We start from the raw sequence: 55,141 nt of genomic DNA on the forward strand, positions 1-55,141 counted from the left end.
CGGGCCGCCCCGCCTCCCGCCGGGCGGCCCCCTCCCTGGACACGCCGCCGACCGCCGAGCGGCGGCGCGTCCAGGGCTCTTCGCCGTCGCGGCGCCTGCCGTTGTGCGCGCCGTCGGAACGTGGGATCAGGCCGCCGGAACGTGGGATCAGAAGGCGGCCTTGGCGAGCCAGCGGTCCAGGAAGGAGCGGTCGCCGACGACGGTCAGCGTGGGGGCGAAGCGCCGGCCGTACAACATGAGCAACAGGTCGCGGGCGGGGCCGCGGACGGCCGTGTCCGCCTTGGTGTGGCCGCGCGTCCAGGCGACCGTGCCCGCCGCGCCCTGGACGACGGTCCACTCGCCCGTGCCCTCCGGAAGGTCCTTCGCCGCGGGCGGTGTGTCGGTGGCGTGCAGGTGGATCGTGGCGCCTTCCGCGTCCAGCTCGGCCAGGCGGCGGGCGACCCAGACGGCGTGCGGCAGGTTGCCGAGCAACTCCTCGATGCCGTCCAGCGCCGTCGCCGCGGGGATCGCCGGGTCCCCGCCCAGCGCCAGCTCGGCGTCGGCCCGGTGGACGAGCAGCTCGAACGCCATCCGCCGCGCCCAGTACGCCGCCGACTGGTCGCCGCCCCACGACCACACCCGCGTCGCCGGGTCGGTGGCGCGCAGCGTGGCCACCAGTTCGGCGGCCCCCCGCGCCAGCCAGGCCGGGTCGCCGCTCGCCCCCTCGGGCAGGCCGTTGGGCACCTGGCGCGACCAGATGCGCTCCTGCACGTGGTCGCGCAGGATGTGGATCACCCAGCGATGCGTGGTGCCGACGTGGGTGATCAGCTCGGCCAGCGTCCAGCCGGGGCAGGTGGGCACCGGCGTGCCGGGGTCGGCCCCGGACACCAGCTCGACGAGCCTGGCGGCCTCGGCCTCGACGTGCGCGGGATAGTCGGTCACGTGCCCGAGCCTAGACCGGCCCGGGCACGCGTGACGGACGAGCGGCGGACAGGCGGTCAGGTGGCCGAGCAGACGGCGCCGCGGGCCGGCAGCTTGCCGGTGAGGAGGTAGGAGTCGACCTTGCGCTGGATGCAGCGGTTGCCCGACGTGTACGCGCCGTGGCCCTCGCCCTCGTACGTCACCAGCCGGGCGGTCTTCAGCTCCGCGGTCAGGCGCGGCGCCCACTGGTACGGCGTGGCCGGGTCCCCCTTGCCGCCCACCACGACGATCGGTGCCGACCCCGTGGCGTTCACGTGCCGGGCCTGGTCGTTGCCCGGGACCGGCCAGAAGCGGCACAGCCCGCCCGAGCCCTCACCGCCGAACAGCGGCGAGATCCTGGTCGACTCCGCCCACGTGCCGCGCAGCTGCTGGTCGTCGGGACGCTCCGCCGAGTCCACGCAGGTGATCGCCGGGAAGCTGGACATCTGCGTCGAGAAGTGGCCGCGCTCGTCACGCCCGGTGTAGGAGTCGGCCAGGAACATCAGCGCCTCGCCCCGGCCCTTGATCCCCGCGGCGATCGCCTTCTCCAGGAACGGCCACGACAGCTCGGAGTACAGGGCCGCGGCGACCCCGGTCGAGGCCAGGCCCTGGGTGAGCTGCCGGCCGTTCACGGTGAGCGGCTTGGTCACGAGGCGGTTCATGAGCCGGTCGACATTGGCGCTCGCCGCCTTGACGGTCTTGCCGAATTCGCAGCCGCTCTTCACGCAGTCCTTCAGGAACGTCTCGTACTCCCGCTGGAAGCCGCTGGTCTGCGCGATCGTGCGCTCGCCGAAGGTGATCGCCGGGTCGAGGGGGGCGTCGAGCACCATCCGGCCGACGTTCTTCGGGTACAGGGTGGCGTAGACGGCGCCGAGTTGCGTGCCGTACGACATGCCGAAGTAGTTGAGCTTGGGCTCCCTGAGCGCGGTGCGCAGCCGGTCCATGTCGCGGGCGGCGTTCACCGTGCCCACGTACGGCAGGACCGAGCCCGAGTCGCGCTGGCAGAGCCGGGCGAACTCCCGGTTGGCGGCCTGGCCGGCCAGGCGGGTCCGCTCGTCGATCGGCAGCGTGTTGATCGCCACCCACCGGTCCAGGTCGGCGTCGCTGCCGCAGCGCACGCCCGCGCTGCGCTCGACGCCGCGCGGGTCGAAGCTGATCAGGTCGTAGCGGGCGCGCAGCGTGTCGAACGACTTGGCGGCCTGGTCCAGCGTGTCGACGCCGGAGCCGCCGGGGCCGCCGAAGTTGAAGACCAGCGAGCCGAGGCGGCGCTTCTGGCCGGTGGCCGCGACCTTGATCAGGGCGAGCTGGATCGTGTCGCCCCCCGGATTCTCGTAGTCGAGGGGGACGGCCAGCTTGGCGCACCTGACGGAGGGGTCCTGCTGAGCGGGGGTCTGCCCGCCGGGCCGTTTGATGTCCGTGCACGGGCCCCAGGAGATGGGCGGGACCACTCCCTTGGGGTTGGTGTCGGGCTTCGCCGTGCCCGCGCAGGCACTGGTGGACAGGGCCAGCGCGGCGGCGACGGCCAGGACATGACGCATGAAACTTCCCCCTCGGCTCTCCGGGGGAAGTAGTGCCCACAATACGTGAGACTCCACCAGGAACGGAGTGAGGCGCCGCGCCCTCGGGACGCGTCGCCTCACTCTCACCTGTGGCCGCCGGGCATGGGACGTGCCGGTCAGACGCCCATCGACTGCGTGTCGTTGCTCTCGGCGCCGCCGGCCTCGGTCACGCCGTTCTTGAGGTGGTAGCGGGCGATCGCCTCGCTCAGCACCTCGTCGTCGAGCTCGCCGCGCTTGACCAGGCTCGTGAGCACGGCCAGCGTGATCGACGCCGCGTCGACGTGGAAGTGGCGGCGCAGCGCCGAGCGGGTGTCGGACAGGCCGAACCCGTCGGTGCCGAGCGACGACCAGTCACCCGGGACCCACTGGGCGATCTGGTCCTGGACCGCCTTCATGTAGTCGCTGACGCCCACGAACGGCCCCTGAGCCTGCGACAGCGCCTGCGTCACGTACGGCACGCGCCGCTCGGCCTCCGGGTTGAGCAGGTTGTGCTCCTCGCAGGCGAGCGCGTCGCGGCGCAGCTCGGTCCACGACGTGGCCGACCAGACGGCGGCCGACACACCCCAGTCCTCGGCCAGCAGCCGCTGCGCCTCCACGGCCCACGGGCCCGCCACGCCGGAGACGAGGATGTTGGCCTTCGGGCCCTGCACCTGCGGGCCGTCGGAGAACTTGTACAGGCCCTTGAGCAGGCCGTCCACGTCGAGCCCGGCGGGCTCGGCCGGCTGGAGGTAGGGCTCGTTGTAGACGGTCAGGTAGTAGAAGACGTCCTCGGGCTGGTCGCCGTACATGCGGCGCAGGCCGTCCTTGACGATGTGCGCCACCTCGAACGCCCACGACGGGTCGTAGGAGATCGCGGCCGGGTTGGTCGAGGCGATGAGCGGCGTGTGGCCGTCCTCGTGCTGGAGGCCCTCGCCGTTCAGCGTGGTGCGGCCCGCGGTGGCGCCGAGCAGGAAGCCGCGGCCCATCTGGTCGCCCATCTGCCACATCTGGTCGCCGGTGCGCTGCCACCCGAACATCGAGTAGAAGATGTAGATCGGGATCATGTGCTCGCCGTGCGTGGCGTACGCGGTGCCGGCGGCGATCGCCGAGGCCATCGAGCCCGACTCGCTGATGCCCTCGTGCAGGATCTGGCCCTGCACAGCCTCCTTGTACGACAGCAGCAGCTCCCTGTCGACGGCCTCGTACGTCTGGCCGTGCGGCGAGTAGATCTTCGCCGTGGGGAACATCGCGTCGAGGCCGAACGTGCGCGCCTCGTCCGGGATGATCGGCACGAACCGGTGGCCGATCTCCTTGTCGCGCATGAGGTCCTTCAGCAGGCGCACGAACGCCATGGTGGTGGCCACCTGCTGCTTGCCGGAGCCCTTGCCGAACGTCTTGTAGACGTCGTCGCCGGGCAGCTTGACCGGCTTGGCCCGCAGCACGCGCTTGGGCAGCACGCCGCCCAGCGCCGCGCGGCGCTCCTTCATGTACTCGATCTCGGGGTCGTTCTCGCCCGGGTGGAAGTACGGGGGCAGCTCGCCCTCCAGGGCCGAGTCCGGGATCGGCAGGTAGAGCCGGTCGCGGAACTCCTTCAGCTCGGCCTTGGTGAGCTTCTTCATCTGGTGGGTGGCGTTGCGCGCCTCGAAGTCCTTGCCCAGGGTCCAGCCCTTGATGGTCTGGGCGAGGATGACGGTCGGCTGGCCGACGTGCTCGCGCGCCGCCTTGAACGCCGCGTAGACCTTGCGGTAGTCGTGGCCGCCGCGCGACAGCTTGCGGATGTCGTCGTCGGTCAGGTGCTCGACCATCTTGCGCAGGCGCGGGTCGCCGCCGAAGAAGTTGTCGCGGATGTAGCCGCCCGACTCGACCGAGTAGGTCTGGAACTGACCGTCGGGGGTGGTGTTCATCTGGTTGACCAGCACGCCGTCGACGTCGGCCGCCAGCAGCGGGTCCCAGTCGCGGCCCCAGACGACCTTGATGACGTTCCAGCCGGCGCCGCGGAAGTAGGACTCCAGCTCCTGGATGATCTTGCCGTTGCCGCGTACGGGGCCGTCGAGGCGCTGCAGGTTGCAGTTGATGACGAACGTGAGGTTGTCGAGCTCCTCGCGGGCCGCCAGGCCGATCGCGCCGAGGGACTCGGGCTCGTCCATCTCGCCGTCGCCGAGGAACGCCCAGACGTGGCTGCGGCTGGTGTCCTTGATCTGGCGGTTCAGCAGGTAGCGGTTGAACCGCGCCTGGTAGATCGCGCCGATCGGGCCCAGACCCATCGACACCGTGGGGAACTCCCAGAAGTCCGGCATCAGGCGCGGGTGCGGGTAGGAGGGCAGGCCGTGGAAGCCGTGCGACAGCTCCTGCCGGAACGCGTCGAGCTGCGCCTCGTTGAGGCGGCCCTCCAGGTAGGCGCGGGCGTAGATGCCGGGGGCGGCGTGGCCCTGGAAGAAGACCTGGTCGCCGGACTCGCCGTGGTCCTTGCCGCGGAAGAAGTGGTTGAAGCCCACCTCGTAGAGCGACGCCGCGGAGGCGTAGGTCGCGATGTGGCCGCCGACGTTGGTGCGGGCGTTGGCCCGGGAGACCATGATCGCGGCGTTCCAGCGGATGTAGGCGCGGATGCGGCGCTCGACGTGCTCGTCACCCGGGAACCAGGGCTCGCGCTCCGGCGGGATCGTGTTGATGTAGTCGGTGCTGCGCAGGCCCGGCACGCCGACCTGGTGCTCGCGGGCCCGCTCCAGCATGCGGAGCATCAGATAACGGGCCCTGGTACGGCCCTCGGTCTTGACGACGTTGTCGAGGGACTCGAGCCACTCGTTGGTCTCGCTGGGGTCGACATCAGGCAACTGGCTGGGTAGGCCGTCGCTGATGATCGAGAAACGCTGGCGTCCGGAAGCCACTGGGTCTCGCCTTCCGAGGATGACGGATGTCTGGTCTGGGTCGCCTTCCATCCTGGTCGCTCGCCGTAGAAAGTGCATCTCTACTGGTCGGTAACCGGGACGTCCCTGCTGGCAGGGCGGCTAGTGGTGGCCTAGACCACCGATGGTAGGACGAATCAAGGGCCAAGGTTACATTGGGCGGCCAATTTAACAAGTCGGGAAAAGCTGTGAAATTTCGCCCTCATGTGTGGAGTATCCCCCGAAGGGTGGACACCGTCACCCGCGGGGGCGCGCACGCCGCGCGAGTCTAGCCGGGGGACCTGTGGACGGCGGCCGGTGGGGGCGGCCCGGACGCAGGTCGGGGCGTGCCCTCCGGGCTGTCAGGTGAGCCGTTCGGCGGGCTGGGAGCGGGGGCCGGTGGTGTCTCTCGGCCGGGGTGCGGGCGGAATTCCGGGCGTGTCGCCGTACGTCTCAGGAGCGCGGGGCGGGCGGTAGTACGCGGACCGGTGGCGTCGGACGGCGCCGTCCCGGCGTCGGTGCAGCGTAACGGTTCGGTCATGATTTTTCCTGGCCCGGTGGCAGGAGACGGACATCCCCCTTCCCGTTTGGACCGCACCGTACGAACCTGGAGATATGAACGCGACGACAGGCGACCGGCTCCTTGTGCACGGGAACACCGTCGGTGAAAGGGATCGCGCCGGAATCATCATCGAGGTTCAGGGGCCGAACGGCGGGCCCCCGTACATCGTGCGGTTCGACGACGGACACACCGGCCTGGTTTTTCCGGGCCCGGATGCGGTCGTCGTGCCTCAGTAGAATTCTCGTGTGAGATCCCAGATCATCTCCGTGGCCACGGGTTCGCGAGAGACGGTGCACGACATCACCTCCGTCTGCGCGGGCTTCGTACGGGAGCAGGGCCAGGACGGTCTGCTGCACGTCTTCGTCCCGCACGCGACCGCGGGCGTGGTCCTGATGGAGCTGGGTTCGGGCAGCGACGACGACCTGATCGCCGCGCTGCGCGACCTGCTGCCCGCCGACGACCGGTGGCGCCACGCCCACGGCTCACGCGGGCACGGCAGGTCTCACGTGATGCCGGCGCTCATCCCGCCGTACGCGACCGTTCCGGTGGTCGGCGGACGGCTGGCGCTCGGCACCTGGCAGTCGATCGCACTCGTCGACCTCAATGTCGACAACCCGCAACGCCAGGTTCGGCTGTCATTTTTGTCCGATTAATTCTGGCCGCCTACGGCCGTACCCGTGGCGACCGTTGACGACTGAGGGTCACAGCGTGTGGACTGTCCCGAAGCGATAACCGCACAAGCGGGGCCACTCAAGCAGGAGGGATAAACGTGAGCGCGACCGCGGGTCAGGCGCAGGGCGAACGCGGCCTGGCCGAACGGCTCGGTCTCAAGCCGGGTCAGGTGGTGCAGGAGATCGGTTGGGACGAGGACGTCGACGAGCAGCTTCGCGAGTCCATCGAGAACCTGACCGGCAACGAGCTGCTGGACGAGGACACCGACGACGTCGTCGACGTGGTGCTGCTGTGGTGGCGTGACGGCGACGGAGACCTCTTCGACGTCCTGAGCGACGCCATGCGAGGCCTCGCCGAAGGCGGCCAGATCTGGCTGCTGACTCCCAAGGCCGGACGCGACGGCCACGTGGAGCCGAGCGACATCGGTGAGGATGCCACGACCGCGGGTCTCTCGCAGACCAGCAGCATCTCCGCGGCCTCCGACTGGTCGGGGACCAGGCTCGTCTCACCCAAGGGCCGACGCTAGGGAGCTCCAGCGCCGGCCGGGTACGGCAGGATGAGTCCTGTGATGCAACATCCTGCCGCGGTGGGCGCCGTGGCTCCGGACTTCGAGCTTCAGGACCAGCACGGCACACCCGTGAGGCTGTCCGATTTCCGGGGCAGGAAGGTCGTGCTGGTCTTCTACCCGCTTGCCTTCAGCGGGATCTGCCAGAGCGAGCTGGCCGCGCTGCGTGACCTCACCGCCGACGCACAGATCCTCACCGTCTCGGTCGACTCCCTGTTCACCCACCGTGCCTGGGCGGACCAGGAGGGTTACGGTTTTCCCCTGCTCTCCGACTTCTGGCCACATGGACAGGTCGCCCGGGCGTACGGTGTGTTCGACGACGCGAAGGGCATCGCGCGGCGCGGCACCTTCGTGATCGACGGCGAGGGCGTGATCCGGTGGTCGGTGGTCAACCCGGCCGGCACCGCGCGCGATGTCGCCGCCTACGTCAAGGCACTCGCCGACATCTCGTAACGCTGGTAACGCCCGTAAAGCTGGAACGCTCGTAACACTCGTAACGGAGGACACGATGCCCTGCTATCGCTGCGGGGCCCGGCAGACGGACCCCGTCCGGGGCGCGAGCCCATGGAAGCGCGGGGTACGCCGGGAGTCCCAGGTGCTCATCTGCCCTGACTGTCAACGGCTGCACGACCTCGACCTCGACTCCTGCCGTACGTGCGGGTCCACGGCGCTGATCTGCCGATTGGGAGAGGTGGAGTGCCGGGCCTGCGGGGCGGTACGGATGGCACGGGCCAGGGCCTTCGCGGGATCGGGAGCGCCGCCGGGGCTGTCGGCTGAGGTGGAGGCGGCCCTGAACCGGGTCCTGGGACGGGCCTGAACCGCCTGAGACGGGACCCGGTGCCAGACCTGGGCCTGCTCCGTGACAGACCTGGGCTTGCTCTGTGCCAGACCTGGGCTTGCTCTGTGCCAGACCTGGGCTTGCTCTGGGTCGGGCCTGACGCGGTCGTGTACCGGCGCCGGGGCGGCGCGTCCGAGCGCACCGCATCGCCGCGCACGGGAGGCACGCGCGGACGGTCACACCGCTGAAGCACATGCCGTCCGAGGGTGAAGCACATGCCGCCCGCACGCGAGGTCCGTGCGTCCGGGTGCGTCGCCCGCACGCGACACACCTACGTCCGAGGGCCTCGCCCGCGCACGAGGCGCATGCTCAGGCCACTCCGCCTCATACGAGGCGCGTGCGTGCGGCCGCCCCGGGATGGAATCGGCGACTCAGCGAGACCACATTCCAGACATTTACTGAGCTGCGCTATCGTCTCCTACCGTGTCCGCATCTAGTAGTTCGTTCGTCGTAGCACTGGACGTCGGCGGCACGTCCATGAAGGGCGGCCTGGTCAGCGAGTCCGGTGCGGTGCTGCTGAGCGAGCGACGCCCGACCCCGGTCGCGGACGGCCCGGAGGCGGTCGTGGGCGCCATCCGTGACTTCATCGGCCACCTGGCGGCCTCGGGCGACGGGAACCCCGCGGGCGTCGGCCTGGCCGTTCCGGGACTGGTGTCGGCGGACACCGCCCTCTACGCCGCGAACCTCGGCTGGAGCGACGTCCCGGCCACCGACTTCACGCCGCTGGACGTACCGATCATGCTCGGTCACGACGTCCGCACGGGCGGCCTCGCGGAGAGCGTCCTGGGTGCGGGGCGTGGCGTCTCGGACTTCCTGTTCCTGCCGATCGGCACCGGTATCGCCGGCGCCATGATCCTGCACGGCGAGCCGTACGGGGGAGCGTCGGGCTGGGGCGGCGAGATCGGGCACATCCCGGTGTTCCCGGACGGGGAGCAGTGCGCGTGCGGCCAGTTCGGCTGCCTGGAGACGTACGCCTCGGCGGCCTCGGTGGGCAGGCGTTACAGCCTGCGCTCGGGCCTTGAGGGGATACGCGCGGAGCAGGTGGTCTCCTCCGACGACCCGGTGGCCATCGAGGTGTGGGACGAGGCGGTCGAGGCGCTGTCGCTCGCCCTGGCCACGTACACGCTGCTGCTGGACCCCTCCATGATCGTCCTCGGGGGCGGCCTCGCCGAGGCGGGACCGGCCCTCTTCGACCCGGTCCGCACCCGCCTCGTCAAGCGCCTGGCCTTCCGCGCCGCACCGCCGCTCCACCCGGCCGCCCTGGGAGTGGACGCCGGCATGCTCGGAGCCGCCCTCCTGGGCTGGCGCGCCGCCGACCGCCCCGAACTGGGACCGGGCTGGGTTCTGGATGTGCGATCGCAGCCGTTGGTGTCGTAAGGTGTAGTGCCGATCAGGGGCGGTTAGCTCAGCGGTAGAGCACTCGCCTTACAAGCGAGGGGTCACTGGTTCGAACCCAGTACCGCCCACCTCGTAGAACAGCCCCGTTTCCGATCTTGGAAACGGGGCTTCGTGCCATTAGCGTGCCATTAGCCGGTGCGAGGGGCAATCTGTGGGTGCTCTAAATGATCTTGTCGTTGATCGCGACGGTGATATCCCAGTCGGCTTCGGCTGGGCTGTGCTGATGGATCCGCGGTGAGCGTGCGGCGTCGTATGCCTCAGGTATCGGCGGTTGAACGCTCGTGAGCAGCGAGTTCGTCAGGTGTGCCCACAAAAGCAGGGCCACAGTCAGGCGGAAGACGTTCCACCACCATCGCGATGGCCTGTGCCGGCGTTGCCGCGGCTCCCACCGTGTCACCACGACGAGGGCCAAGCACCATGTAGCCGTCTCCCGCAGCGGGCGCGATGTAGGGGATATCCCACGTCCATCGAGGACTCGTGCAGCGGCTGAAGTGGAGTTCTCCCATGCCCGTCCAGGGAAACAACTGCCTCAAGCGTGGCTCGACGTAGGCTTCGTCCAACAACTCGGGGCGTACACGTCCATCAGCGCGAACATCCCGCCAGCCGGATTCGACAATGTCCTTGCTAGATCGGGGCGCGTTCATGGTCACATCATGCATGTCGTCGTGCCATTAGCCGGCGTCGGAGGGTCCACCCGAAGACCCATCGATGTCCTGTGCGATCTTGGAGTTCATGGCGTCGGCGATCTTCCGGTCGGCCTCCGCCGTGCTGTGCTGGTAGATCAGGGCGGCGCGGACGGAGTCGTGTCCCATCCGCTGCATGAGGTCTTTGAGGCTCGCGCCGGAGCCGGCGGCGATGGTGTTGCCGGTGTGCCGGAGATCGTGGAAGTGCAGGCCGGGGAATCCGATCTTCCTCGTGTTCTCGTCCCACTTGGCCGCGCGCCGGAAGTTGCTGCGGCGGAGGGTGCCGCCTCGTGAGCCGGTGAAGATCAATGCGTCGGGTTCTGGGGATGTGTACTGGTCGAGGTGGTCGCGGAGTGCGGGGGTGATCGCTTCCGGGATGGCGACCGTGCGGACTCCGGCGCGGGACTTGGGTGGGCCGACGAGGAGTTCGCCGGTGTCGAGTTCGACGTGCTGTTGCCGAACGCTGACGGTCCTTGCTGTGAGGTCCAGGTCCATGCGGCGCAGGGCCGCGACTTCGCCCCAGCGCAGGCTGGCGAAGGTGGCGAGGAGGACCAGGGCGTGGAGGCGTACCGGCATGAGGTCGGCCAGCTCGAACACCTTCGCCACGGTGAGGACCGGCCGTTCTTCCGGCTTCTCCTCGCCGGCGCCCCTGATGCGGCATGGGTTGCGCGGGATGATCTGGTCGTCGGCCGCCGTCATGAGCACCGCCCGAAGGAAACGGTATGCCTTCGCGACCTCGGACGGGCCGACGCCGTTGCCGAGCAGGAGCACGCGCCACTCGCGGACCGTGGCTGTGTCGAGCTTGCCGATAGGCACACCGCCCAGGTGCGGGCGGATGTAGCGCTTGAGCAGGCCCTTGTAGATCTCGACCGTGCGCGGTCGGAGGTTCGTCCGTTCGGCGATCCACTTGTCGGCGTAGTCGCCGAGCTTGACCTTGGAGCGCTGGGGATCGGTCCAGTCGCCCGTGATCAGCTTGGCCTCGATCAGGGAGAGCGCCTTTTCGGCGTCGCGCTCGCGTGCGTATGTGTTCTCGCCGAGGCGGATCTTGCCGTCAGGGCCGGGGTAGCGGACCTGGAATCTGCCGGATGGGAGTTGTCGGATGCTGCCGAAGCGCCGCTTGCCTGGCTTGTTGGGCATCAGGCAGCCCTCCCGAGGTCCGTTGCCGAAAGATCTTGTCCGTCTGCTTGGGCTTGGAGCTGGGCCATATGCGTTCGCCAGCGTTGCCGTTCGGCCACTGAGCGGAGGAGGCGGATGGCGAGCGGTGGCACGTTGGCGTCGCCGGCGGGGACGGGCTTCCAGATGTAGCGGTGCGGGTCTGGTGCCTCGTCGGGTTGGCCGAGGGCTTCCAGGACCCAGGTACGGCGGTCCTGCTTGTGCTCGGCGAGGGTCTTGTTGGACCACTTGCGCGAGACCAGGACGCGGCGGCCCGCGTAGCCGAGGTGGTCGGGCTTGTGAGCCTTGCTGCGGCAGCGGCCTGGGGCCATGCCCGGCTTGGCGTGCTTGGGTTGGATGCCGTAGCGGAGCCAGTTGGGGCAGGCGGGGGAGCAGGGCTCGAAGCGCAGGGCCTCGACCATGCGGGCAGCGTGTTGGCGCTGGGCGGGGTTGTCGGTGTCGAGGCTGTCGCCGAGGCTCTTGGTCAGGTACTTCGACAGGTAGCGGATGCACTGGTCGGCGTCCGGGGTGCCGGCGAGTACGCCCTTGACGTCGATCTGGTCGCCGAAGCGGATCACATGCAGGGGCGTGGCGTTCTCGTCGGTGTCGAGCTGGTCGAGTGCTTCGTCCCAGGTGGGCAGGACCTCGCCGGTTGCCGGGTCGAGGTAGCCGGTCCCGTCCTCCCAGACGGGCAGGTGGGAGCCCTCGAAGACGACGGTGTCGGCCGGTGGCCACCACACCTGGTGGTAGGTCGCAGCGGCGATCTGCTTGACCTCCGCCCTGGGGAGCGTTCCGCGGATGGCCATGTGCAGGTGCGGCGCCAGTCGCTTCTGAGACTCGACGGTGGCGAAGTACTGCACGTCGTAGCCGGCCACCCGGCGGAGGTTCTGCACGAAGCGATCGACCAGCTTGGAGAAGTGGAGCGCGTCGCGGGCTGCTCGCGCGTAGTCGTAGGTCTCATGATCGAGCGGGACGCCGTCGCGTACCTTGCCGTAGGACGGGAGCGTGAGAGTGACGAACAGCGACGGCCGGTAGGCCTTGCCATCCGAGGACTCGAACGTCCGCCCGAGCGTCGTCGCCGTCATCCTGTGCTTGGGCAGGTTCGGTGCGTCCTGCCGCCGCCGGGTCGAACGGGTGCGCTTGGGCACCGTACGGCCGAGAACACCGCCACGCATACCCGCCTGGTTGATCTCGGCGTCCACGCCCTCGATGGCGGCGTCCCAGTCGGTGGTGCCCTCACCGAGGGCGTCGGCCTGGTCGCGGCGGGCTTGGAGGTCGGCGCGGAACTCGACCAGCCACCGCTGTTCCTCGTTCGGCTCGTCAGGCGTGATGGCCGGCTCCTGGTCGAGGTGCCAGCCCTCGCGGCACTGTGCCATGCGGAGTTGCCGGTTGCGCTTGGCGCAGGAGGGGCACTTGGCGTCCAAGGTGGCTCCGCACGGGACGTCCACGATCTCCCAGCGGCCGGTGTGGACGTCGAGCCGCCTGAGCGGGATGGGGCGAATGCAGACTCCGTACTGCTTGGCGACCTCCACGGCCACCTCACGGGCCACCGGCATGGCTTGGCGGATGGCGCGGGGAAGGGAGCGTTCGGTCATGCAGTCCTCCCGTCGTCGGTGGTCACGTGTGCGAACTGGCCGCATTCGCGGCACTCGACCAGGGCGCGGGCCGAGTCGAGCCAGAGAGCGTTGAGGGTGTGGCAGACGGAACAGCGGAGCCCGTCGAGGAAGTGGGCCAGTGTCATGCGGCCTCACCCCGGGTGGTGAAGGTGGCGACCATAGAGCGGATGTCGTCGTCGGAGACGTAGGCGGCGCGGACGCGGACGGGTTCGGGCGAGGTCTCCAGCCGCATGTATGCGACGCCGGCACCGAGTTCGGGGACGGGTGAGATGTGGTCGGCTAGGGCTCCTCGGTCGCGTGCGCCGTCACCGAGGACCATGTCCACCTGCTCGGACTCGTCCAGGCGGAGGGCGATCTTGTCAGGGAACAGGTTGCGGATGTTCATGACCTCTTTGCGCGGGTCCTGAAGGGCAGCCATGACGCCGACACCTACGGACCGGCCTTGCGTCGCCAGGGTGGCCAGAGCAGCCGAGATGCGCTGGCGGAGCTGCTTGTCGGGCTGGTAGGCGGTCAGGAACGCCACCTCGTCGACGAGCACCAGGACGAACGGGTCCTCCACGGTCGGGGTGTGGGAGCGCTGGAGCCCGGCGAAGCGAGCCGCCCGCTTCTGCATCACCGAGACGACGTCGTCCAGCAGGTCGGCGCAGTCGGCCGGGTCTGAGGCGTAGCGGCCCCGGAACAGCTCACGGCCGAACGACAGCTCCATCAGCTTCGGATCGAGTGCCCACACCTCAACCAGGCCCGCCCGCATGGCGGGAAGCAAGCCGCGGACGGTGTCCCACAGAAACGAGCCCTTGCCCGCCCCCGTCGCGCCCGCGATGAGGATGTGTGTGCCGTGGACCTTGAGCCGCAGAGGCCGGCCGTCCTCCTGCTTACCGATCTCGACCGGCCCCACTGAGGGCTCATCCGGGATCGGCAGAGCCGGTATCGGAGCGGCGAGCGGATCGCTGCGCGGGAAGGTCAGCATCAGCCGGCCGCCCTTGATGAGCGCGATGCGGCAGGAGACAGCGCCGAAGCCCTGAGCGAGGTTGTCGGTGCGGTCGGTCCAGTCCTTGACGGCCTGCCCGTCGAGCATGCGAACGGTGATGCGGTCGGCCCAGCCGTCGCACTGAACCTTCATCAGACGGGGGCATATAGGCCCGGCCGTTGATACGCCTGGCAAGGCCGGAGACGTCCATGACGGCCTGCCAGTGACGGCGGTAGACAGACATGAGCCTCCACCACGCCAGCAGACGCCACCCGACGAGCCGGGCGAAGGAGCCGTAAGCGAGGAAGGCCCAGGCAAGCAGAACCAGGACGACGATCCCGAGCACTGAGGCGGCGAGGGGCCAGCCATGCCAGGCACACAGGGCGCCGAGCGCGACGGGGACAGCTGAGGCGATCGGGTGGCGCCACAGCGTACGGACCAGCGCGGCCAGGAAGCGCCAGCCGTAGATGAGCAGGGTGATCAGAGCAGGGGTTTTGAGGACGGCCGGACGGAAGACGACGGCCGTGTCGGGCGTGGTGGTGACGAGGTTGCGTGCCTCGTCGCCAGGCAGCCGCTTGAACATAGGCTTGGGAACCTCTCGTGATGTGGAAGTCAGGGGAGAACTGAGGGGCCGCCGGAAGTTGGCGCTTCTGGCGGCCCCGCCTTACGTGTCAGGCCGCCGTCTGGTCGGTGGCCTTGCGGGTGGCCGGCTGGTCGGCGTGCAGGCGCTCGCAGTCGGCCAGGTAGCGAGCGGCAGCGTTGAAGATCTCGCGGGCCAAGGTCATGTCCGCGTCGGTGACCGGCCCGCCGCCCGTGGTGGAGATTGAGACGTTCGCCTCAGGCGTGCTGAACGCCAGATACGGACAGCGACCGTCGATCACCCGGGCGCGGACGTCCACCTCACTGGTGTGGAAGGAGACACCCAGACGCGGCGTCCTGGCCGAGCCCAGCGACAGCGTCACGTAGGTGTAGGGAACAAGGAGCGTCATGCCGCCACCTGCTCCCTGTCCGGCCGGGTGGAGACGGTGCGCTCCAGCAGGCGGGCGAAGCGGGTGGCCTCGTGGGCGAGCTGGCGGGCGAACTCCACGTCCTCGTCGGTCACCGGACCGGTGGTGGTGACGAGGACCGAGGTGGCGCCGAAGTCGAGCGCAAGCACGGGCTCAGGGCCGTAGGGGTGGCGTAGGGTGCGGGCGGTGTGTCCGGTGGTCAGCCGGATCACGCTGCAGCGCGGGGTGCGGCGTCGGGTCATCAGTTGGCGTCCTTTCCGGCGGGAGCCTTGCTCGGAGCGGTCTGGGTCGTCGGGGCGGTCTGGCGGGGTGCGTGCATCTCGCGCACCTTGATCGAGTAGGCGAGACGTCCGGCGGCGTTGACGTACGGGGTGACGGTGAGGCCGTCGAACTCGACCGGCGTGAACGGCAGCCCCGGCATGGGCGACGGTGGGACTGGCTGGACCGGGGCGAGGATCTTGACCGCGACGGTCTTCTGGGCGGGCTTGAGGGTCGGGTCACCGTCCATGACCGCGACCTGCCAGACCAGCTCTTGGGTCTGCTTGTCGCGGGCCTGCACGAACCGACCGCCGGCGGAGGCGTCGAAGTCCTTGACGGGCTCGACCTCTCCGACGATGTAGCAGCCGTGCGGGAAGACCATGGCGAAGGTGACGGGGATGGGACCTTGCAGAGCCATAACGGCTCCCTTCTTGGATGTCAGACACTTGACCTATCAAGTGATGCTCTGAGAGTAGGCTGTACAAACTTGCTAGGTCAAGTGGCTTGGCCGAAGTGACGAACCTCTTACCCGTCCGATAGACACAAGCCCACCCGATCAAGGAGGCACAGCCCGGTGTACGTGAGGTACCAAAGCCCTACACCCAATGCCCGAGGCGTCCACCCCGGCATCTTCGGCCTCATCAACGGCCTGGCCAAGGACGGACGTCTCTCGCCCGAGCAAGAACGCTTCAAGACCGAGAGCCACGCCTGGTTCCACGCGAATCTGATCGACCCCAGCACCGTGGACCCACACGTCTACGACCGCGACCGCAACCCCGGGGCCACCGCCTGGTTCAAAGCGTCAGCCAGCCATCTCCTCGAACGCCTCACCAGCTACCTGGAGATCTTGGCCGCCCATCAGGTGGCATGCGTGCGCGTCGAGACATCGGAGCCGGGCGAAGTGATCTACGAGGACCTGCACCAGGTCATCGCCGTGCCCTACCGCACCGGGTAGGCGTCCTCCAGCTCGTGACGATCCGCCGGAAGCAGTACCTCCACCACGACCAGCGGCCGACCCGAGGCATCCCGGACCGCACCGAAGATCGCGAGAAGCGGCACGTTCTTCGGCATGCCAAGCTGCTTGACCTCCGCAGCGGTGGGCATGCGCGCGGTGATCTGCTCCACGATGTGATCGAAGCGGATGCCCCTGCGCGACTGGAGATGCTGCCGGATGCCCTGCGGCAACGCCTCGCCGCTGGTCAGATCGGTGCCCTCGGACAGTTCCAGGGGCAGCCATAGCGACACCAGCTCACTCGGCTCGCCCTCACGGGTGATCAGCCGCCGGCGCAGGAACGCCTTGCTCTTGGGCTGCGCATCCAGCAGCGCGGCCACACGGTTGGGGAGCGCCACCGCGCCGGCCTCGACCAGCTCACCGGGGGAGTCCGTCTCCGGGTTGGTCAGGTACGCCTGACCTGTGCGGTTGGACTCCACCGACGTCATCGCGGGACGGCCTCGCACGAAGCGGCCCTTGCCCTGCTGGGACTCGATCCAGCCCTGCTCACGCAGCACCCGCAGTGCCGCCACGACGGTGGGCCGGGAGACGCCGAACTCCTGGATGAGCTGGTGTTCGCTGGGGAGCATGGAGCCGGGCGGGTAGGTTCCCGCCTCGATACGCCGTTGAAGGGCCTGCACAAGCTGCGCATACTTCGGCGGCACGGACTCTAGCGACATTTTGACCGTCCAACACCCGACAGGTTGTTTTACCAAGTTTGAGAGTAACCTGGCCGAGCGCCGCCTGTCCACGTCACTACGGTAAATGCGAGCCCTCCAGGAGAAGGCCCGGCAGGCAGCCAGGGGAGGGATCGGGGGCGACCCTCCCAGGGCGTGGAGTGACTACCTGCCGGGCGGGGAGACGCGACGAGGCGATGAGACGGCCCACCCTGGTCCCCTCCTGGCCAAGGCCGTCACCACCTCGCCGCGTCCGTCCTCACTTGGCGATGTACTCCGCCAAGACGTTCGCGGCGCCCTCCACGTCATCGACCGGGTGACGCTGCTCGGCGCTCTGCCAGGAGTAGTAGGCGCCGCTGTAGCCGACGAACACCCACACCGGCAGCCCCGGCTCAGGCCGATGCACCATGAGAGCACTGTTGTTCTCCCGCAACTCGGCGTTGACGCCGAGACGGGCCAGCCTGTCGCGCAGCCGGATCAGCGCATCGCTCTCGCTCTGCTGCGCGAGTCCGGCCATGGCCGCAGCCATGATCGAGTTCATTTCCCGCTCCCTTCGGCCCGGCCGCTTCCGAGGCAGTCGAGACACTGCCGTTCCTCCCTTGGAACCTCGTCTCCATCGCCGCTGCCGATGAGGAGCGCGCGGCGCGAGTCGCGCAGCTTGATTCCGCGTCCCCGGCATGCCGGGCAGGGCGTTGTCTCGCTGTTCTCGTCTGGCCGGGTCACCGTCGCCATCTCCTCGATTCATCCGGCGTTCCCTGTGTCGGGAGGCCGCTTCACGTACCTTGTTGGTTGATGGCAAGTCCACCGGCAAAAGGAGAAACGCAGGACCCCCGAACGGCCCCCCTCTAATCCCCCTCTTGAGCCCCCAGCCGGGAGGAAGGCCCATAGATGCCCGAGAACATTCCCAATGTCCAACTTCGTGCATGGCGCAACGAACACCAGCTCACGCGTGCCGAAATGGCCGACCGTATTAACAGCACCCAAATCGGTATTTCGGAACGCCTGACCTGTGACGAGGAGCGCATCCGACGCTGGGAGGCCGGCGAAGTCCGCTGGCCACGTTCGCCGTACCGGCTGGCGCTCACCCAACTGACGGGGTTGCAGCCGGAGGCGCTGGGGTTCTCACAGACCAGACAGACGGGCAGCCGCCTCATCGAGGCATCGGCCATCCTGCCGATGGACGCGCTACGGGCCGAGGCGGAGCTGTACGGCACCATGGAACTCGCCCAGCAGCTCCAGGCATCCGACGTCGGTACCGGCACTCTAGAAGCCCTCGCCGAGGCCGTCGATCTGCTCTGCCGCGCCTATCCTGTGGTGTCGGCCGCCACGCTACGCGACCGGACGCAGAAGCGTCTCGCCCAGGTCAACAAGCTCCTCGCTGGCCGCCTCACCCTCGATCAGCACCGCGAACTCCTCGTCATCACCGGCTGGCTCACCGCCCTACTCGGATGTGTCCACTACGACCTCGGAGAACGCGAGGAAGCTGAGACCGCCCGCCGAGCCGCCTACGAGATGGGCCGCCAGGTCGGACACGGCGAACTCATGGGATGGGCACACGAGATGTCCGCGTGGTTCGCCCTGGTCGAAGGCCGCTACGAGGACGTGGTCAGCGCTGCCCGCATGGGCCAAGCCGTCGCCGGTCATAGCAGCGCAATGGTCCAACTCACGCTTCAAGAGGCCCGCGGACTCGCCCGCATCGGCGATCGCAGAGAAGCAGACCGCGCTCTGACCCGCGGAGCTGAAGTCCTCAGCCGCCTGTCAATGCCCAACAACCCCGATCATCACTTCGTGTTCGACCACGCCAAATGGGTCTTCTACGCTGCCACTTGCTACACCTGGCTGGCTGATGATGATCGCGCAGAAGAACACGCCAACGAGACCATCCAGATGCACACCCGCCCAGACGGCACCTCCAACGCTCCTATGCGTATAGCAGACGCTCACATAGACCTTGGCGTAGTCCACGCCCGACGTGGAGACCTTGACGCTGCAGTAGGCCACGGCATGGCAGCGTTGGACATCGACCGGCGATCCCTAACCGACCTCGTTAACCGTGCCGCAGACCTGGACCGTGTGCTGCGCCAGCGCTACCGCCGCGAAATCCTCGTCAACGAGTTCCATGAACGATTTCGAACAGCACGTAGAGCCCTGGCCGATCGTCGTCCAGAGCTGTTGGAGTAAAGGCGAATGGAACATATCGGGCAGCTATCCCTCCTGCTTGTGTACAGCAGCCCGGCCTAGATGATTGTGCCACCTAAGGATTGCTGAACCGCTGACGGATCGTTCCGATTAGTTTATAGTGAGGGACTGTGATCAACGACGACAGGGCCAATTCGTCTTGGGTGGCTCGACACCTTCTCGATCTTAACGAAACTTGCAGGAAGATCATTCTGTCCTCCGAGGCCAACAATTTGAGTCACTTGGGAGGGGTGCTCCGCCTTGATCTTGACATTGGTGTATGGGAAGAGCGACTAAAAGGCAGGCCTGAGACCAAACAGCTTGGTGATGCGCGGCGCGAGCTTGCCTTTGCCATCTTTGCTGCGTCAACAGGACTATATCGGTTGGCGTATGCCGGCCTGCGTGTATTCCTAGAACTCAGTTTTGCTGCGGTCTACTTCTCCGCGAATGAACTACATCGGCGCCAATGGATTGGGGATCGTAAAGATTTTTCTTGGACAAGCGCCCTGGACATGGAGAGCGGAGTTCTCTCGAAAAGTTTCGTGCGCGAATTCACACCTGAAGCGGTTGATGACGCCGCACAATATGCGCGCGTTGCCGCTCAATGCTACCGTCATTGTTCTCAGTTCGTTCACGGCAAGGACGTGACGACTGGCTTATTGCCCCAAAGCTTGGCGTACTCTTCTGAGATTGTTACTGACTGGGCGGTATCCGGTAGGCATGCCGCGGAAAGTGTTCTTTATCTCCTGTATTGCAGGTATTCTGCAGAGATATTTGATCTAGAGGATACAGAAGTTTGTAATACTTTGGAGCACTCCTTCTCGCATCTGCGCTCCATCCGATCGTTGCTAGGTCTCCCGGTGGAAGGGGTATAGAGCATGGCTAAGGAACTCTTCTTCAGAACCGAAGACATCAGGCAGGATGAAGTCCTGGGGTACCTGGTGGAAACTCCAACTGACAGGTCGTTGATCAACCAGCTTAAGGGCAGATCGCCCGTAATCCTTAAAGGAAGCCGAGGTGTCGGCAAGTCTTTTCTCATGCGTGCAGCTGAGGCCGAGATCAGAAGCACTTTTGACTCTGATCGAATTCTCCCGGTATATGTAACATTCGCACGTGCGAGCTTGATAAGGGTAAGTACGCCGGATAGATTTCTGCTCTGGATGATGGCCAAGATATGCAACAGCATTATTCGAGCTGCCTCTTCATCGGGGCTTACTCTTCCGGGGGGCTCTACCATTGCGGCAATTCGCGGTGGGAGCCCACTAAGCATCCCATCAAAAATGGAGCAAGTAGAAAAAATATTCGAAGATTCGTGGCGGGTAAGCGAAGACACTCCGCTTCCTGTAGCCGTACCGGATCCGGAGATGCTACGAGAAGCGGTAGAGGACCTATGCGTCCATGCGCATCTCAACCGTATCGTGCTATTCATAGATGAAGCAGCGCACGTTTTCATTCCGGAACAGCAGCGACAATTCTTTACGCTCATGCGGGATTTGCGCAGTCCGTACTTGTCTATCAAAGCTGCCGTGTATCCCGGAGCGACAGCGTACGGAGACTCATTTCAGCCGACACATGACGCTACGGTTCTCATCGTAGATCGGAGCGTAACGGACCAAGAGTATTCTATCGGTATGCGCGAGATCGTGTATAAACAGGATCCTGAGCTGCGTAAAACTATCGAGCAAAACGGAGAAGTGTTCGACACGCTCTCATATGCGGCTACAGGAAATCCGCGCATCCTCCTAAAAACTCTAGCGCGAAGTGCCGCTTTCAACAGAAGGAATGTGCAAGAGGTTATTAGGGGGTACTATAGAGAAGACATCTGGGCGGAGCACTCCGGTCTCACTGAAAGATATCCGGGCCATAGGGAATTGATCGACTGGGGCCGGCATTTCATTGAAGGTCAAGTGCTGCCTAAGCTCTACGAAGCCAATAAGGGTCGAAGGGTTGAGACCCAAGCCCATTTCTGGGTTCACCGTGACGCGCCCCAAAGCGTTAAAGAGGCACTACGCTTGCTGTCATATAGCGGCATTGTCCAAGAAGGTATATCGGGCATCCGTGCAACGCGTAGCGAAGTTGGGACCAGGTACATGGTTAACCTGGGCTGTCTGTTTTCGCTTGATGCAGAGCCGGTCGCCTATGGAACAAATGTGCGACAGCACCTCTCAATTAGGCGCTTCCCTGAGTTCGGTGCCAATCATCCAGCTTATAGACCCATTACGAAACTGTCTCTTAGTGAGATAGATAGCAGCGGAAATCAGGCACTAGAGGTGCAACTCCAGAAGTCTAGCGAGTTGCTTGATATCACTCAGTTCCAGAAAGAGCGAATTCGCGAGCTAGGCTTGAACACCATCGGTGAGGTTCTAGCTGCCAGCGAAGAGGACTTTATGAAGGCCTATTATGTGGGCCCGAAGCGTGCTCGAAAAGTAAGCAATGCAGCGATCGCGGCAGTTCTGGAATACTTGTCAGGATGAATTCTCTGCTGCGGCCTTCATCGATCGGTCATGCTCTTACTGCTGCTGAATTGTTCTCATAGGTATCAAGGGCGGCGCTCCGCGCCGCCAGCGCGGCCCTGCGCTCTGCCGCACGCTGCGCGTGCGGCCTGGGGGCCGTTCTCGCGCGCGGCCGTGCTCGGGCCGCGCTGGGCACGAGGTATACCGCCGATCCTGGCAGCGGATAGCTTGGCAGGGTGGACGATGATCTTTCAGGCAGGCCAGTGACCGACGCCGAGATCGCTCTTGGGGTCGGTCTCATGGTGTTGATCCTTCTGCTGCCCACCCTAATTTGGCTTGCCACGGTGTTGCTGCGCCGCCGTAGATAGAGCCTCCGGCGGGGGCCTCGGCTCCGGGATGATCGCGACAGGCGCTCAGGTCGTCAGTGGCTGGCGCGGGGCCGATCTTCCCGTCCGCCTCGTCCCAGGCGGAGCCCAGCAGACCAAGGGCCACGGGTCAAGGGTCGTTCTTCCAGTGGGGAGCTCCACCCATGACCCGTGGCCCTTGGCCCGCTGCCTTCCAGGTGGGACGAGGCAGACGGGAAGATCGGGTGGGGGAGGCGTGTACGTCCGTACGGGTGTGCCATTCGTGTGCCATTCGCCGGCCCCGACGCGATGAGGAAGCCCTGATCAGATGGCCTGGTGACGTGGGGAACAAGCATGATCGCCGTGCCATTAGCGTGCCATTAGGTCCGGCGGGAGCCTGACGGGTGGGCGATGATCGCGTCGTGTCGGTCCAGGTCGGACGGGGCGAAGGGCCGATCTTGGCTCCTTACAAGCGAGGGGTCACTGGTTCGAACCCAGTACCGCCCACCTGCGAGAAGAGCCCCGTTTCGATCATGGAAACGGGGCTGCGCGCCATTAGCCGGTGCGGAGGGCTTGTTCGGGCCCTGTGAGATCTTCTGGTTCATCGCGTCGGCGATGTACCGGTCGGCTTCGGCCGGGCTGTGCTGATGGATCAGCGGTGAGCGTGCGGCGTCGTATGCCTCACGAATCGGCGGTTGATCGCTCGTGAGCAGCGAGCTCGTCAGGTGTGCCCACGAAAGCAGGGCCACAGTCAGACGGCAGACGTTCCACCACCATCGCGACGGCCTGTGCCGGCGTTGCCGCAGCTCCCACCGTGTCACCACGACGAGGGCCAAGCACCATGTAGCCGTCTCCCGCAGTGGGCGCGATGTAGGGGATGTCCCATGTCCATCGAGGACTCGTGCAGCGGCTGAAGTGGAGTTCTCCCATGCCCGTCCAGGGAAACAACTGCCTCAAGCGCGGCTCGGCGTAAGCTTCGTCCAACAACTCGGGGCGTACACGTCCATCAGCGCGAACATTCCGCCAGCCGGATTCGACGACGTCCGTGCTAGATCGGGGCGCGTTCATGGTCACATCATGCATGCCGTCGTTCATCACCGTGCCATTAGCTGGTGTCGGAGAGTCCACCCGAAGGCCCATCGCGATATCCTGCGCGATCTTGGAGTTCATGGCGTCAACGATCTTCCGGTCGGCCTCCGCCGTGCTGTGCTGGTAGATCAGGGCGGCACGGACCGAGTCATGTCCCATACGTTGCATGAGGTCTTTGAGGCTCGCCCCGGAGCTGGCGGCGATCGTGTTGCCAGTGTGTCTGAGGTCGTGGAAGCCGATCTTCCTGGTGTTTTCGTCCCACTTGGCCGCGCGCCGGAAGTTGCTGCGGCGGAGGGTGCCACCTCGTGAGCCGGTGAAGAGCAGAGAGTCGGGTTCCGGGGCTGTGAACTGGTCGAGGTGGTCGCGGAGTGCGAGGATCCCCGCTGCGGGGATGGCGACCGTACGGACCCCGGCGCGGGACTTGGGCGGGCCGGCGACGAGTTCGCCGGTGTCGGGTTCGACGTGCTGTTGCCGAACGCTGACGGTACGGGCCGTGAGGTCCAGGTTCATGCGGCGTAGGGCTGTGACTTCGCCCCAGCGCAGGTGGCGTCCAAGGTGGCTCCGCAGGGGACGTCCACGATCTCCCAGCGTCCGGTGTGGACGTCGAACCGCTTGAGCGGGATGGGCCGGATGCAAGACGGAGCAGCGGAGCCCGTCGAGGAAGTGGGCCAGGGTCATGCGGCCTCAAGTAACGTCTCTCGGACGTGCTAGGTCAAGTGACATGCCGGATGGGTTCGACAAAGAGGCGCGCCTGGAGATAGCGCTCAGGTCTATTCACGATCTTTTATGCGTTTAATTCGGTTCGATGCTCTGTGTGCGATGCAGCGGCACCCGTGGAGCAATTGTGGCCCTCGCGTTACATTGAGTGAAGGTCGGTCATATTCCTGATCTTCATTGGAGAGGATTCCATGTCCGTGAACCCCGAGGACCCCTGGACCACAGGAGAGTCATTCCACGTTGGCGATGACGATTACGAACGCCCCAGCATCAAGGACGAGCTGATCGTCCATGGCGTTCTCCTCTCCGAAGCCGTGCAGGCGAAAGCAGACCCGATCGGCTACGTGGTCGACAAGGCCGAGAAGGTCGCAAAATTCTTGCGGGAGGCCGACAAGTAGTGCGGACAGCACCTTCGACAGGGCCTTCTATGGTCTGTGCCGCGTCTGCGAGAAGGTCAGCATCCTGGACACTCCAGGATGCTGACCGTGCTGCCGGCACATCGCACCTTCTCAAGTGACCAGGTAGGCATCTCCAAAACTCGTGCCGGTCAGCCAGGTCGCGCACGGCAGGCTCGCGCCGATCGCCTCCACCAAGTCCCGTTGAGCATCGGAGATCACCAGCTGAACACCGGACAGACTACGGCCCACCAGACCGCGCAGGAACGCCGGCCAGCAGGCACCGTCCTCGGCAGAAGTGACCTCCAGGCCGAGGACCTCGCGTTGACCGCCGTGGCGACCAGAGCGTGCACGTTGATCGTGCGCCCGCTCTCGCGCACCTTCCGCGTGGAGACGCCGAGCAGGTAGCTGGTGGCCACCACGCTGATCAGCGCGTGCTCGGCCCGCCGCCGCTCCAGCAGCCGGTCCGGGTAGTACGAGCCCGACCGAAGCTTCGGAATCGCGAGCTCGACCGTGCCTGCGCGGGTGTCCCGCTCACGCATCCGATAGCCGTTACGCGAGTTGGTCCGCTCGTCGCTGCGCCGGCCGTACTCGGCACCGCACAGGACTCCGCCTCGGCCGACATCAACGCCTGGCCATGGTCTTCACCATGGATCGCAACAAGTCGGAGTCGTCGGTCTCGATCTGCCGCGCCAGCCACTGCGCGGGCGTCACACTGTTGTCCACGGCCATCACCTGGTTCTCCTTCGAACCTGATCTTCGCTACTCGAAGGATCACGCGATGGCCGTCTTCATTTGACGACACCACGCCTGTCACGAGGCCAAACTCCTTAACCACTCCCGCGGACGCAACCCGGGCGTGCAGATGGGCGATCTGTCATCAGGATGTGACCTCGAGTCCGCTGCAGTCGATGCCGTGTCGAGTCACTCATCCTTGAGGGCATCCGGCGCTTCGGGGCCTCTTCAGATCTGCGACACACATAGCGCAGTTCCCACTGTGCCGGATCGTTGGGGCGGGGTGTCATGACGCCGGGTTACCTGCCGCACGGGGTGCCGCAGGTAACGACCGCAGGGCGGTGTGATCACGAGTCCACCTGATGGATCCCCACAAAATCCATCACGGCGTACGGTCGGTGCATGCGCAACTGGATCTGCGTAGTACTTATGGGCATACTTCTGACCTGTCTCACCGGCTGCACAGTCGCCGCCAATGGCTATGTCGGTATCAGTGTGGACGAGTCAGGTCGTCTCGTCGCCGTACTGGCCTGGTGTGGGCCTGCGCCGGACGGAGTGAGGCTCTACCATGAGCGTGCCGTCCCCCGGAGGAGCCCGACCGGCAACCCGGACGATGCGTACATCGATGATGCGATGTACGCATCCGCCTTGAGTGGGCAGAGCGCCTCGTTTCGGCTCGACACCCCCGTTGGCGACTGGATGGCCACGCCCAAATCTCCCACTCTGGATCCAGCGATCACCTACAACGCCTACGGCTTCACCAACGACAACACCAGTTCGCTACGACACGTGACGTTCGAAATTGACGATGCCACCAAGGTTGACCCGGGCCAGGTGCTGATACAGAGATGGGACGAAAAGAGACAACAAGACGTCGACGTCGTGATCTCTCTAGCTGCTTTCGAGCAGATGGGCCAGGATCCCGAGAACTGCCCTTGAGCGCACCTGTGCATTATGCGTGAAATGAAGGTGATCTTGGCGTTCATCACGTCGGCGATCCTGCGGTCGGCCTCTGCGGTGCTGTGCTGGTGCATCAGCGCGGCGCGGACGGAGTCGTGGCCCATCGGTTGCATGAGGCCTCTGAGGCTCGGGCCCGAGTTGGCGGCGATCGTGTTGCCGGTGTGCCGGAGGTCATGGAAAGTGCAGGCCCGGGAAGCCGATCTTCCTTGTGTTCGGGGCCCACTTGGCTGCGCGCCGGGAGTTGCTGCGGCGGCGGAGGCCGCTCGTGAGCCGGTGGAGATCAGCCGCCTCCCGATGCCGGACAACCCTGATCACCACTTCGTGTTCGACCACGGAAAGCGGGTCTTCTACGCCGCCACCTGGTACACCTGGCTGGTCGACGACGATCGCGCTGAAGAACACGCCCGCGAAACTCTGCAGATGCACACCCGCCCGGACGGTACGTCCAACGCCACGATGCGTTTCGCTGACGCTCACATGGACATCGGCATCGTTCATGCCCGGCGCGGCGGCCGACGCCGCGGTGGACCACGGTATGGCTGCCTCCGACATCGACCGCCGATTCATAACGGCCCGTCGGGCGCTCAGCAGCAGGCCAGACCTCCTTGACTGACAGGCTGCTCTCTAGTGTGGCATGTGCTTTGATGTACCCCCGATAATGCTTGTCGCAGATCATGCTGGAGCAGTGCTGGATGGATGAGGTGGTAAGCGCACTACGGTCTGGTCTTCATTGGCTTGAGCGTCGTCAGAAGAGGGACGGCCGATGGGGTGCTTCTGGCGGGTTGGCTGAGGTCACGGCAACTACACAAGCGCTCCGAGCCTTCACTGCATGCGGATTCGAAGCCGATTACTCGGTTGTACGCCGTGCGATTGCTTGGCTCTCGTCGCCCGACTTGAGCGCGTCGATCAACCACTATTTCTGGCGGCTTGGCGCACTCTCGGAAGTGCATCCGCGCAAAATCTCTGACGATCTGATCCGTTATGACCTGGAAGTTGTGCGTCAGAAGATCGAAGCAGGTGTAAGCATTGACTCGCGCCTGAATTATCGCGCTTTCTGGCTGGACTGCGCGCTCAATGCCCATGTGGATCACCCCTGGACAGGAGAGTGCGCGGGAGGCCTGCGAGATCTGCTCGAGGCAGACATGGACGTGACTGCGGCAGTATGGGCTCAGGCGGCCTTGGAACGCTATGACCCCACTACGTCGGGCCTTCTGGGTGCGAAAACCATAGTGAACGCACTCCAGGAAGCGAGCGGCGCTTTCCACCTGAATGGGTCAGTGGCTGGCACGGCATATCTGGTCTACAATTGCTCCCGCTCCGGTTCGTTGAGTGGCGATCCTGCTGTCCAGCACGTTCTCCGAGGAGCGGTAAGGTGGATGATATCCCGTCAGGAGAGCGCGGGGAACTGGCCGACTGAACAGCCTTTGTATGGGGGAGATCCGCAGTCAGAGGCGTACTATACAGGCATTGCATTACGTGCTTTGGCGGAATACATGCTGCGATTTCAGTCCAGGAGTATGTCGCAAATCGGCATGCCTGAATGGCGTATGAGGAGAGCGATTTTTCGGAGTAGTCGCTGGGTGGCTCTCGGAGGTCTTCTTCTTGCAGTTGTCGGGGCCGTGGTCGTAACGGGGTCTATCGGTGTTGCCTCGACGGTTCTCGGAGTTCTGTCAGCGATAGCGGGGTTCACAACCTTTTATTGGGACGCTCGACGGGAGCTGCGGAAGTAGGATTGCACTCTTGTTGTCTGCGCGGGGCATTGCTGCAAACTGCTTACGGCATTCCGCCGACCAGGCCGCTCCCGCCCGTCGAGGTTCTAGAACGACCCGTGACCCTTGGCCTGCTGGGCTCCGCCTGAGTCGCCCCCGGCTGTTGCATGCCCCCGGGCTCATCTCCACGGTGAAGAACCGGGGCTCGTTCGTGAAGGGCGGCGCCGACTTCGTTGCCCAGGTCGTGGTCGACGGAGCTACCCGCTTCATCAACCGGCGCGCCAGTGACACCGAGCGGCGCGAGCTGAACCGGCCGACGACGGCTCGGTGACCGTGGTTGAGCTCGGCGGCGAGGGCGAGGTGCTGCCGGCCGACAAGGTTGACATCCGCGGAACATGCCGTGACCTGCGGCAATAGACCAGCTTCGCGAGGAGTGACCGGAAATTCCGCTGAGTTCGGCCGACTGGTGGGTTACGCTGCCGGTGGCTCAGGTGCGAAAGCTCCGGTTCCTTCATCTGCTGGATGAAACCGACCCGGCGCTGTCGCTGGTCTCTGAGCCCTCACAACTGGATATGCACCTTCCCGGTGCGAAGGCAACGGTTACTTCCTCTCCCAAAGGAGCTACGCGGGTTCGAATCCCGCCGCCCATCTCGATGGGTGTCGTCCAGCGGCCCAGGACGCTTATGTCTCCGTCGCCGACCTTGATCTCGGGAGGGACACAACTTCAGAGCGTGCCCGGTGCGCAGATGAGGGTTACTCCTTTGGGAGGGTGATGTTGCAGGTTCGAGTCCTGCCGCCCCGAGCTCTCGGGGTGTAGCTCAACGGGTAGAGCGCACAAACAGTCACCTTCGTCGACTCTGATCTCGGGCACGAACTCTCGAACGAGGCCCCTCCCGCAAGACTACGAGAGGGGCCTCGTCGCGTCATGGCGAAGTTCAACAGCACGACGACCAGGGCCGCCGTGTCCAGCCCGGTCAAGTCCGAGGCAACGCCGTCCGGTCGCACCTTCGAGGGCGCTCCCGGGTACGCGCGAGACGCCAAGAGCGAGCTGTTCCTGCTCGCCGTCGCCAACATGGTGGGAGAGAAGACCTTCTACGAGAAGGCCGGCGACCGCGACAGCCGGTTCAGGGCGTTGGTCCACCAGGTCGCGGTCGAGGACGGCGAGTGGCTGGCCCGATTCCTGCCGTGGCTGCGTTCCGAGGCGAACATGCGTACCGCGCCGGTCGTCGCCGCGTTGGAGGCTGTCAAGGCCCGGCTCGCCGCCGGCGAGCACGGACTGAACCGGCAGCTCGTCGACAGCGTCCTCCAGCGGGCCGACGAGCCCGGAGAGGCGCTCGCCTACTGGACGTCCACCTACGGCCGGGCCGTCCCGAAGCCGATCAAGCGGGGCGTCGCCGACGCCGTGCAGCGGCTGTACACCGAGCGGAGCCTGCTCAAGTACGACACGAACTCCAAGGGCTACCGGTTCGGCGATGTGATCGACGTTGTCCACCCGAGCCCCGATCCGGCTCGGCGTTGGCAGGGTGACCTGTTCCGGCACGCCCTCGACCGCCGCCACCAGCGGGACAACGACATCCCCGCGTCGTTGAGCACGTTGATCGAGCGAGAGAAGCTGATGGGGCTCCCGGTCGAGCAGCGGAAGGAGGTCCTGTCGCGTCCGGACGTGCGGGAGCGGCTCACCTTGGCGGGGATGACGTGGGAGGCGCTCGCCGGCTGGCTCCAGGGCCCGATGGACGCCGCGGCGTGGGAGGCGGTCATCCCCTCGATGGGATTGATGGCGCTCACACGCAACCTGCGGAACTTCGACCAGGTCGGCGTCTCCGACAAGGTCGCGGCAACCGTGGCTGCCCGGCTGGCTGATGCCGATGAGGTGCGCCGGTCCAAGCAGTTCCCGTTTCGGTTCCTCGCCGCGTACAAGCACGCCCCGTCGTTGCGGTGGGCTTACCCGCTGGAGCAGGCTCTCGGCCACTCGCTGGCCAACGTGCCCGCTCTGGAAGGACGCACACTGATCCTGGTGGACCGGTCGGGGTCGATGTTCGGCGCGATCGCGGAGAGATCCGGGCTCGACCGCGCAGACTCGGCGGCCGTGTTCGGCTCCGCGCTGGCGATGCGTGCCGAGTCGGCGGACCTGGTCGAGTTCGGCACCACCTCCAAGCCTGTGCCCTACAGCCCGGGCGAGTCGGTGCTGCGGGTGGTGGAGCGGTTCGGAAGCCTGGGCGGCACCAACACCGCCGAGGCGGTACGCGCCCACTACCGCGGCCACGACCGGATCGTCATCGTCACCGACGAGCAGGCGTGGGGCGGCAACAACGGCGAGAATCCGACCGGTCAGGTGCCGGCCAACGTCCCGGTCTACACGTGGAACCTCGCCGGCTACCAGTACGGCCACGGCCCGTCGGGTGAGCGGACCCGTCACACCTTCGGTGGACTCTCCGATGCCGCGTTCCGGATGATCCCTCTGCTTGAGGCCGGCAAGAACGCCGACTGGCCGTTCTGACGCCCGGCACGAGGCGACCCCGTCCCCCTGTGGGGGGCGGGGCCGCTGCCGAGCCGGAGGCTCAGGGCCGCGGGTCACCTAGGCCGGTGGCCCTTCTTTCTACGGTTGGCCGGTACGGCGCGGCGGCCGGAGGCGGCCTGTGCGGGTTTCTGCGCCTGCCGCTGTGCCGGTTTCTTGGCAGGGGGAGCTGGGGTACGGCCCCGCGAGCTGTTCACGGTCCGGCCGCGGACGATGCCGATGAAATCGTCCACCAGGTCAGTGGTCGCGTCCGTGGGCCAGGCCAGCGCGACCTGGGACTGCGGCGCGTCCGTCACCGGCCGGTAGGTGAGATCCCTGCGGTGGTGGAGGCGTGCCAGCGACTGCGGAACCAGGAGAAGCCCCGTGCCGGCCGCGACCATCTCGACTGCGTCCGCCGTTGTGGCCGGGCGGGTGAACGCGGGCAGCCCGGGCCGGTCCGTCCACTCGATGCTGTCGTCCAGAGGATGGAACACCTCGTCGTCGGCGAGGTCGGCGACGGCCACCTCGTCGGCGGCGGCCACCGCGTGATCCTTGGGCACCACGACCACCGTGGTCTCCACGTAGAGAGGAATCACGCTGAGCCCGTCCCGATCGACCGGCAGCCTGACGAATCCGGCGTCAGCCCCGCCATCCCGCAGAAGTCCCACCACCTCGGCGGCGGGAACCGCGGCCAGGGCAACCGGCACGCCGGGCATCCTCTCGGTCCAGACGTTGACCCATTTCGCGGGTGTCACCCCAGGCGCGTACGCCAGCCGGAACACCTTGCCGGTCTCCCCATCAGTCACTTCCTCAGGGTACCGATGTCCGGGGAACCCGTTCCGACTGACTACGCTTGGCGCCATGACCTCGTCCAAACCGAAGACCATCCAGACGATGAAGCCCGAGACCGCGGCCAAGAAGCTGGGTGTCCTCCTCTCGGCCACCCCCGCCGAGTTCCAGGCGGGTGTCGTCTCCAGGGACGAGTTGAACGAGTTGCAGTCGAAGCCCCCCGCGTGGCTCGCTGACCTGCGTCGCAACGGCCCGCACCCCAAGCAGGTCGTCGCCGCGAAGCTCGGGGTCTCCATTTCCGGCCTGGCCAGAGGCGGGATCACCGGACCGCTCACCACGGCCGAGATCGACGAGCTGAAGGCGGAGAACCCGGCGTGGCTGGAGCGCGAGCGGTCCGTCCAGGCCGAGGCCCGCAAAGAAGCGCTCCGCCTCAAGCAACGCTAGGCAGCACGTCTCCGACCCGGGACGAGCCCGCCGAACGAACGGCCTCAGGTCGCTCCGACCGTCCGCAGCGGCTAGCTTCACAGAGTGGACGATGATCTCTCATCCAGGCCGGTGACCGACGTGGAGGTCGCTCTCGGAGTCGGCCTCATGGTGCTGCTGCTTCTCCTGCCCACCATCATCTGGCTTGCCATGGTGTTGTCGCGCCACCGAAGATAGAGGACGAGCGTTGCCGAGCAGAGGGGTGCGTTGAGCAGGTACGTCATCGGGCCGGATGTGGCCCTTCGGCTGGCTCACGACGAGGCCGTGGTCCCCGCCGAGCACCGGCTCCTGGCTCCCACGCTCATTCGCTCCCAGCTGCTGGCGCACCTCTACCAGGCCGTCCGCTCGGGTGAGATGGCCCAGAAGGACGCCGATCGCCTGCTCGCTCACGTGCGAGGGCTGCGGATCCGGCTGCTCGGTGACCGCGTCCTCCAGAACCTCGCGTGGAAGATCGCCGACCGGCTCGGGTGGCCCGACACGTACACCGCCGAGTACATCGCCCTGACCCGGCTCCAGGCCGACGCGTTCATCACGCTTGACGCGGAGCTCGCCGAGGCCGTCGAGGGCCTGGTCGCGACGGCGCCCGTCGAGGCCCTGTCCTGATCGGACGGTGCTCGTCACGGGGGCGTGGCGCAGACGCACGAGGCGCGCAGGGCACCCGGGTCGACTGTTTGTCGCCGGTGCCGTGCCGGTCGGACCATTCGCCGCCGGCTCCCGGGCAGGTGCCGCAGATCGGGCTCTCCGGCTGCTGGTCGTCGCGCACGTCTCTCACCGTAGTCGTATCGCTGCTCCTTGTATGTGACCCGGGCGGGCCATGGAGATGGCCGTGCCCTCGGTCGCGTCCGCGGACGTCCACCGAGGGCACGGCTCACGAGGGTGTCAGTGCGCTCGGAGGGTGAACGCGCGGGTGCTGGTCAGCTTGACCCGGTTGCCTGCCTCGTCCCAGGCCTCGGCCTTGAGGGTCACCGCGCCCCTGGTGTCCTTCAGCGCCGGGTACCTTGTGCCGGCGGTGTAGGTCCCGTCGGCGCGGCGCTTCAGCGTGGCGGGTTTCCAGGTGGCGCCGTCGTCGGTGCTGGCCCACAGCTTCAGCCCGGCGATCTTGGGCATCTTGGCGGCGGACGGCGAGTGGTAGGCCTCCACCTGGAAGGTGTGGGCGCGACCGGCGGCGACGGTGTTGTCCATCGCCTGACTGGTGCCGAGGTCATAGCTGACGAAGACGGCGGGGACCGGCCTGCAGTGCTCGCCGTACCCCTCCAGGAACCACGAGTTGCAGTTGACGCCAGGCTGGCGTGCCTGGTCGGCGGGCGGCGCGGTGAAGGTCCACTCGACGTCGTGCCTGGCGTTCTTCGCGGTCAGCCGGTAGCTGCCGGTGGAGGCGGGCAGCTGGTAGCGCGGCGCCTTGGGGAACGGCTCCGCTCCCACGGCCTGGACCTCGGCTCCGTCGCGATACAGGTGGAGCTCATAGTCCGGGGTGAACGGCTCGTCCAGCGACCAGAACGCCGTGCTGTCGTCCCGGTCGTCACCGACCCCGGCCACCTCGGAGACATCGGTCCAGAGCTTGTCGCCCTGTACGCAGATGGCGCAGTAGATGCCGAGGCCCCACTTCTCCAGGACCCCGCTGTCCGGGTCGGCGAGGGCCGTCACGTTGTCCGGCACGGTCGCCGCACCCGGGGTGCTGGGCGCGGTCCACCACCGCTGGGTGCTGCGGCCGGGTCGGTCATAGACGTCCATGCGGTAGCGGATGTGGTCCGGTCGGCCGATGACCTCGATGCCGCGGTGGTGCAGGACGGCCGGGTCGGTGGGCCACACCCAGTCGGTGCGCGACTTCGGTCCGACGAAGGTGGTGTCCGCGTCGGCGGGGCTGGTGACCCATCGCATCCCGTCGTCCTGCTTGTAGACCCAGCGGAAGTCGTGGTACTTCGCCGGCTGGGCGGCGTGGACCTCCATGTCGACCTGGGCCAGGTCCCGCTTGCTCAACGACTGGTGCATCGAGCGGGGGATCCGCCCCTCGAAGTAGGGGGTGAACACGTAGGTGTAGGGCGTCTCCGGCGTTCCCACCGTGCGCACCGTGACCTTGTCGCGGGTGAGCTGCTGCCGCAGCGCCAGCCCTTCCTTCGTGGACAGGTAAGCGATGGCGATCCCCACCGGCTTCTCGGGGCCGGTGTACGGCTTCTGCGCGATGCCCAGCGGGATGGGGCAGCCGGACCCCTCCGTGGGGTAGATCGCCAGGCCGGCGGCTCCGGCGTCCCTGGCCGGGCCGATGCGCTCGATCTGGGCGCCGCAGACGGGGTTGCCGAGCATGTCCACCGCGTGGTCGGCCGCCATCAGCACGAGCTTGCCGCGCAGATCACGGCCGGCGATCTCCTCGGGAGTCCCCAGGCCGACGTCGACGACCTCGAGATCCTTCGTACCGGTGAACGGAGTCCAGTCGGGGTGGGAGTTCACCTGGCCGAGCCAGTGCACGTTGGCCGCCGGATGCAGCGTCAGCTGCTTCGGCTTGCGGACGCTCATGGCGATCTCCGGCTGCCCGAGCGTCCAGAAGGTGGCGAAGCGGAAGGCGCCCTTGGCGACCTTCTCGGTGGGCAGCACCCACAGCTTGCCCCACGAGCCGACCGGGACCTCCTGCTCCATGCCTGCCGCGTAGACGTCGCCGCCCGCGACGGTCCGCTGGTAGAAGGCGGTGTAGGAGTTGTTCAGCGGCTCGGCGGGCTGCGGGGTGTCGAAGCGCACCTGCGTGGTCCGCCGGGCGTCGAGCGTGATCTCGGTGTCGCCGGTGACGGCGAGCTCCGGCCGGAACAGCCAGGCGCGGTTGCTCCGGCTGTCCTCGTCCACCCAGTCCATGACCTGCAGCAGGCTGATGGTCCCGGACGGGACCCGGGTGACGACCGTGCCCTCCTCGGCGATCCAGTGCGGGCCGGGCAGCAGCCCCTTGTCGCCCTCGACGTCGATGACGTCCATGGCGAACGGGCTGCGGGGCTTGCCGTCCCGGTCCAGGGTGTGGATGGTGAGCTCGAAGGTCGGGGCCTCGCGCACGACGCCCACCGGGGTGGTCAGGCGCACGTCGCCCGCCTCCGCCGTCACCGCTCCGCCGTACGTGCCGAGCTTCAGGCCATCGGTGACCAGGGTGACGGTCGTGGTCGCGGTGCCCCTCGCCGGGACGGTCAGCGTGGCGTCGGCCGTGCTCAGCCTGTCGTCGGCGGCGCCCCCGCCGGAGGCGGCCAGGGCGGGCTTCAGGGTGAGGGTGACCGGCTGGTCGCCGGAGTTGACGTAGCCGAGTTCGCGCGTCTGCGGCTTGCCCGAGTCGTCCAGCCGGCCGAAGTCGACGTGGGACGTCACGGCGAAGACCTGCTGGGCGTCCGCGCGGGCCACGTCGAGCCGTCCCGCGCCGCGCTGGTAGACGTGCTGGCCGACGTCCTTGGCAGTCGACATCAGCGCGGCCTTCAGCTGCCCGGGCTTCCAGTCCGGATGCTGCTGCGCGATGATCGCCGCGGCTCCCGCCACGTGCGGGGTGGCCATCGAGGTGCCGGACGCCTTGGTGTAGCGCTCGTCCACCGGAGTGCCCATCGAGGTGCCCGAGGCGCGGGCCGCCGCGATGTCCACGCCGGGCGCGGTGATGTCCGGCTTGAGGGCGCCGTCGAGGCGCGGTCCCTGGCTGGAGAAGGAGGCCCGCGCGTCACTCTTGTCGACCGCGGCGACGGTCAGCGCCGCCTCGGCCGTGCCGGGCGTGGACACCGTCTCCGGGCCGCCCGCGTTGCCCGCCGCGATCACGAACAGCGCGCCGGTGGAGGCGGTGAGGCCGTTGACCGCCTGGCTCATCGGGTCGGTTCCGTCGGTCGCGTTCGCGCCCAGGCTCATGCTGACGACCTTGGCGCCGCCGGCGGTCGCCCACTCCATCGCCTCGATGATCCCGGACTCCTCGCCCGAGCCGGCGTTGCTGAGCACCTTGCCGACCAGCAGCCGAGCGCCCGGGGCGACGCCCTTGTTGCGGCCGCCGGACGCGGCGCCGCTGCCCGCGATCGTGGAGGCCACGTGGGTGCCGTGCCCGTGACCGTCCTGAACGGTCTCTCCCGGGATGAACGAGCGGGACTCGGCGATCTTCCCGGCGAGGTCGGGATGCGAGGCGTCGACGCCGGTGTCCAGCACCGCCACCTTCACGCCCGTCCCGTCGTGGCCGGCGGCCCACGCCTGCGGGGCGCCGATCATCGGCACGCTCTCCGCCAGGTCGGCCTTGACCTTGCCGTCGAGCCAGATCTTGGAGATCCCGCCGCGCAGTGCGCCCCCGGACCTGGTTGAGGCCGTCTCCGCGCGCACCGCGCCCCAGAAGGAGCCCGCCTCGGCCTTGGAGACGTCGAGGGCGGCGGCGTCGATGCTCTCCAGCGTCGTGGTGGGGGCGCTGGCGGGGAGGGCGTCGGCGGAGCTCCTGAGCCCGGCCGCGGAGCCGCCCTCCGGATACTGCACGATGACGGGCAGCCGCTTGGTCAGCTCGTCGGTGTAGCCGTTCTCGGCCAGGTACTTGACGTTGAACAGCTCCCGGTCCAGCCGTCCGGCCTGGATGGCGGGGAAGGCGTCGTCGGGCAGGGCGTACACGCCCTTCGGGCCGGACTGGACGAACAGCGAGGACTGGCGGCCGTCCGGCCGGGTGGTTCCCACGCCGTGGACCGTGTACCGGCCGCCGCCGGTGTCGGTCAGCTCGACCTTGTCACCGGTGATCAGCGTGATGGTGTGCGGTCCCTTGCCGAGCCCGTGGAGCTCGAACGGCTGAGCCGGCTGCTCCTTCCGGGGCGGCTCCTGGGCCTGCACCGCCGTGGGGTGCGCCAGCGCGACGGCGACCAACGCGAGCGTCGAGGTGAGCGCGGCCGTACCGCGCCGCAGCCGGCTCACGCGCCCGTCCCGGGCGGCGATCCTTGCGTGATCATGAGAGGTGCTTCGCCTTTCGATGGGGGGTCAGATCGGCTCGAAGCCTTCGGGAAGCCGGGGCGGCCGGGGCGGGGCCGCCGGTTCCTCGTCCGGCTGCGGAGCCGGCTCTGAGGCCGGCTCCGCGCCCGGCTCTGGGCCCGGCTGCGGGTCGGGCGCGCGGTCGTCGCGTACGAGCTCGTCTTCGGGCATGGATCAAGGGTGGCCGTGACGGCACCAGCCTGGGTATGGGGCGAAGCTGGGGTGAACACCCCATTTCCGGATCAGAGGTCGGGGTCAGGTGCCCGTCCGGCCCGCCAGCCGGCCGGCCAGCTCGGTGCGCGAGCGCGCCCCCAGCTTGCGCATGGCGACGCCGAGGTGCTTGTCGACCGTCTTCGGCGACAGGAACATCTGCCTGGCGATCTCCTGGTTGGTCAGCCCGGACGCGGCCAGCCGGGCCACCTGCATCTGCCTGGCCGACAGGCCCGGCGCGCCGTCGCCGTCGGCTCGACGTACCCGGGAGACGGGCCGCAGGCCCCAGCGGCGGCCCAGCCGCGTCGCCCGGTCCATGTCCCAGCGGGCGTCGAGCCGCGTGTAGGCGGTGATCGCGCGCTCCAGCGTGCTCTCGGCCGCGGGGTGGCCCAGCTCGAACAGGCACGCTGCGGCCTGCTCCGCGACCTGGGCCGCGTCGTAGGCGGCCGGCAGCCGATCGTAGGCCTCGCCGGCGGCGGTGAACCGTTCGGCCGCCTGAGCCCACCGCCCCGCGGCCATGTCGAGCAGCCCCCGCGCGTGCTCAAGAGCGGGTACGGCCAGCGGCGCGTCCAGTCCCCGCAGCCGGACTCCGTACCGGTCGGCCGTCTCGGCCGCCTCGTCCGGCCGGCCCGCCGACAGCAGCGCCTCGACCAGCGCGGGAACGGCCCGTACGCCGATCGGCCAGAGATCGCTGGCCTCCCAGGCCGCGACGGCCCCGGACGTCTCCGCGAGCGCCGGCTCGGCCGCGCCGCGGGCCGCCGCGAGCCTCAGCAGCATGGCCACGGGCAGGGGGAGCAGGTCGCTGTCGCCTCTGGCGTCCGCTTCGCGGATCACCTCCAGCAGCCGGACGTGCGCGGTGTCGAGGGCGCCCGGCGCGGCGGCGAGGCAGGCCGTGAGGCAGCCCAGCTGGATGCGCTCGGCCGGACGCTGGGCGTACTGGTCGCGCAGTGCCTCGATCTCCTCGCGCAGGCCGTCCCAGGAGCCGGCCAGGTAGCGCGCCATGGCGAGGTCCAGCCTGAGCCGGAACTCGTCCGCCGGCGAGGCGTGCGAGCTGCGGCCGCTGTCGAGAGCCGCATCCAGCAGCCGCACCGCGCGCCGGTGGTGGCCGGCCAGCGTGGCCGTTCCGCCGACGGACTTGTAGGCGACGGTCTCCTGCTTGTTGACGGCACGGCCGCCCGTCTCCTCCAGGATGCGGTCGGTCAGCTCCGCCCAGCGGGGATCGCCGACCACGACGAACACCATCGCGATCTTGCCCAGCACGAGCAGCCGCGTGCCCCTGTCGCCGTCGGCCGGCAGGGTGTCCAGGGCGCGTTCCAGCCACGACATGCGCTCGTCGAGCGGCAGGTCGGTGATCGTCGGAACGCCCAGGCCCACCATGGCCCAGGCCGCGTACTCGGGCAGCTCCTCCAGGTCGTCGATCGCGTCCACGAACACCTGGCGGATCCGTCGCTGGTCGACCCGGGTCACGTCGAGGTTCAGGCCCAGCAGGAAGCGCAGCTCGCCGCGTACGCGTCCGGGCAGGTCGTGGCGCAGGGCCTCGGTGAGCAGCTCGGCGATGTTGGGGACGCGCAGCACGTTGATGGCCACCCAGCCGAGGCGGATGGTCAGCTCCGCCCGCCGTACCGGCTCCAGCTCGGCGTGCCGGAGCACGTCCTCCAGCAGGCGGGCCGCTTCGGCGTCGTTGCCGAGCGCGGTCGCGTGCTCGGCGGCTGTGACGGCGGCCTCCATCCACTCCGCCGACCGTCCCGCGTACCGCAGGTGGTGCGCCATCTGGCCGAGCGGCACCGGGCGCAACGCGCGCACCGCCCCCGCGGCCCCGGCGTGCAGCGCCTGACGGCGTCCCGGCGGGATGCCCTCGTAGACCGCCTGCGCGGCCAGTACGTGGCGGAAGCCCACCAGCCCGTCGCGCTCGGCGAGCAGCCCGGAGCCGAGGGCTTCGTCCAGCCCGCCGAGGCCGGGCAGGCCGGCGACCTCGGCCAGCGTCGCGGCCGGAACCGCGAGCTGGAGCACGGCGGCCGCCTGCGTCACCGCCCGCGCCGGCTCCGGCAGGCCCGCCACCCGTTCCTGGACCGAGGCCAGCACCCCGGCCGGCACGTCCAGCTCGTCCAGCGCGCGGCGCGCCCAGCCGCCCTCCCACCTGATCAGCGCCCCCCGCGAGCGCAGCAGGGCCAGCAGCTCCTGGATCGCCAGCGGCAGCCCCGAGGAGCGGGCGGACAAGTGCTCGGCGAACTCGGCCGACACCTCGTCGGTGTCCAGGATGGCGGCGGCCAGCGCCCGGGTGGCCGCCACGTCCAGCGGCCGGAGGGCGAGGTGTTCGTGGGCGATCCTGTCCGGCGGTCGCGCGGTCAGCGCCCTGAGCGCGGCGCCGGCCTCCTCCCCCCGGTAGGTGAGCACTACGCTCAGTGTGTCCGGCAGCAGGCCCACCAGGTAGCCGAGGAACTCGGCCGTCTGCTGGTCGCCCCAGTGCAGGTCCTCCACGACCAGGACCGCCGGGCCGAGCGCGGACAGCACGTCGGTCAGCCCCCGGAACAGCCGGTGCCGCTCGGCCGCCCGGTCCTCCAGCGGCGGCAGCGGCTCGGGCAGGACGGCGGCGAGCTCGGGCAGCAACGCCCGTAACGCGCCGGCGACGGGCGACAACGGCGCGTCTTCGAGGTCGGCGGCGCTCCCGCGCAGCGCCTCCACGATCGGTCCCAGGGGGAACGGCTCCCTGATCCGCCCGCAGCCGCCCTTCAGCAGGCGCCGGCCGGCCAGCTCCGGGCGGGCGGCGAGCTCTCCGACCAGGCGGGACTTGCCGATGCCCGCCTCGCCCTCCACGACGGCGACGGACGGCGCGGCCGCGGCCGCCGCGACCAGCCGCTCCAGCTCGGCCTCACGCCCCACCAGGACGGGGGAGACCACCCGGCCAGCCGCGTGCTTCATCCACCGCTCCCGCTCCTCGCCTGATCATCGGACATTTAACTGGAAGGAGGGGTAAATGTCACTGGATGCGCCGTGCGTCCTGAGGAGCGCCCCGGACGCCTACACCCGGGCCGCCGGCCACACCTCGCGGATGCGGCCGGCGGCTTCGGCGCCCTGCCGTACCCCTGCCTGGTAGGCGGGGAGCCAGGAGGTGACCTCGCCGAGGTCGGAGCCGAAGACCTGGATGGTCTCGGCGTCGGGCGCGATCCGGACGACCGTGTCACCGGGCGGGGCGTCGGCGGGGAACAGGTGGGCGAGCGGCTCGACGAGGACCAGCACTCCGGCGCCGGCCGCCAGGGAAGCGTGGCTTCCGCCGCCGAAGGCGCCGTCCAGGTAGTGATGTCCGTTGACGGCGACCGGCGGGGTGGTGCCCGGCGCGGCCGAGCTGGCCGCGATGGCCGCGATCAGCGGCACCCCGCTGGTGCGATCCCATACTTGCGGCTCGCCGGTTTCGATGTTCACCGTGGTGATGAGCAGCGGCCGCTCGGGCCAGGCGCGGGCGGTGACCAGCCGGCCCATCCGCGTGAGGTGCTCCTCCTCGGTGATGGTCGCCGCCTCGAACGCCAGCCGCCCCACCCGCCGCAACGCCTCGGCGGGGGTCAGCGCGGGGTCGCCCAGCACGGCGAACACCTCCTCCTGCCGTACGGCGGGCGCCGGACGCGGCACGGCGGCGGAAGCGGGGACGGCGGCGGAAGCGGGGACGGAGGCGCCGGGGCGGGGAGCGGCGAAGCGGGTCAGGTCCTCGCCCGTTGCCAGCATGGCGCCCACGATCGCGCCCGCCGACGTACCGACGATCAGATCGGCCAGTGCCAGGTCCACGTCCCGGCGACCGAGTTCGGCCGCCAGGCCGGCCATCCACGCCGTGCCGACGAGGCCACCCGGACCGAGCACGACAGCCGTTCCAGCAGCAGGATCACGGTGTGATGTCATGGCCGACAGCTTGCTACCTCAAGACCACTTGAGGTCAAGTCGGCCTGCTGCTGACCCCGGCCAGGCTCGCGTCGACGGCCCCGCCGGCTCCGGGTGAGTCGTCGTTGGTCATTTCCTGACCAGAGGCTCAGCGGGATGAGGTCGCCCTGACGTACAGCTCATCTGCTACTCTATGCTGTCAATTGATTACTTTCGGTAGCGATGGGAGCTCGGTGTGAAGGTCGCCTGTGTCGGTGGGGGACCCGCCAGCCTGTACTTCTCGATCCTGATGAAGCGGATGGATTCGTCCCACGACATCACCGTCTACGAGCGCAACGCGGCCGGGTCGACCTACGGCTGGGGCGTGACCTACTGGGACGAACTCCTCAAGAATCTCCACGGCGCCGACCACGAGTCCGCGCTCGCCATCCGGGAGAGCTCCGTCCGGTGGGACAGCTTCGTCGCGCACGTCCGCGACCGGTGGACGGTCACGGTGGAGAACGGGGACGAGGGCTTCGGCGTCGGCCGGCACCGGCTGCTCGAGATCCTCACCGAGCGGGCCCGCTCTCTCGGCGTGCACGTCGAGTTCAATCACGAGGTCACCGGTGAGGAGGAGCTGGCCGACGCGGACCTCGTCGTCGCCGGCGACGGCGTCAACAGCTCACTGCGCGAGCGCCACGCCGACCACTTCGGCCCCGAGATCACGGTCGGGCGGAACATCTACACCTGGCTCGGCACCACCAAGGTCTTCGACGCCTTCACCTTCGCCTTCACGCAGACCGAGCACGGCTGGATCTGGTGCTACGGCTACGGGTTCAGCGAGACCCACAGCACCTGCGTCGTCGAGTGCTCGCCCGAGACCTGGAAGGGACTCGGGTTGCACCAGGCGAACGAGGCCGACAGCCTGGCCCTGCTGGAGAAGCTGTTCGCCGACATCCTGGACGGGCATCCGCTGATCGGCCGGGCGCACACCGACGGCAGCGCGCGCTGGCTGAACTTCCGCACCCTGACCAACCGGACGTGGTACCGCGGCAACCTGGTCCTGCTCGGCGACGCCGCGCACACCACGCACTACTCCATCGGCGCGGGCACCGCCCTGGCGCTGGCCGACGCCGCGTTCCTGGCCAGGGCGATCTACGAGGAGCCGGAGCTCCAGCCCGCCCTCGCGCGTTACGAGCGGGAGCGCAAGGCCGCGCTCGTGTCCGCCCAGCGGGCGGCCGGCAACAGCGCCCGGTGGTACGAGAACCTCCCGCGCTACGTCGGCCTCCCGCCGGAGCGGATGATCGCGCTGCTCGGCCAGCGGCACTCACGGGTCCTCCCGCACGTCCCGCCTGGGCTGTACTACCGGATGGACCAGCTGGTCGTGTGGCTGAAGTCGGTGCGCGGGTCCGGGCGCTGACGCGCGCCCTGACGCCCGTTCAGGACCGTCTCAGCCCTCCACCGGGAAGTTGGAGCGGAAGACGTTGTGCGGGTCGTGATGGCGCTTGACGCCGCGCAGCCGGGCGAGGGCGGCGGGGGTGAAGGCGTCGGCCGCCGTCTCGCCGGGGTTGAGGAAGGTGTACGGCTTGCGACCGCTGACGGGGAGGGACCCGGCGAGGCCGCGTTGCCTGGCGGTGACGGCCGCGGCCGTGGCGGGGTCGGCGGGGATGCCGAACAGGTAGAGCGCGTAGGGCTCGGCGAGCGGGCCGTGCGGGCTGTCGGAGGGGCCGGCCAGCGCGCCGCCCAGGTGCCGGATCTGCACGCTGAGCAGCGGTGCGATGGGTTCCGCCAGGAGTGTCTTGACCGCGGTGTCGTCCAGGTCGGTCAGCAGCTCGCCGCGCGAGGAGCCCGCGCCCGGGTCGGTGGGCTCGGCGGTGATGGACCCCAGCTCCGCGACCGACATGACGCGCCTCGAATCCGACAGTGGCTGGGGGAGGCCGTCCAGCGGGGCCAGCAGGTCGCGGGCCTCGCTCTCGTCACCGATGTAGGTGGCGTCCACGGCGACCATGGGCGCGGAGCCGGGGAAATGGAGCAGGTCCAGCCAGGCGGTGAGCGTGTCGGGGGCGGCGGCGGTGATCCGCCGGTAGGCGTCGATGACGGCGGGGGCGTGCTCGCCGTCCCACAGCGTCCGCCCGCCGTACAGGTGCGGCGCGGGGTGCAGAGACAGCTCCAGGGCGGTGACGACGGCGAAGTCGCCGCCCCCGCCGCGCAGCGCCCAGAACAGGTCCGGGTCGGACTCGGCGGTGAGATGCCGCTGCCGGCCTTCGGCGTCGACGACGTCGAAGGCGGTGACGCTGTCGGCGACCCAGCCGTGGGCGCGGCCGAACCAGCTCAGTCCGCCGCCGAGGGCCACGCCGGTGACGCTGACGACGGGGGAGCTGCCGGGCAGGCCGGTCAGGCCGTACGGCGCGGCGGCCGCCTGCAGGCGGCCCGAGGGCACGCCCGCGCCGATGCGGGCCCGGCGGGTCACCGGGTCGACGCGCAGGGCGTCCAGCCGGCGGGTGCGCAGCAGGATGGCGCCGTCGGTACGGCCGGTGGCGCCGTGCCCGTTCGGCTGGGTGGCGATGCCCAGCCCGGCGACGCGGGCGTGCCGGACGAGCGCGGCGATGTCGTCGGCGTCCGCGGCCTCGACCACGGCCGCCGCCGATTGCTCGACGGCCAGGTTCCAGGGACTGCGGGCGGCGTCGAAGCCGGGCTCGCCGGGCAGCCAGACCTGGCCGCGGACGACGGAGCGCAGAGTGCTCAGGGTGTTCATCGTTCTCTTTCTCGTGGTGGGGCGGGAGTCAGCCGGCGAAGATGGCCGCGGGGCCGCCGACGTACCAGGCGTTGTCGATGCGCATGCGGCGGATGCCCCAGCGCTCGCCGTCCCCGATCAGCCCCACATCGTAGGGGTTCTTCAGCAGGGCGAACGTGTCGCGGTCGGCGGCCGGCGGGTGCTGGGCCTCCACCAGCGCGGTCAGGCGCGATAATTCCACCGTCGCCGAGGAGCTGCACTTCGGCCGCTCCGCCGAACGACTGCGCGTGTCCACCTCCCGCATCAGCCAGACCATCGCCAAGCTGGAGCGCCGCATCGGCGTCCCGCTGTTCAACCGGACCAGCCGCCGCGTGCGGCTGACCGAAGTGGGACAGCAGCTGTACGAGGAGACGCGCCCCGCCTGGGACCAGATCGGCGCCGCGCTATCGGCGCCGCGCTCCTGCGCGCCGTCGACACCGGCCGCGGCCTCACCGGCACGCTCCGGGTCGCCTTCGTCGGCGCGGCCGGCGGCCAGCTGCTCGCCGGGGCCACCGAGCTGTTCCGGCAACGCCGGCCTGACTGCGAGGTCCGGCTCCGCGAGGCGCAGATGGTCGACCTCATGCCGTGGCTGCGGAGCGGCGCGGTGGACCTCGCCCTGGGCACGTTCCCGATCCACGAGTCCGACATCGTCACCGGGCCCGTGCTGGTGTCCGAAGCGCGGATGCTCGCCGTGCCCGCCCAGCACCCCTTCGCCCGCCGCGCATCGGTGTCCCCGGACGACCTGGCCAGGGTGAAGCTGCTGCAACTGCCGGACACGCTGCCCGACTCCCTGCGCGACGACCGGACCCCGAGGAACACCCCCGCCGGGCGGCCGATCGAGCCAGGTCCCTCCGCCTCCACCTTCAACGAGATGCTCACCCTCATCGGCGCCGGGCACGGCGTCTTTCCCGTCGGCGCGCAGGCCAGGCGCTACTACGCCCGCCCCGACGTCGCCTACGTCCCCTTCAGCGACGCCCAGCCACTGCGATGGGGACTGCTCTGGCGCGCCGAAGGCGCGACCGCCCGCGTCCACGCCTTCGCCGAGGCCGCCCACGATCTGGTCCGCGCCCGTACCTGACGACGCACCCGCCCGCCGTCCCCTCCCCGCTCCCCGTCCTAGTCCCCGCCGGCATCCGGGACCGGGAGGGGGCGGAGCGGGACCGGGGTGGAGACGACGATCGACGTCGTCGTCTGACCGTGGATGACGAAGCGGTCGATGATCTCCTCCAGCCCGGGCATCGACGGCGCGTGGACTTTCAGGATGAAGCAGTCGTCTCCGGTGATCCGGTGGCACTCGACCACGTTCGGCGTTCGGCGGGCGGCCTCGGCGACCTTGTGGAGCTGGCCGGGGCCGGGCCGGATGCGGACGAGCGCGGTCACGGTCATGCCGAGGGCCTCGGGCGCGACGTCCATGTGGAAGCCGGTGATGACGCCGGAGCGTTGGAGGCGCTGCACGCGTTCGGTGACCGCGGGAGCGGACATGCCGACCCGACGCGCGAGCTCGGACATCGACAGGCGAGGGTCGGCGTGCAGCTCGGCGAGCAACCGTGCGTTGACGGTGTCGATCGCCCTGGGGTCATAGGAGGTATGGCCTGAAGGCCTTGAATTCAACGGCAATTACGGCCCCTCACCTTAAGTAAGGCATTCAGCTGGGATGTCGCAGTTTGCAACGCTACTCCGGTGAAGTTGCCCGCCAATCCGGCGCACGCCACGTCGCGCCTGCGTGACCGGGTGCCGCCGCAGGCGTTCTTCGGCGTGAGCGCCGTCTTCCACTACCTCGGGCCGGCGTTCGCCGTCATGCTGTTCGAGCACGTCGGCGTGCTCGGGGTCGCCTGGCTCCGGATCTTCGGTGCCGCGGTGGTGTTCGCCGTCTGGCGCCGGCCGTGGCGGCTGGCCGGGCGGCTGCGGCCCGCGCAGCTCGGCCTGCTCCTCGCGCTCGGCGTGGTGCTGGCGGCCATGAACACCGTGTTCTACCTGGCCTGCGCCCGTATCCCACTGTCAACCGTCGGAGCGATCGAGTTCCTCGGCACGCTCGTGCTGGCCGCGATCGGCATGCGCAACGGCCGCAACCTGCTCGCGCTCGTGCTCGCCGTCGGCGGGGTCGTCGCTCTCGCCGACATCAGGCTCGTGGAGGAGCCTCTGGGGTTCGTCTTCGCGTTCGCCAACTGCGCGCTGTTCCTCGTGTACGTCATCCTCAGCCACCGCATCGCCAACACCGGCTCGGGCCTGAGCGGGATCGACCAGCTGGGCGCCGCCATGCTGATCGCCGCCGTCGCTGTGACGCCGTACGGTCTGGGCGACGCCACGGCAGCCTTCGCGCACCCGTCCTGGCTGCTCGCCGGGCTCGGCGTCGCCGTGTGCTCCTCGGTCATCCCCTACGTCACCGACCAGCTGGCGATGGCTCGCCTGCGCCGGGCGACCTTCGCGCTCATGCTCAGCATCCTTCCGGCGACCGCCACCGTCATCGGCCTGGCCGTGCTGGCGCAGGCCCCGACGGTGCAGGATCTCGCGGGCATCGCGCTGATCACGGCAGGCGTCGCGATCCACCAGGAACCCTCTGAGGAGAAGACAGCATGAAGTACGTGAGGCTCGGCACGTCCGGGCTGAAGGTGTCACGCATCTGCCTGGGCATGATGACCTTCGGCGACACCGTCACCAGGCGGTGGCACTTGGGGGAGGAGGCCGCGGAGCCCATCGTCAAGCAGGCGGCCGAGTCGGGCGTGACGTTCTTCGACACCGCTGACATGTATTCCGGCGGGGTCAGCGAGGAGATCACCGGGCGACTGCTCGCCCGCCTGTTCCCCCATCGCGATGACTACGTGCTCGCCACGAAGGTCTACTATCCGACCGGGTCCGGCCCCAACGACCGCGGACTGTCCCGCAAGCACATCATGGCCGCGATCGACGCCTCGCTACGCCGGTTGGGCACCGACTACGTCGACCTGTACCAGATTCACCGGCTGGATCGAGAAACGCCGATCGAGGAGACCATGGAGGCCCTGCACGATGTCGTCAAAGCCGGGAAGGCGCGTTATCTCGGGGCGTCCAGCATGAGCGCGTGGGAGTTCGCCAAAGCCCAGTACACCGCCCGGGCCGCAGGGTGGACGCGGTTCGTGTCGATGCAGAACCACTACAACCTGGTGTACCGAGAAGAGGAGCGGGAGATGATCCCGCTCTGCCGGGACCAGGGCGTCGCCGTGATCCCCTACAGCCCACTCGCACGCGGCATGCTCGCCGGCAACCGCACCCGCGACGGACGGCCCACCACCGTGCGGGCCGGCACCGACCCCCTCGCCGAGTCGCGGCACGACGAGGCCGACTTCGACGTCGTCGACGCGGTGAGGGCGCTCGCCGCCGAGCGTGACCGGTCACCGGCCCAAATCTCACTCGCCTGGCTGCTCGGCAGGCCCGGCGTGACGGCACCCGTCATCGGCGCCACCAAGGTCCACCACATCGACGAGGCGGTCGCGGCCCTGGACGTGGCACTGACCGGGGGAGAGACCGCCCGGCTCGAGGCACCGTACCGGCCGCATCCCGTCAGCGGCCACGAGTGATCACCGGTCGTGCGGTCCGTCGCACGCGAAGGCGTGGCGGGAGCGCGCACCCATCCGGTCAGGTCGGCCGGCCTGCCGGGCTGATCACCGGGTGAGCCGGATCTGGCGGGTGATGGTGGGGTCGGTGATGGCGGTGTCGGCGGCCAGCAGGAACGCCTTGGACAGGATGACCGACAGCATGCCGCCGTCCTCCTCGAAGGGCAGGAAGACCCGGTCGCCGGTGCCGCGGGGGACGATGCAGAGGTAGGCGCCGTCGGGCTCCATGAGGATGTTGCCGGAGCCGAGGTGGATCTTGTAGGTGCGCAGGTCGCCCCGGACCACCAGGAACCGGTCGGTCAGCGTGCACCGGTCGGCGATGCTCGTACGGGAGATCAGCCGGGACAGCGCGTCCCGGCGGACCTCGGCGGAGGGGGGCAGCTGCCCGAACGAGCTCGTCCGCCAGTAGTCCCGCAGCCCGTCCACGCCCCGGTCGGTCCACTCCGGGTCGGCCGCGATCGAGGTGACCGCGACGAACAGGTCCACGTCGCGCATCGCCTCGCTGAACACCAGTGGCGGCACCTCCGCCAGCGGCGCCAGGCGCCAGCCGCCGTCGGCGAGCCGGTGGAAGCGGACCTGGTCGGTGGCGGCGTAACCGTGGTCGTGCCAGGCGTACTCGTGGGAGAACGACGCCCGCCACCGGCCCCCGGCCAGCATCCGCCGGGCCTCGCCGGAGCCGCCGCCGTCCCACGGGCCGAGGCGGTCCGCGGCCCAGCCGCGCTGTCTGAACAGCGCGTACAGCTTGTGGTAGCTCACGACGTGGCCGGCGAACCGGTTGGAGTAGACCTCCGTCGCCTCCTCAGCGGGCGTCAGCAGGTAGACCTCGCGGAACGCCTGCTTGAACGGCTGCCGCAGCTCCTTGCCCTGCACCACCTCCCGCCAGGCGGTCACCTCCTCCACCGAGGCGCGCGCCGGATGCCACAGCCGCACCGGCACGTCGGGCACGCTCAGCCCCAGCTCGGCGCGCCACTCGCCGGGGGAGACCTCGAACTCCCAGATCAGCCGGTCCGCGACCGGCTGCCCCTCCAGCCGCCGGTACGGCGGCGTGACCTCGCTCGGGTATCCGGCCTCCAGCGCCCTGACCAGGGTCGCCTGCTGCTGCTTCACCCGCTTGGCCAGCTCGCGCAGCCGTCTGACCTCGTCACCGTGCTCGCGTCTGACCGCCGCCGGGACCGACCTGAGCTTCTTGTCCCCGTGCCACCACGACAGCTCGACCGCTCCCTCGGTCGAGATCACCGCCGTGTGCTCGCCGACCGCCTGCCGCACCCGCCCGTCGGGCAGCCGGAACGCCACCTCCACCCGCTCGGCCAGCGCCGGCTCGATCCGCTTGAGCATGCGGTCGAGCTGCTTGGGAACCCCGGCGTGCCGGGTCGCCCCCCGGGCGGCGCGCAGTGCCGAGATCGCCTCGGGGGTCGGGTGGTCCTCCACGGCGCGGGCGATCTCGAACAGCACTCCCTGTGAGGGCAGCGTCCTGGCCTGCGTGGGCGCCACCGCCACGCCCGGCAGCAGCCGCTCCAGCACCCCGGGCAGCCACGGCTCGTCGCGGAACAGCGCCATCCGCGCGGCCCGCCCGATGGCGTCCCTCTCCCCGGCCTCGAACGCCTTGTCCGCCTTGTACGGGATGTCCCCGGCGTGGATGGCGGCGACCCGGGCCTCGGCGGTCTCCAGGGCCGCCCGGACCAGATCAAGGTAGCCGGGCACGCCGGCCAGCCGTTCCCGGACGTCGGGCAGCGGCGGCCAGGAGTTGTACGAGCGCTCCTGGACGGACTCGGCGAACAGCGCCCGCCGCTCCGCGTCCCAGCCGAGCACCAGCTCCACCTCCGCGACGGCGATCGGCCCGCGCCCCGCGGTGAGCCGCTCCGCCACCTCGGCGTCCATCCCGGCGAGCCCGGCGACCGCCAGCAGCGCGAACGGGTTGTCCAGGCGGTTCTCGGCCAGCAGGAAGCCGACCAGCGCGCGGGCGGGCCCGGCCAGCCGCTCCAGCGGCGGCCCGTCCGGGCAGCGCACCAGCGCGCCGGCGGCGAAGCACATGTCGGCCCACTTGCGGCCGGGCAGTCCCTCCACCAGGGCGTCGAACAGATCCGCGCACGCCTCGGTCGTGAACAGCGGCTGCCGCTCCTTGGCCGCCTCCTCCACCGCGAAGCGGGCCGGCATGGCGCTCGCCGACCGGAGCACGACCCGGTAGGCCGCGGGCAGCAGCGCACCGAGCTCGAACGCGCCGAGCCGGGTGGCGTCGGGCCATCGCGAGGTGTCCTCCGTGGCTCCGGTCATCAGGTCCAGCAGGTGGCGCGCCGGGGGAGATAGCCGCATGCGGAAGATCCTGCCGGACGCGGCCGACAGATTCCCCGAGGGGTCGGGTCAGCCCCCGACCAGGGGCACCAGTTTCACGAAGGAGATGACCGGGTCGACGGTCAGGTCGATCACCTCGGCCAGGTCCTCGATCTGCCGGTCGCCGACGAGCAGCAGGAAGCCGTTGCGCGCGAACGCGGCCTCGGCGGCGTCGGCCTGCCGCTCCCAGTCGAGCCGCCGGGGGGCGCGCATCCGATGGCCGTTCAGCTCGGTCTCGGCGTCCGTCGGCTTCACCAGGCCGCGGAAACGGGAGGAGGGGGCGGCGTTGTGGCGGGCCACCTCCTCACGGACGCGGAGCCGTACCAGCTCCCGGGCCGAGATCCGCTCGGGCAGGTCCGGGAGGGAGAACTCCTCCAGGGCCCGGCCCGTCGCCGTCTCATCGCGAAATGTCACCGATGCCATCGAGCATTCCGTTCCTATGAGATGTCGTGCAGGGACGGCTGAGCGGGGGCGGTGGCCGGTGCCTGGCCGAGGCGTGCCCGTACCAGCAGGTCGTGCAGGGCGTCGTGTGCCGTCGGCGCGTCGGGCAGCGACGAGGACTGCCGCGCCTCGGCCAGCTCGGCGGTCAGGCGGTCCACGTCCGCGGCCGCGCCCGGCACGGGGGGCGCCGCGCCGTGCTCGGCCTCGCGCTTGGCGGCGACCAGGTCGGGGAGGTACGGCGGGCCGTACCCGTACAGGCGCGTCAGGTCGGCCTCGACCTGGCCCGCGCGCATGAGGTGCAGGCCGGTCAGGAGCACCCGGAACGTGTACAGCAGCGGCTTGAGCCGGTCCGTCTTCTCGAACAGCCGCCACTGCGTCCGGGCGAACCCGAGGTAGTGGTGGGCGTGGTGCCGGGTCAGGCAGGCCGGCGCGAGCGCGACGAGCTCCTCGTGCAGCGGCGACGCGGCCACGACCAGCGGCGACAGGAGCTGCTCCAGCACGTAGCCGTTGCGGTTCAGCAGCAGCCGGCAGAACTTGGCCAGGTCGTGCGTGACGAGGTCGACCTCCACGCCCTCCCGGGTCCACGTCCGGTCCAGCGTGTCCGGGCCGGTGCGCAGGCCCACGACCTGCTCGGCGGGCAGCACGTGCACGCCGCGCAGGTCCACGTCCGAGTCGGCCGACGGGAAGCCGTACAGATGCGCGCCGCTGATCGTGGCGAACGCCAGGGGGTACGGCTGCTCGCCGGGGATCTCCGGCAGCCAGGCGGGCAGTCTCACAGATGCCCCCTGCGCACGTCCATCAGGAACTCCTCCACCCGTTCCCGGTCCGGTACGGCCGGCAGGACGCTGCGCCCGGCGTCCAGTTCGGCGGTGAGCTCGGCGTTCAGCGCGGCCCGCCAGGCGTCGACCTCCGCCCACGGCACCTCGCCCCGCCGGACGCTCAGCAGCCGGTCCCGGAAGGCGTCCATCCGCACCAGCGGCTCGCCGTGCCGGATCAGGTGCAGCCCGCTCAGCAGCAGCCTGATCATGTGCATGGCCTGCTTCCAGCTCGGCGCCGCCGGGTGGAGCCGGCGGAACTGGGCGTCGGCGTACCCGGCGAACGTCTCGTGCGCCCGCTGCGACAGGAACGCCCCGCGCAGCTCCAGCAGCCGCTCCCCGTACGGGGTGACGACCTCCACGAGTGGCGACCACAGGCACTCCAGCACCGTCGGGTTGGCGGCGAGGCAGAGCGCGCAGAACCGCTCCACCTCCCAGGAGAACTGCTCCGGCAGCGGCCCGTCGCGGTGCGTGGGCGGCTTGTCCAGCCGCCAGAAGTCCTCGGTGGGCGCCGCGAACACCCCGCGCCGGTCGGTGTCGGAGCCGCTGGAGTCGAGGCCGTACGCGCGCGAGCCCGTCACCACGGACAGGAGGAGGTCGTCGCCCAGACGGGCGCCGGACAGGGGAGGCGGCGTCGTCGGGTCGCCCAGCAGCTCACCGGGACCGTTCACGGGTCACCCTTCCGTGGGTGAGGTATGAGGGGGCCGCAGAGCGGCCATGATCGACCACCGTATCGGGATATATCGGCGGATGTCCTCTGGGATTTCCGGGCGTCACGGCGGCGAGGCTGCACGGGATCTCGACGCTCTCCCCGCGGGAACGCCACACCGGTGTGCTTGGCTCGGCCCGTGATCCAGAACAAAGGGACGATGCCGCCCGACCCGATCTCCTACCTCGACCAGGTGGCCGCGAGCGTCCCGGGCCGCGCCTACAAGCGGCGGGTGCTCCGCCTGCTCGACCTCCGGCCGGGCCAGACGGTGGTGGACATGGGCTGCGGGCCCGGGACCGATCTGGGGACGATGGCGGCGGCGGTCGCGCCGGGCGGCCGGGTCGTCGGCGTCGACCGCGATCCCGCCATGGTGGCCGAGGCGGCCGCCCGGGTGGGGGGACGGCCCGGCGTCGAGATCCGCTCCGGCGACGTGCACGCCCTTCCGCTGAACGACGGCAGCGTCGATCGGGCCCGCACCGACCGGGTGCTCCAGCATGTCGAGGACCCCGCCAGGGCGCTGGCCGAGCTCCGGCGGGTGGCCCGCGCCGGGGGACGGATCGTCATGGCCGAACCCGACTGGGAGGGCCTGCTGATCGACTCGCGGGATCCGGACATGGGCCGCGGCCTGACCCGGTTCATCACCACGAAGATCGTCCGCAACGCGACCGTCGGCCGCGGCCTCGCGCGGCTGTGCGCCGAGGCGGGGCTGACCGTCCGCTCCGTGGTCGCCGTGGCGCCGGTGCTCCGCGACTTCGACACCGCCGACCGGCTGCTGGGACTGCGCCGCAACGTGCTCAGGGCCGTGGAGGCGGGCCGTCTGGGCACGGCCGCGGAGGAATGGGTGGAGGAGCTGCGGGGACGACCGTTCCTGGCGTCGTTCCTGATGTTCCTGGTGACGGCCGAGGCCGGCGTCTGAGGGAGGGGCCGCGAGCGAGGAGGCGGGTGGTGACCGGCTGGCCGAGGAGGATCCCGGCGAAGACCAGGGCGAGGCCGAGGAGCTGCTGCGCCGTGAGGGTCTCGCCGGCCACCACCGTGCCGAGCAGGACGCCGGTCAGCGGGTTGAGCAGCCCGATGAGCCCGACCGTCCCGGCGCTCAGGTGCCGCAGCCCCGTGAACCAGGCCGCGAAGGCCAGCGCGGTCGCCACGATCGTCACGTACCCGAACCCGAGCACCGCGGGCCCGTCCAGCGACGGCGGCGCGCCCTCCACCGCGACGGCGACGGGGACCAGCACGACGCCCCCGGCGATGAGCTGCCACGACGTCAGCGAGAACACGTCGACCGCCGAGCTCCACTTCTTGGCCAGCACGTAACCGTACGACGACATCGTCATCGCCACGACGGAGGCCAGCACCCCGGTCGCGTTCACGGTGGCCGTGCCCCTCAGCAGCAGGAGGCAGACGCCGGCGATCCCGATGGCCGCGCCGGCCATGTGCGCCGCCCGTGGGCGCTCTGACAGCGCGGCCCAGGCGAACAGCATCATCACCACGGGCGAGGTCGCCATGATCGTCGAGGCGATGCTCGACGGCAGCGTCTGGGCCGCGAGGTAGACCAGGGCGAAGAACGCGCCCATGTTGAGGGCGCCGAGCACCAGCGACCTCCACCACCACGACCCTCGCGGAAGCCGTCTGCGGACGAGGAGGAGGAGCAGCCCGGCGGGCAGCGCCCGGATGGCGCCGCCGTACAGGGGGCTGTCGGCCGGCAGGAACCGGTGGGTGACGAGGTACGCGGCGCCCCATGCCAGCGGGGCGATCGCGGTGACCGGAGCCCACCGCAGACTGGCTTCCATGGAGGACAATGTAGCTTCCTTGGAAGCTATTGTGGAGCCATGAGCGACTCTCCCGACGGCCCGGAGCATCTGGATCACGTGGCGCGCATCCTGCGGGCGTGGGCCCGCGAGCGGCCCGACCTGGACGTGCGGCCGCTGGGCGTGATCGGGCGGCTGCACCGCCTGGCGGGCCACCTCACCGACCGGCTCCTGGTCGTCTACCGCCGGTACGGGCTGGGCGAGGGGGACTTCGACGTGCTCGCCGCCCTCCGGCGGGCCGGGGAGCCGTTCGAGCGGGCTCCCGGCGAGCTGGCCGCGTACACGATGGTGACCACGGGCGCCATGACCAAGCGGATCGACCGGCTCGAACGCGGCGGCCTGGTCACCCGCCGTCCCAGCGCGGACGACGGCCGCGCCCGCGTCGTCGCGCTCACCGACGCCGGCCGGGAGCTGTTCGACGAGGCGTTCACCGAGCACATGCGCAACGAGCGCAGCCTCCTCGACTTCCTGACGCCCGAGGAGGCCGACCAGCTGGAGAGGCTGCTGATCAGGTGGCTGGCCGGTTTCGAGGGCCCCCGCCCGCCACGAGGGGAGCCGTGACCGCCGGCGAGCCGCCTCAGGCGCCGCCGAGCCGCAGCTCGAACACCATCCGGTCGTTGGACGGCCCGTCGTGGTCCGGGACGGGACCCTTCACCGCGAACCCCATCGCCGTGTGGAACGCGATGGAGCCGTGGTTGCGCGGCGAGGTGATCGCCCGCACCCGCGTGCGCCCGTCCGCCGCCGCCAGGTCGAAGAAGCCCCGGTACAGCCGCCGCGCCAGCCCGTCTCCCCGCCGGCTCGGGTGGACGCCCACGAAATGGATGTACGCGGCGTCGGGCACCGAGGGCGACAGGAAGCCGACGAGGAACCCCGCCAGGGCGTCGCCGTCCTCCGCCACGAGGCTGGTGCGGTGGAAATGGTCGAGGAACAGCCGCGGCAGGCTGCCCTGGACGGGACGTCCCCACCAGTCGTCCACCACCGGGGCGATGCGGTCGTAGTCGCCCGGCTCGGCCGTCCGCAGCCGCACGCCGTCATCCGTCATGGTCGTCACATCCCGTCCTGAACATCGGAGGACATCATCCCCGAAGCGCTCACGCGTCCCGCGACGGCGGGGCCTATCCTCGGTACATGATCGACTCCTGGGACCCCGCGGCCGCCGGCGTCCTGCGGCTGCCGTCGGGGCGGCTCGTGCGCGGCCGGGGGCTGAGGCACCCCCTGCCCGAGGGGCCGGTGCCGGCCTTCGGGGTGTACCTGCTCGGCAAGCGGCCCCCGGCCGTCGGGTGGGAGGCCCGGTGGGTGCGCTGGCCGGACTTCTGGCTGCCGTCGGACCGGCCGGACGCGAGCGCGGCGCTGCGCGAGGCGTGGGAGCGCGCCGCGACGGAGCGGGTGGAGGTCGCCTGCGGCGGCGGCGTCGGCCGCACCGGCACCGCCCTGGCCTGCCTGGCCGTCCTGGACGGGGTGCCGGGCGGTGAGGCGGTCGCGTACGTGCGGGCGCACTACCGGCCGGGAGCCGTGGAGACACCCTGGCAGCGCCGCTTCGTCACCCGTTTCCCGCGGGAGACGCCGGCGGACACCTAGGGCCTTGTTCCGGGCGGCGCGTTGCGGCGTGTCGGCGCGGACGCCGCCCGCAGGGGAGAGTGTCGTCTACGCTCGGCCCATAGGTACCGAGGTGAGAGGGGACCCTCGTGGCTGACGACATGACGGGACTGACGGGCCTGCTCTACGAGATGGGGCTGCTCAAGCGTTACAAGCGCACCGGCTGGCTGGTGGCCGGCGTGCGGGATCCGGAGAGCATCGCCGACCACTCGTTCCGTACGGCGGTCATCGCGGGGGTGGTCGCGGTGCTGGAGGGGGGAGACCCGCAGCGGGCGTCGTTCATGAGCCTGTTCCACGACAGCCAGGAGACCCGCATCACCGACATCCCGTATGTCGCCAAGCGCTACCTCAGGGCGCCCGCCAACGAGGACGTCACCGCCGACCAGACGAGCGACGTGCCCGAGGCCGTGGCCTCCATGCTGCGGGGTGCGATCGCCGAGTACGAGGAGAAGGTCAGCCTGGAGGCGGTGTGCGCCCGCGACGCCGACAAGCTCGAATGCCTGCTCCAGGCCGTCGAGTACCGCGAGCAGGGCCACCAGAACGTGCAGCCGTGGATCGACAGCTCGCTGGCCGCGCTCAAGACGGCCACGGCGAAGCGGCTCGCGGACGAGGCGCTGCGCACGGGCACCCTGGACTGGCTGACCCGCGTCCTCGACGGCGCCTGAGACCGGTCCCGGCGGCAGGTCCCCTACGCTGGGGGGATGATTCGCCGCGCCACCCCTGACGACGTGCCCGCCATCCTCGGGCTGATCCACGACCTCGCCACGTACGAGAAGGCCGCGCACGAGGTGCGCGCCACCGAGGAGCAGCTGCGCGCCGCGCTCTTCGGCGACGCTCCGGCGGTGTTCGCGCACGTCGCCACGGAGGACACGGAGGACGGGGCGGACGGGGAGGGCCACAGGACCGGCGAGGTCGTCGGGTTCGCGATGTGGTTCCTCAACTTCTCCACCTGGCGCGGCGCGCACGGCGTCTACCTGGAGGACCTGTACGTGCGGCCGGACC

General features: G+C 69.1%; 54 protein-coding genes, 3 tRNA genes and 3 pseudogenes (1 of these 60 cut by a window edge). 31 read left to right on the forward strand and 29 right to left on the reverse strand.

From position 1 onward, the window contains the following. Positions 1-147 precede the first annotated feature (147 nt). The 3 genes from ABZS51_RS18680 to aceE form a co-directional block, all read right to left on the reverse strand. The gene (locus tag ABZS51_RS18680) at positions 148-921 is read right to left on the reverse strand and encodes a maleylpyruvate isomerase family mycothiol-dependent enzyme (protein WP_355442248.1); all 774 of its coding nucleotides are present in this window, start codon (positions 919-921) and stop codon (positions 148-150) included. Between the two features lie 56 nt (positions 922-977). Next, positions 978-2,477, reverse strand: coding sequence for an alpha/beta hydrolase (locus tag ABZS51_RS18685; RefSeq protein ID WP_355442251.1), 1,500 nt, complete (start codon positions 2,475-2,477; stop codon positions 978-980). Between the two features lie 137 nt (positions 2,478-2,614). Further along, a complete protein-coding gene (gene aceE, locus ABZS51_RS18690; RefSeq protein WP_355442254.1) occupies positions 2,615-5,362 on the reverse strand; it encodes a pyruvate dehydrogenase (acetyl-transferring), homodimeric type in 2,748 nt (915 codons plus the stop codon). A gap of 612 nt (positions 5,363-5,974) precedes the next feature. Between aceE and ABZS51_RS18695 the strand changes: the two genes are divergently transcribed. The 7 genes from ABZS51_RS18695 to ABZS51_RS18725 all read left to right on the forward strand — a co-directional run bounded on the left by ABZS51_RS18695 (position 5,975) and on the right by ABZS51_RS18725 (position 9,462). Beyond that, positions 5,975-6,157: a DUF1918 domain-containing protein gene (locus tag ABZS51_RS18695; RefSeq protein WP_310710807.1), complete on the forward strand. Its 183-nt coding sequence runs from the start codon at positions 5,975-5,977 to the stop codon at positions 6,155-6,157. A gap of 9 nt (positions 6,158-6,166) precedes the next feature. Next, positions 6,167-6,574 (forward strand): secondary thiamine-phosphate synthase enzyme YjbQ, encoded by a 408-nt coding sequence (locus tag ABZS51_RS18700; protein ID WP_310710808.1) that lies wholly within the window; start codon positions 6,167-6,169, stop codon positions 6,572-6,574. Between the two features lie 116 nt (positions 6,575-6,690). Beyond that, positions 6,691-7,119 carry a DUF3052 domain-containing protein gene (locus tag ABZS51_RS18705; RefSeq protein WP_310710809.1) on the forward strand — a complete coding sequence of 143 codons (429 nt, stop codon included), beginning with the start codon at positions 6,691-6,693 and terminating at the stop codon, positions 7,117-7,119. 42 nt (positions 7,120-7,161) lie between these two features. Next, the gene (locus ABZS51_RS18710; RefSeq protein ID WP_310711006.1) at positions 7,162-7,611 is read left to right on the forward strand and encodes a peroxiredoxin; all 450 of its coding nucleotides are present in this window, start codon (positions 7,162-7,164) and stop codon (positions 7,609-7,611) included. A 142-nt stretch (positions 7,612-7,753) separates the two neighbouring features. Then, the gene (locus ABZS51_RS18715; RefSeq protein WP_355442259.1) at positions 7,754-7,975 is read left to right on the forward strand and encodes a hypothetical protein; all 222 of its coding nucleotides are present in this window, start codon (positions 7,754-7,756) and stop codon (positions 7,973-7,975) included. 444 nt (positions 7,976-8,419) lie between these two features. Then, positions 8,420-9,373: an ROK family protein gene (locus tag ABZS51_RS18720; protein ID WP_355442262.1), complete on the forward strand. Its 954-nt coding sequence runs from the start codon at positions 8,420-8,422 to the stop codon at positions 9,371-9,373. Between the two features lie 17 nt (positions 9,374-9,390). Beyond that, positions 9,391-9,462, forward strand: a tRNA-Val gene (locus tag ABZS51_RS18725). A gap of 189 nt (positions 9,463-9,651) precedes the next feature. On the opposite strand, the gene ABZS51_RS18730 is transcribed toward ABZS51_RS18725, so the two are convergent. From ABZS51_RS18730 to ABZS51_RS18765, 8 genes are all read right to left on the reverse strand, one after another. Next, the gene (locus tag ABZS51_RS18730; RefSeq protein ID WP_355442265.1) at positions 9,652-10,053 is read right to left on the reverse strand and encodes a DUF6193 family natural product biosynthesis protein; all 402 of its coding nucleotides are present in this window, start codon (positions 10,051-10,053) and stop codon (positions 9,652-9,654) included. 12 nt (positions 10,054-10,065) lie between these two features. Continuing rightward, the gene (locus ABZS51_RS18735) at positions 10,066-11,214 is read right to left on the reverse strand and encodes a site-specific integrase (protein WP_355442268.1); all 1,149 of its coding nucleotides are present in this window, start codon (positions 11,212-11,214) and stop codon (positions 10,066-10,068) included. Next, a complete protein-coding gene (locus tag ABZS51_RS18740; protein WP_355442271.1) occupies positions 11,214-12,824 on the reverse strand; it encodes a replication initiator in 1,611 nt (536 codons plus the stop codon). The genes ABZS51_RS18735 and ABZS51_RS18740 overlap by 1 nt, the downstream gene beginning before the upstream one ends. Next, the gene (locus ABZS51_RS18745; protein ID WP_355442274.1) at positions 12,821-12,970 is read right to left on the reverse strand and encodes a hypothetical protein; all 150 of its coding nucleotides are present in this window, start codon (positions 12,968-12,970) and stop codon (positions 12,821-12,823) included. The genes ABZS51_RS18740 and ABZS51_RS18745 overlap by 4 nt, the downstream gene beginning before the upstream one ends. Next, positions 12,967-13,965: an FtsK/SpoIIIE domain-containing protein gene (locus ABZS51_RS18750; protein WP_355442277.1), complete on the reverse strand. Its 999-nt coding sequence runs from the start codon at positions 13,963-13,965 to the stop codon at positions 12,967-12,969. Before ABZS51_RS18750 ends, ABZS51_RS18745 begins: the two co-directional genes overlap by 4 nt. Positions 13,966-14,483: 518 nt before the next feature. Continuing rightward, complete coding sequence (locus tag ABZS51_RS18755) at positions 14,484-14,801, reverse strand: hypothetical protein (protein WP_355442280.1); 318 nt, start codon at positions 14,799-14,801, stop codon at positions 14,484-14,486. Further along, positions 14,798-15,061, reverse strand: a complete 264-nt coding sequence (locus ABZS51_RS18760; protein ID WP_355442283.1) for a hypothetical protein — start codon at positions 15,059-15,061, stop codon at positions 14,798-14,800. The genes ABZS51_RS18755 and ABZS51_RS18760 overlap by 4 nt, the downstream gene beginning before the upstream one ends. Continuing rightward, positions 15,061-15,495 (reverse strand): plasmid replication, integration and excision activator, encoded by a 435-nt coding sequence (locus ABZS51_RS18765; RefSeq protein ID WP_355442286.1) that lies wholly within the window; start codon positions 15,493-15,495, stop codon positions 15,061-15,063. Before ABZS51_RS18765 ends, ABZS51_RS18760 begins: the two co-directional genes overlap by 1 nt. A gap of 156 nt (positions 15,496-15,651) precedes the next feature. On the opposite strand from ABZS51_RS18765, the gene ABZS51_RS18770 reads away from it, so the two are divergent. Further along, positions 15,652-16,032 (forward strand): hypothetical protein, encoded by a 381-nt coding sequence (locus tag ABZS51_RS18770; RefSeq protein WP_355442290.1) that lies wholly within the window; start codon positions 15,652-15,654, stop codon positions 16,030-16,032. Here the strand turns inward: ABZS51_RS18770 and ABZS51_RS18775 are convergent. Continuing rightward, the gene (locus ABZS51_RS18775) at positions 16,017-16,748 is read right to left on the reverse strand and encodes a GntR family transcriptional regulator (protein ID WP_355442294.1); all 732 of its coding nucleotides are present in this window, start codon (positions 16,746-16,748) and stop codon (positions 16,017-16,019) included. The two genes, ABZS51_RS18770 and ABZS51_RS18775, sit on opposite strands and share 16 nt — an antisense overlap. Positions 16,749-17,004: 256 nt before the next feature. Then, positions 17,005-17,286, reverse strand: a complete 282-nt coding sequence (locus ABZS51_RS18780) for a hypothetical protein (RefSeq protein WP_355442297.1) — start codon at positions 17,284-17,286, stop codon at positions 17,005-17,007. Positions 17,287-17,633: 347 nt separating this feature from the next. Between ABZS51_RS18780 and ABZS51_RS18785 the strand changes: the two genes are divergently transcribed. The 3 genes from ABZS51_RS18785 (at position 17,634) to ABZS51_RS18795 (ending at position 21,397) form a co-directional block, all read left to right on the forward strand. After that, positions 17,634-18,926, forward strand: coding sequence for a hypothetical protein (locus tag ABZS51_RS18785; RefSeq protein WP_355442301.1), 1,293 nt, complete (start codon positions 17,634-17,636; stop codon positions 18,924-18,926). Positions 18,927-19,054: 128 nt separating this feature from the next. Beyond that, entirely contained in the window at positions 19,055-19,798 is a 744-nt protein-coding gene (locus tag ABZS51_RS18790; RefSeq protein WP_355442304.1) for a hypothetical protein, read from the forward strand. Between the two features lie 3 nt (positions 19,799-19,801). Continuing rightward, a complete protein-coding gene (locus ABZS51_RS18795; protein ID WP_355442306.1) occupies positions 19,802-21,397 on the forward strand; it encodes a hypothetical protein in 1,596 nt (531 codons plus the stop codon). Positions 21,398-22,401: 1,004 nt separating this feature from the next. Here the strand turns inward: ABZS51_RS18795 and ABZS51_RS18800 are convergent. Then, entirely contained in the window at positions 22,402-23,487 is a 1,086-nt protein-coding gene (locus ABZS51_RS18800; protein WP_355442309.1) for a DUF6193 family natural product biosynthesis protein, read from the reverse strand. A gap of 236 nt (positions 23,488-23,723) precedes the next feature. Here ABZS51_RS18800 and ABZS51_RS18805 point away from each other — a divergent pair, with 236 nt between their 5' ends. Continuing rightward, on the forward strand, positions 23,724-23,924 hold the full coding sequence (locus ABZS51_RS18805; protein ID WP_355442311.1) for a hypothetical protein: 201 nt from the start codon (positions 23,724-23,726) through the stop codon (positions 23,922-23,924). A gap of 153 nt (positions 23,925-24,077) precedes the next feature. Here the strand turns inward: ABZS51_RS18805 and ABZS51_RS18810 are convergent. After that, positions 24,078-24,653: pseudogene (locus ABZS51_RS18810) on the reverse strand (transposase); the annotation flags it as partial. A 405-nt stretch (positions 24,654-25,058) separates the two neighbouring features. Here ABZS51_RS18810 and ABZS51_RS18815 point away from each other — a divergent pair. The 7 genes from ABZS51_RS18815 to ABZS51_RS18845 all read left to right on the forward strand — a co-directional run bounded on the left by ABZS51_RS18815 (position 25,059) and on the right by ABZS51_RS18845 (position 29,822). After that, positions 25,059-25,595, forward strand: a complete 537-nt coding sequence (locus tag ABZS51_RS18815; RefSeq protein WP_355442314.1) for a hypothetical protein — start codon at positions 25,059-25,061, stop codon at positions 25,593-25,595. A 24-nt stretch (positions 25,596-25,619) separates the two neighbouring features. Continuing rightward, positions 25,620-26,225: a hypothetical protein gene (locus tag ABZS51_RS18820; protein ID WP_355442317.1), complete on the forward strand. Its 606-nt coding sequence runs from the start codon at positions 25,620-25,622 to the stop codon at positions 26,223-26,225. A 284-nt stretch (positions 26,226-26,509) separates the two neighbouring features. Further along, a complete protein-coding gene (locus tag ABZS51_RS18825) occupies positions 26,510-27,346 on the forward strand; it encodes a hypothetical protein (protein WP_355442320.1) in 837 nt (278 codons plus the stop codon). Between the two features lie 169 nt (positions 27,347-27,515). Further along, positions 27,516-27,656 (forward strand): hypothetical protein, encoded by a 141-nt coding sequence (locus ABZS51_RS18830; RefSeq protein WP_355442323.1) that lies wholly within the window; start codon positions 27,516-27,518, stop codon positions 27,654-27,656. 254 nt (positions 27,657-27,910) lie between these two features. Continuing rightward, positions 27,911-27,973 (forward strand) — tRNA-Ser (locus ABZS51_RS18835). 5 nt (positions 27,974-27,978) lie between these two features. Next, positions 27,979-28,124: transfer RNA gene (locus ABZS51_RS18840), tRNA-OTHER, on the forward strand. A gap of 126 nt (positions 28,125-28,250) precedes the next feature. Further along, positions 28,251-29,822: a TROVE domain-containing protein gene (locus ABZS51_RS18845; RefSeq protein ID WP_355442326.1), complete on the forward strand. Its 1,572-nt coding sequence runs from the start codon at positions 28,251-28,253 to the stop codon at positions 29,820-29,822. Positions 29,823-29,896: 74 nt separating this feature from the next. Here the strand turns inward: ABZS51_RS18845 and ABZS51_RS18850 are convergent, their stop codons facing one another. Then, positions 29,897-30,625: a LysR substrate-binding domain-containing protein gene (locus ABZS51_RS18850; protein WP_355442329.1), complete on the reverse strand. Its 729-nt coding sequence runs from the start codon at positions 30,623-30,625 to the stop codon at positions 29,897-29,899. 55 nt (positions 30,626-30,680) lie between these two features. On the opposite strand from ABZS51_RS18850, the gene ABZS51_RS18855 reads away from it, so the two are divergent. Continuing rightward, a complete protein-coding gene (locus ABZS51_RS18855; protein WP_355442332.1) occupies positions 30,681-31,052 on the forward strand; it encodes a DUF5997 family protein in 372 nt (123 codons plus the stop codon). Between the two features lie 246 nt (positions 31,053-31,298). Further along, positions 31,299-31,694, forward strand: coding sequence for a hypothetical protein (locus ABZS51_RS18860; protein ID WP_355442335.1), 396 nt, complete (start codon positions 31,299-31,301; stop codon positions 31,692-31,694). Between the two features lie 276 nt (positions 31,695-31,970). Here the strand turns inward: ABZS51_RS18860 and ABZS51_RS18865 are convergent, their stop codons facing one another. The 4 genes from ABZS51_RS18865 to ABZS51_RS18880 form a co-directional block, all read right to left on the reverse strand. Continuing rightward, on the reverse strand, positions 31,971-35,972 hold the full coding sequence (locus ABZS51_RS18865) for a S8 family serine peptidase (RefSeq protein WP_355442338.1): 4,002 nt from the start codon (positions 35,970-35,972) through the stop codon (positions 31,971-31,973). 63 nt (positions 35,973-36,035) lie between these two features. Beyond that, positions 36,036-36,197 (reverse strand): hypothetical protein, encoded by a 162-nt coding sequence (locus ABZS51_RS18870; protein ID WP_355442341.1) that lies wholly within the window; start codon positions 36,195-36,197, stop codon positions 36,036-36,038. A gap of 84 nt (positions 36,198-36,281) precedes the next feature. After that, a complete protein-coding gene (locus tag ABZS51_RS18875; RefSeq protein ID WP_355442344.1) occupies positions 36,282-39,155 on the reverse strand; it encodes an AAA family ATPase in 2,874 nt (957 codons plus the stop codon). Between the two features lie 99 nt (positions 39,156-39,254). Continuing rightward, the gene (locus ABZS51_RS18880) at positions 39,255-40,124 is read right to left on the reverse strand and encodes a patatin-like phospholipase family protein (protein ID WP_355442347.1); all 870 of its coding nucleotides are present in this window, start codon (positions 40,122-40,124) and stop codon (positions 39,255-39,257) included. A gap of 277 nt (positions 40,125-40,401) precedes the next feature. Between ABZS51_RS18880 and ABZS51_RS18885 the strand changes: the two genes are divergently transcribed. Further along, on the forward strand, positions 40,402-41,502 hold the full coding sequence (locus tag ABZS51_RS18885; protein ID WP_355442350.1) for an FAD-dependent monooxygenase: 1,101 nt from the start codon (positions 40,402-40,404) through the stop codon (positions 41,500-41,502). A 30-nt stretch (positions 41,503-41,532) separates the two neighbouring features. Here the strand turns inward: ABZS51_RS18885 and ABZS51_RS18890 are convergent, their stop codons facing one another. Continuing rightward, positions 41,533-42,837, reverse strand: coding sequence for an FAD-binding oxidoreductase (locus tag ABZS51_RS18890; protein ID WP_355442353.1), 1,305 nt, complete (start codon positions 42,835-42,837; stop codon positions 41,533-41,535). 28 nt (positions 42,838-42,865) lie between these two features. After that, positions 42,866-43,120, reverse strand: coding sequence for a hypothetical protein (locus ABZS51_RS18895; protein WP_355442356.1), 255 nt, complete (start codon positions 43,118-43,120; stop codon positions 42,866-42,868). Between ABZS51_RS18895 and ABZS51_RS18900 the strand changes: the two are divergent. Beyond that, a pseudogene (locus ABZS51_RS18900) lies at positions 43,104-43,151 on the forward strand (hypothetical protein); the annotation flags it as partial. The gene ABZS51_RS18895 and the pseudogene ABZS51_RS18900 overlap by 17 nt on opposite strands. 200 nt (positions 43,152-43,351) lie before the next feature. Beyond that, complete coding sequence (locus ABZS51_RS18905) at positions 43,352-43,933, forward strand: LysR family substrate-binding domain-containing protein (RefSeq protein ID WP_355442439.1); 582 nt, start codon at positions 43,352-43,354, stop codon at positions 43,931-43,933. 38 nt (positions 43,934-43,971) lie between these two features. On the opposite strand, the gene ABZS51_RS18910 is transcribed toward ABZS51_RS18905, so the two are convergent. After that, positions 43,972-44,472 carry an Lrp/AsnC family transcriptional regulator gene (locus ABZS51_RS18910; RefSeq protein WP_355442358.1) on the reverse strand — a complete coding sequence of 167 codons (501 nt, stop codon included), beginning with the start codon at positions 44,470-44,472 and terminating at the stop codon, positions 43,972-43,974. Positions 44,473-44,535: 63 nt separating this feature from the next. Between ABZS51_RS18910 and ABZS51_RS18915 the strand changes: the two genes are divergently transcribed. Both ABZS51_RS18915 and ABZS51_RS18920 read left to right on the forward strand, forming a co-directional pair. Further along, on the forward strand, positions 44,536-45,432 hold the full coding sequence (locus tag ABZS51_RS18915; protein WP_355442361.1) for an EamA family transporter: 897 nt from the start codon (positions 44,536-44,538) through the stop codon (positions 45,430-45,432). Continuing rightward, entirely contained in the window at positions 45,429-46,409 is a 981-nt protein-coding gene (locus tag ABZS51_RS18920) for an aldo/keto reductase (RefSeq protein WP_355442363.1), read from the forward strand. Before ABZS51_RS18915 ends, ABZS51_RS18920 begins: the two co-directional genes overlap by 4 nt. Before the next feature lie 84 nt (positions 46,410-46,493). On the opposite strand, the gene ABZS51_RS18925 is transcribed toward ABZS51_RS18920, so the two are convergent. The 4 genes from ABZS51_RS18925 to ABZS51_RS18940 are packed head-to-tail and all read right to left on the reverse strand — an operon-like array spanning position 46,494 to position 50,700. Beyond that, positions 46,494-48,755, reverse strand: coding sequence for a DUF4132 domain-containing protein (locus ABZS51_RS18925; protein ID WP_355442367.1), 2,262 nt, complete (start codon positions 48,753-48,755; stop codon positions 46,494-46,496). 48 nt (positions 48,756-48,803) lie between these two features. Beyond that, a complete protein-coding gene (locus tag ABZS51_RS18930; RefSeq protein WP_310710834.1) occupies positions 48,804-49,196 on the reverse strand; it encodes a hypothetical protein in 393 nt (130 codons plus the stop codon). A 14-nt stretch (positions 49,197-49,210) separates the two neighbouring features. Then, entirely contained in the window at positions 49,211-49,990 is a 780-nt protein-coding gene (locus ABZS51_RS18935) for a nucleotidyltransferase domain-containing protein (protein ID WP_355442370.1), read from the reverse strand. Next, entirely contained in the window at positions 49,987-50,700 is a 714-nt protein-coding gene (locus tag ABZS51_RS18940; protein WP_355442373.1) for a nucleotidyltransferase domain-containing protein, read from the reverse strand. The genes ABZS51_RS18935 and ABZS51_RS18940 overlap by 4 nt, the downstream gene beginning before the upstream one ends. 198 nt (positions 50,701-50,898) lie before the next feature. On the opposite strand from ABZS51_RS18940, the pseudogene ABZS51_RS18945 reads away from it, so the two are divergent. Continuing rightward, a pseudogene (locus ABZS51_RS18945) lies at positions 50,899-51,447 on the forward strand (methyltransferase domain-containing protein); the annotation flags it as partial. Positions 51,448-51,532: 85 nt separating this feature from the next. Here ABZS51_RS18945 and ABZS51_RS18950 read toward each other — a convergent pair. Next, positions 51,533-52,525, reverse strand: coding sequence for a DMT family transporter (locus ABZS51_RS18950; protein ID WP_355442376.1), 993 nt, complete (start codon positions 52,523-52,525; stop codon positions 51,533-51,535). A gap of 39 nt (positions 52,526-52,564) precedes the next feature. Between ABZS51_RS18950 and ABZS51_RS18955 the strand changes: the two genes are divergently transcribed. Continuing rightward, complete coding sequence (locus ABZS51_RS18955) at positions 52,565-53,104, forward strand: MarR family transcriptional regulator (RefSeq protein WP_355442379.1); 540 nt, start codon at positions 52,565-52,567, stop codon at positions 53,102-53,104. A gap of 16 nt (positions 53,105-53,120) precedes the next feature. Here ABZS51_RS18955 and ABZS51_RS18960 read toward each other — a convergent pair whose 3' ends face one another. After that, positions 53,121-53,585 carry a GNAT family N-acetyltransferase gene (locus ABZS51_RS18960; protein WP_355442382.1) on the reverse strand — a complete coding sequence of 155 codons (465 nt, stop codon included), beginning with the start codon at positions 53,583-53,585 and terminating at the stop codon, positions 53,121-53,123. 86 nt (positions 53,586-53,671) lie between these two features. Here ABZS51_RS18960 and ABZS51_RS18965 point away from each other — a divergent pair, with 86 nt between their 5' ends. From ABZS51_RS18965 to ABZS51_RS18975, 3 genes are all read left to right on the forward strand, one after another. Then, the gene (locus ABZS51_RS18965; RefSeq protein WP_355442385.1) at positions 53,672-54,121 is read left to right on the forward strand and encodes a protein-tyrosine phosphatase family protein; all 450 of its coding nucleotides are present in this window, start codon (positions 53,672-53,674) and stop codon (positions 54,119-54,121) included. A 107-nt stretch (positions 54,122-54,228) separates the two neighbouring features. Then, a complete protein-coding gene (locus tag ABZS51_RS18970) occupies positions 54,229-54,804 on the forward strand; it encodes an HD domain-containing protein (protein WP_310710841.1) in 576 nt (191 codons plus the stop codon). Positions 54,805-54,840: 36 nt separating this feature from the next. Continuing rightward, a protein-coding gene (locus ABZS51_RS18975) for a GNAT family N-acetyltransferase (protein WP_355442389.1) crosses the window boundary here: on the forward strand, positions 54,841-55,141 show its 5' portion. It continues 215 nt past the right edge of the window; 301 of the gene's 516 nt are visible here — the first part of the coding sequence; its start codon is at positions 54,841-54,843; its stop codon lies off the right edge, out of view.

The sequence above is a fragment of the Nonomuraea sp. NPDC005501 genome, from assembly GCF_040605905.1.
GTDB lineage: Bacteria > Actinomycetota > Actinomycetes > Streptosporangiales > Streptosporangiaceae > Nonomuraea.

Excerpts from the sequence above, each read along its gene's own strand:
- ABZS51_RS18925 (WP_355442367.1), bottom strand. The coding sequence starts at position 48,755 with ATGCGGCTATCTCCCCCGGCGCGCCACCTGCTGGACCTGATGACCGGA.
- ABZS51_RS18775 (WP_355442294.1), bottom strand. The coding sequence starts at position 16,748 with ATGTCGCTAGAGTCCGTGCCGCCGAAGTATGCGCAGCTTGTGCAGGCC.
- ABZS51_RS18730 (WP_355442265.1), bottom strand. The coding sequence starts at position 10,053 with ATGCATGATGTGACCATGAACGCGCCCCGATCTAGCAAGGACATTGTC.
- ABZS51_RS18960 (WP_355442382.1), bottom strand. The coding sequence starts at position 53,585 with ATGACGGATGACGGCGTGCGGCTGCGGACGGCCGAGCCGGGCGACTAC.
- ABZS51_RS18870 (WP_355442341.1), bottom strand. The coding sequence starts at position 36,197 with ATGCCCGAAGACGAGCTCGTACGCGACGACCGCGCGCCCGACCCGCAG.
- ABZS51_RS18795 (WP_355442306.1), top strand. The coding sequence starts at position 19,802 with ATGGCTAAGGAACTCTTCTTCAGAACCGAAGACATCAGGCAGGATGAA.
- ABZS51_RS18930 (WP_310710834.1), bottom strand. The coding sequence starts at position 49,196 with ATGGCATCGGTGACATTTCGCGATGAGACGGCGACGGGCCGGGCCCTG.
- ABZS51_RS18820 (WP_355442317.1), top strand. The coding sequence starts at position 25,620 with ATGAAGGTGATCTTGGCGTTCATCACGTCGGCGATCCTGCGGTCGGCC.
- ABZS51_RS18955 (WP_355442379.1), top strand. The coding sequence starts at position 52,565 with ATGAGCGACTCTCCCGACGGCCCGGAGCATCTGGATCACGTGGCGCGC.
- ABZS51_RS18740 (WP_355442271.1), bottom strand. The coding sequence starts at position 12,824 with ATGACCGAACGCTCCCTTCCCCGCGCCATCCGCCAAGCCATGCCGGTG.
- ABZS51_RS18950 (WP_355442376.1), bottom strand. The coding sequence starts at position 52,525 with ATGGAAGCCAGTCTGCGGTGGGCTCCGGTCACCGCGATCGCCCCGCTG.
- ABZS51_RS18875 (WP_355442344.1), bottom strand. The coding sequence starts at position 39,155 with ATGAAGCACGCGGCTGGCCGGGTGGTCTCCCCCGTCCTGGTGGGGCGT.
- ABZS51_RS18780 (WP_355442297.1), bottom strand. The coding sequence starts at position 17,286 with ATGAACTCGATCATGGCTGCGGCCATGGCCGGACTCGCGCAGCAGAGC.
- ABZS51_RS18895 (WP_355442356.1), bottom strand. The coding sequence starts at position 43,120 with ATGCGGGAGGTGGACACGCGCAGTCGTTCGGCGGAGCGGCCGAAGTGC.
- ABZS51_RS18735 (WP_355442268.1), bottom strand. The coding sequence starts at position 11,214 with ATGCCCAACAAGCCAGGCAAGCGGCGCTTCGGCAGCATCCGACAACTC.
- ABZS51_RS18750 (WP_355442277.1), bottom strand. The coding sequence starts at position 13,965 with ATGAAGGTTCAGTGCGACGGCTGGGCCGACCGCATCACCGTTCGCATG.
- ABZS51_RS18800 (WP_355442309.1), bottom strand. The coding sequence starts at position 23,487 with ATGACCCTGGCCCACTTCCTCGACGGGCTCCGCTGCTCCGTCTTGCAT.
- ABZS51_RS18765 (WP_355442286.1), bottom strand. The coding sequence starts at position 15,495 with ATGGCTCTGCAAGGTCCCATCCCCGTCACCTTCGCCATGGTCTTCCCG.
- ABZS51_RS18760 (WP_355442283.1), bottom strand. The coding sequence starts at position 15,061 with ATGACCCGACGCCGCACCCCGCGCTGCAGCGTGATCCGGCTGACCACC.
- ABZS51_RS18890 (WP_355442353.1), bottom strand. The coding sequence starts at position 42,837 with ATGAACACCCTGAGCACTCTGCGCTCCGTCGTCCGCGGCCAGGTCTGG.
- ABZS51_RS18785 (WP_355442301.1), top strand. The coding sequence starts at position 17,634 with ATGCCCGAGAACATTCCCAATGTCCAACTTCGTGCATGGCGCAACGAA.
- ABZS51_RS18755 (WP_355442280.1), bottom strand. The coding sequence starts at position 14,801 with ATGACGCTCCTTGTTCCCTACACCTACGTGACGCTGTCGCTGGGCTCG.
- ABZS51_RS18710 (WP_310711006.1), top strand. The coding sequence starts at position 7,162 with ATGCAACATCCTGCCGCGGTGGGCGCCGTGGCTCCGGACTTCGAGCTT.
- ABZS51_RS18685 (WP_355442251.1), bottom strand. The coding sequence starts at position 2,477 with ATGCGTCATGTCCTGGCCGTCGCCGCCGCGCTGGCCCTGTCCACCAGT.
- ABZS51_RS18855 (WP_355442332.1), top strand. The coding sequence starts at position 30,681 with ATGACCTCGTCCAAACCGAAGACCATCCAGACGATGAAGCCCGAGACC.
- ABZS51_RS18880 (WP_355442347.1), bottom strand. The coding sequence starts at position 40,124 with ATGACATCACACCGTGATCCTGCTGCTGGAACGGCTGTCGTGCTCGGT.
- ABZS51_RS18745 (WP_355442274.1), bottom strand. The coding sequence starts at position 12,970 with ATGACACTGGCCCACTTCCTCGACGGGCTCCGCTGTTCCGTCTGCCAC.
- ABZS51_RS18885 (WP_355442350.1), top strand. The coding sequence starts at position 40,402 with ATGGATTCGTCCCACGACATCACCGTCTACGAGCGCAACGCGGCCGGG.
- ABZS51_RS18815 (WP_355442314.1), top strand. The coding sequence starts at position 25,059 with ATGCGCAACTGGATCTGCGTAGTACTTATGGGCATACTTCTGACCTGT.
- ABZS51_RS18920 (WP_355442363.1), top strand. The coding sequence starts at position 45,429 with ATGAAGTACGTGAGGCTCGGCACGTCCGGGCTGAAGGTGTCACGCATC.
- ABZS51_RS18695 (WP_310710807.1), top strand. The coding sequence starts at position 5,975 with ATGAACGCGACGACAGGCGACCGGCTCCTTGTGCACGGGAACACCGTC.
- ABZS51_RS18845 (WP_355442326.1), top strand. The coding sequence starts at position 28,251 with ATGGCGAAGTTCAACAGCACGACGACCAGGGCCGCCGTGTCCAGCCCG.
- ABZS51_RS18965 (WP_355442385.1), top strand. The coding sequence starts at position 53,672 with ATGATCGACTCCTGGGACCCCGCGGCCGCCGGCGTCCTGCGGCTGCCG.